The 57671-nt window shown below is 46.9% G+C and carries 37 protein-coding genes (1 of these 37 running past the window's edge); 1 reads left to right on the forward strand and 36 read right to left on the reverse strand.

All coding sequences use genetic code 11. The features are described from left to right. The 21 genes from GO493_RS16760 to GO493_RS16855 form a co-directional block, all read right to left on the reverse strand. Positions 1 to 622 (reverse strand): IS256 family transposase (locus GO493_RS16760; protein WP_198315737.1); only part of this gene is annotated, 622 nt, incomplete at its 3' end. A 99-nt stretch (positions 623 to 721) separates the two neighbouring features. After that, complete coding sequence (locus GO493_RS16765) at positions 722 to 907, reverse strand: hypothetical protein (protein ID WP_157307374.1); 186 nt, start codon at positions 905 to 907, stop codon at positions 722 to 724. A gap of 69 nt (positions 908 to 976) precedes the next feature. Beyond that, the gene (locus GO493_RS16770; RefSeq protein WP_157307375.1) at positions 977 to 1189 is read right to left on the reverse strand and encodes a hypothetical protein; all 213 of its coding nucleotides are present in this window, start codon (positions 1187 to 1189) and stop codon (positions 977 to 979) included. A gap of 12 nt (positions 1190 to 1201) precedes the next feature. After that, positions 1202 to 1654, reverse strand: coding sequence for a DUF6934 family protein (locus GO493_RS16775; protein ID WP_157307376.1), 453 nt, complete (start codon positions 1652 to 1654; stop codon positions 1202 to 1204). A gap of 210 nt (positions 1655 to 1864) precedes the next feature. Continuing rightward, on the reverse strand, positions 1865 to 2020 hold the full coding sequence (locus GO493_RS30860) for a hypothetical protein (RefSeq protein ID WP_198315738.1): 156 nt from the start codon (positions 2018 to 2020) through the stop codon (positions 1865 to 1867). A 10-nt stretch (positions 2021 to 2030) separates the two neighbouring features. Further along, positions 2031 to 2486 (reverse strand): DUF6934 family protein, encoded by a 456-nt coding sequence (locus GO493_RS16780; protein WP_157307377.1) that lies wholly within the window; start codon positions 2484 to 2486, stop codon positions 2031 to 2033. 104 nt (positions 2487 to 2590) lie between these two features. Further along, entirely contained in the window at positions 2591 to 3799 is a 1209-nt protein-coding gene (locus GO493_RS16785) for an NAD(P)/FAD-dependent oxidoreductase (protein ID WP_317165435.1), read from the reverse strand. Positions 3800 to 3862: 63 nt separating this feature from the next. Next, positions 3863 to 4894, reverse strand: a complete 1032-nt coding sequence (locus GO493_RS16790; RefSeq protein ID WP_157307378.1) for a sugar phosphate isomerase/epimerase family protein — start codon at positions 4892 to 4894, stop codon at positions 3863 to 3865. Between the two features lie 203 nt (positions 4895 to 5097). Continuing rightward, complete coding sequence (locus GO493_RS16795; protein WP_157307379.1) at positions 5098 to 6135, reverse strand: bile acid:sodium symporter family protein; 1038 nt, start codon at positions 6133 to 6135, stop codon at positions 5098 to 5100. Positions 6136 to 6222: 87 nt separating this feature from the next. Further along, positions 6223 to 7143 carry an RraA family protein gene (locus tag GO493_RS16800; RefSeq protein WP_157307380.1) on the reverse strand — a complete coding sequence of 307 codons (921 nt, stop codon included), beginning with the start codon at positions 7141 to 7143 and terminating at the stop codon, positions 6223 to 6225. An 82-nt stretch (positions 7144 to 7225) separates the two neighbouring features. Continuing rightward, positions 7226 to 8467, reverse strand: a complete 1242-nt coding sequence (locus GO493_RS16805; RefSeq protein ID WP_157307381.1) for an amidohydrolase/deacetylase family metallohydrolase — start codon at positions 8465 to 8467, stop codon at positions 7226 to 7228. A 219-nt stretch (positions 8468 to 8686) separates the two neighbouring features. After that, a complete protein-coding gene (locus GO493_RS16810; RefSeq protein ID WP_157307382.1) occupies positions 8687 to 9913 on the reverse strand; it encodes an aminotransferase class V-fold PLP-dependent enzyme in 1227 nt (408 codons plus the stop codon). Positions 9914 to 9947: 34 nt separating this feature from the next. Continuing rightward, positions 9948 to 10409 (reverse strand): RidA family protein, encoded by a 462-nt coding sequence (locus tag GO493_RS16815; RefSeq protein ID WP_157307383.1) that lies wholly within the window; start codon positions 10407 to 10409, stop codon positions 9948 to 9950. A 72-nt stretch (positions 10410 to 10481) separates the two neighbouring features. Then, positions 10482 to 12014 (reverse strand): SusD/RagB family nutrient-binding outer membrane lipoprotein, encoded by a 1533-nt coding sequence (locus GO493_RS16820; protein ID WP_157307384.1) that lies wholly within the window; start codon positions 12012 to 12014, stop codon positions 10482 to 10484. Between the two features lie 104 nt (positions 12015 to 12118). After that, positions 12119 to 15562 (reverse strand): SusC/RagA family TonB-linked outer membrane protein, encoded by a 3444-nt coding sequence (locus tag GO493_RS16825; protein WP_157307385.1) that lies wholly within the window; start codon positions 15560 to 15562, stop codon positions 12119 to 12121. A 45-nt stretch (positions 15563 to 15607) separates the two neighbouring features. Beyond that, positions 15608 to 16666, reverse strand: coding sequence for a FecR family protein (locus tag GO493_RS16830; protein ID WP_157307386.1), 1059 nt, complete (start codon positions 16664 to 16666; stop codon positions 15608 to 15610). Between the two features lie 45 nt (positions 16667 to 16711). Next, positions 16712 to 17332: an RNA polymerase sigma factor gene (locus GO493_RS16835; protein ID WP_157307387.1), complete on the reverse strand. Its 621-nt coding sequence runs from the start codon at positions 17330 to 17332 to the stop codon at positions 16712 to 16714. Between the two features lie 160 nt (positions 17333 to 17492). Next, positions 17493 to 17942, reverse strand: coding sequence for an SMI1/KNR4 family protein (locus tag GO493_RS16840; RefSeq protein WP_157307388.1), 450 nt, complete (start codon positions 17940 to 17942; stop codon positions 17493 to 17495). Positions 17943 to 18149: 207 nt separating this feature from the next. Beyond that, entirely contained in the window at positions 18150 to 19634 is a 1485-nt protein-coding gene (locus GO493_RS16845) for a RagB/SusD family nutrient uptake outer membrane protein (protein ID WP_157307389.1), read from the reverse strand. A gap of 21 nt (positions 19635 to 19655) precedes the next feature. Beyond that, positions 19656 to 22919, reverse strand: a complete 3264-nt coding sequence (locus tag GO493_RS16850) for a SusC/RagA family TonB-linked outer membrane protein (protein ID WP_157307390.1) — start codon at positions 22917 to 22919, stop codon at positions 19656 to 19658. A gap of 239 nt (positions 22920 to 23158) precedes the next feature. Next, positions 23159 to 24559, reverse strand: coding sequence for an alpha-L-fucosidase (locus GO493_RS16855; protein ID WP_157307391.1), 1401 nt, complete (start codon positions 24557 to 24559; stop codon positions 23159 to 23161). A 374-nt stretch (positions 24560 to 24933) separates the two neighbouring features. Here GO493_RS16855 and GO493_RS16860 point away from each other — a divergent pair, with 374 nt between their 5' ends. Further along, complete coding sequence (locus GO493_RS16860; protein ID WP_157307392.1) at positions 24934 to 25791, forward strand: OmpA/MotB family protein; 858 nt, start codon at positions 24934 to 24936, stop codon at positions 25789 to 25791. Positions 25792 to 25862: 71 nt separating this feature from the next. Here the strand turns inward: GO493_RS16860 and GO493_RS16865 are convergent, their stop codons facing one another. The 15 genes from GO493_RS16865 to GO493_RS16935 all read right to left on the reverse strand — a co-directional run. After that, the gene (locus GO493_RS16865; protein WP_157307393.1) at positions 25863 to 28481 is read right to left on the reverse strand and encodes an outer membrane beta-barrel protein; all 2619 of its coding nucleotides are present in this window, start codon (positions 28479 to 28481) and stop codon (positions 25863 to 25865) included. A gap of 256 nt (positions 28482 to 28737) precedes the next feature. Further along, entirely contained in the window at positions 28738 to 29325 is a 588-nt protein-coding gene (locus GO493_RS16870; protein ID WP_157307394.1) for an RNA polymerase sigma factor, read from the reverse strand. 84 nt (positions 29326 to 29409) lie between these two features. Next, the gene (locus GO493_RS30865) at positions 29410 to 29970 is read right to left on the reverse strand and encodes a collagen-like triple helix repeat-containing protein (RefSeq protein WP_198315739.1); all 561 of its coding nucleotides are present in this window, start codon (positions 29968 to 29970) and stop codon (positions 29410 to 29412) included. A 128-nt stretch (positions 29971 to 30098) separates the two neighbouring features. Beyond that, on the reverse strand, positions 30099 to 31130 hold the full coding sequence (locus tag GO493_RS16880) for a PorP/SprF family type IX secretion system membrane protein (RefSeq protein WP_157307395.1): 1032 nt from the start codon (positions 31128 to 31130) through the stop codon (positions 30099 to 30101). A 31-nt stretch (positions 31131 to 31161) separates the two neighbouring features. Further along, the gene (locus GO493_RS16885; protein ID WP_157307396.1) at positions 31162 to 32943 is read right to left on the reverse strand and encodes an OmpA family protein; all 1782 of its coding nucleotides are present in this window, start codon (positions 32941 to 32943) and stop codon (positions 31162 to 31164) included. Between the two features lie 36 nt (positions 32944 to 32979). Beyond that, the gene (locus GO493_RS16890; protein WP_157307397.1) at positions 32980 to 33984 is read right to left on the reverse strand and encodes a PorP/SprF family type IX secretion system membrane protein; all 1005 of its coding nucleotides are present in this window, start codon (positions 33982 to 33984) and stop codon (positions 32980 to 32982) included. Between the two features lie 21 nt (positions 33985 to 34005). Then, positions 34006 to 38172: a PKD domain-containing protein gene (locus tag GO493_RS16895; protein ID WP_157307398.1), complete on the reverse strand. Its 4167-nt coding sequence runs from the start codon at positions 38170 to 38172 to the stop codon at positions 34006 to 34008. A gap of 16 nt (positions 38173 to 38188) precedes the next feature. Continuing rightward, positions 38189 to 47119 (reverse strand): Ig-like domain-containing protein, encoded by an 8931-nt coding sequence (locus tag GO493_RS16900; RefSeq protein ID WP_198315740.1) that lies wholly within the window; start codon positions 47117 to 47119, stop codon positions 38189 to 38191. 55 nt (positions 47120 to 47174) lie between these two features. Continuing rightward, positions 47175 to 48449 (reverse strand): DUF4302 domain-containing protein, encoded by a 1275-nt coding sequence (locus GO493_RS16905; RefSeq protein ID WP_157307400.1) that lies wholly within the window; start codon positions 48447 to 48449, stop codon positions 47175 to 47177. Between the two features lie 32 nt (positions 48450 to 48481). After that, the gene (locus tag GO493_RS16910; RefSeq protein ID WP_157307401.1) at positions 48482 to 49393 is read right to left on the reverse strand and encodes a zinc-binding metallopeptidase; all 912 of its coding nucleotides are present in this window, start codon (positions 49391 to 49393) and stop codon (positions 48482 to 48484) included. A 29-nt stretch (positions 49394 to 49422) separates the two neighbouring features. Beyond that, entirely contained in the window at positions 49423 to 50874 is a 1452-nt protein-coding gene (locus GO493_RS16915) for a RagB/SusD family nutrient uptake outer membrane protein (RefSeq protein WP_157307402.1), read from the reverse strand. Positions 50875 to 50889: 15 nt separating this feature from the next. After that, a complete protein-coding gene (locus GO493_RS16920) occupies positions 50890 to 54546 on the reverse strand; it encodes a SusC/RagA family TonB-linked outer membrane protein (protein ID WP_157307403.1) in 3657 nt (1218 codons plus the stop codon). A 301-nt stretch (positions 54547 to 54847) separates the two neighbouring features. Continuing rightward, complete coding sequence (locus GO493_RS31110) at positions 54848 to 55855, reverse strand: FecR family protein (protein WP_157307404.1); 1008 nt, start codon at positions 55853 to 55855, stop codon at positions 54848 to 54850. Between the two features lie 364 nt (positions 55856 to 56219). Continuing rightward, positions 56220 to 56810 carry an RNA polymerase sigma factor gene (locus GO493_RS16930; protein ID WP_157307405.1) on the reverse strand — a complete coding sequence of 197 codons (591 nt, stop codon included), beginning with the start codon at positions 56808 to 56810 and terminating at the stop codon, positions 56220 to 56222. Positions 56811 to 57075: 265 nt separating this feature from the next. Continuing rightward, positions 57076 to 57671, reverse strand: the 3' portion of a protein-coding gene (locus tag GO493_RS16935) for a T9SS type A sorting domain-containing protein (RefSeq protein WP_157307406.1). Its footprint extends 1486 nt past the window's final position; the window shows 596 of its 2082 coding nt (coding positions 1487-2082); its start codon lies off the right edge, out of view; it ends in the stop codon at positions 57076 to 57078.

The following is a 57671-nucleotide window of genomic DNA, read 5'->3' on the forward strand; positions in this document are numbered from 1 at the left end:
CGGAAACATACATGCCTAGCAGATCTTTGCGTCCTTCAGTATTTATCCCTAAAATATTGTAAACGCAGCGGCTTCTCACGTGCCCATCCTCTTTTACCTTGTAGAACATAGCATCCAGCCAAACAATACAGTAGATAGCCTCTAAGGGCCTGTTCTGCCATTCTTTTACAAGGGGAATAACCTTGTCTGTAATAGCAGAAAGAGTACCGGCTGATATGTCAGTATCATACATGTCTTTGATATGGGCGGAAATATCGCGGAAGCTCATTCCATGCCCATACATGCCAATAATTTTATGTTCAAGACTTTCTGCAAGGATTGTTTCCCGCTTTTTGACAATTTGCGGATCGAATGTAGAAGACCGATCACGTGGTGTTTCTATATTAATGGTACCGTCTGCTGTCTTAAGCCGTTTGGGTGTGTACCCATTTTTACGGTTACCATCTTCGCGCTGGGTATCGTCTAAATGCTCATCCAGCTCGCCTTCCATGGCCGCTTCCAGGAACTCCTTTAGCAGGGGAGCAAAGGCTCCATCCTTACCAAATAGAGACTTACCTGAGCGAAACTGTTCTAAGGCCTTTTTCTTGAGGCCGTCGTAATCAAATTGATCATTCTTGCTCATAAAAAGAAACTTGTGTTAAAGGTCAGGAAATTATTTTAACCTTTGACACAGTTCATTTTACAGTCTCAAAGCGCCCTTTTTGAACAAGGGCGCTTTTGTTTATACTTTTATTATACCATCTTTTATAAGCCTTTGCCGCATTCTTTCAGCTTTGGGAGAAAGTCCAGGTCCATGAAAAGAATCAGGTAAGGTAGGATCCATTGTAAAATACCTTGGATCATAAAGGTTCTTTTTTATGAATTTTCTGCAATGCCCTGGATACTTTAATGCTGTTGCCTTTGTCATATTGAATTGTTTATTTTCTTTTAGTTGACACTATCCCAAATACAGCGGCTCCTTTTAATTCTTTCTTAATCATTTTCTATTTTTAAGGATTGTAATAAAATCTTTAGGAATCCCATATTTCTTTAAAGATTCCCGCACCCTCTCCAAATGCTGAATCTGAGCTTCAGTCTTGGGCGGAGGAATAAAATTGGGGTCTACAGTGAAATACCGTGGATCACGCCCGTCATTATCTTCTATTTCCTTTGATGCCTTTTTATTCCTGATTAAATTTCTGTTTGCCATATAAACTCATATTTACTTTCTTATGATTGAAAAAGCTTCATAGTTTTTATCAGTATTGAATGTTTCCCATTCATCTGCAATTCTTCCCTGTATAAAAAACAAACTGCTCACCTCATCATAATGTGCATTAATTGCCATCTGATATAAACGGGTCCTTGATGGCGTACTTCCTTCAATGATAATAACACGATCTTTTTCTTTACGGGTAAAGTCTACAATAGTATAAGCTATCGTTGCCAATACCTTATCCCGGTCTCCATTATTTGAGACTGCCATATCAGAAGCTGTTTGTGTGTCATAATCCCAGTCACTGAAGCTGAGATTAAAACGTGGTATTCCTTCAACATCCCCTTCCACTAACTCATAATCTATCAGCTTTCTGATCTTTCCTTTGGGCCCCGTACTATAGAAAACATACGACTCTCCCGGTCGGTTAACAACACAATGGTATCTGTTGGGTTTCATAATCTATCTGCAAAATACTTCTCATTTAGAGTTCAAATATCAAGCAGAATGGAATGAACAAAATGAACATTAATTAAGAAGAAGGCGAAGTTTGTTTATAAGGTGAAGAGGATAAAATAGTTGAGGAATTTTAGGAATGAGATCATATTATAAACAAAAGCGCCCTTGTTAAACAAGGGCGCTTTTGTTTATAATATACAGAACCGGCTATTATGCAGGTTTCCATTTCAGGTTAGAAAGCATTTCATTAGCTAGCTTTAACTTTTCAGGGAACAATACCTGCCCTGAAAATTTGTCAAGAGATTTATCCCTTTTCAGTTTTATGCCAAACGCAGCGGCTCCTTTTAATTTTTTCTTAGCTTTCATAATCATAAAATTAATTAAATTTTCGTTTAATAAGAAATCCTGAATACTCCTTCCCTTTCATAAAAGGTTCTGTGAGAGCTCCTTTGGTAGCATCTATTCCATATACTTCAAAATCTTTCTTCAATTCTTCCAGATTAATTGTCAAAGCCATTCTATATAACCTTGTTCTTTCAGGAGTGCTACCGGTAAAAAAGACTAATTTACCAGGACATCTCGCAGTAAACTCATAAATGATAGCGGCAACAGTTGCCAGGATTTTATTTCTGTCTTTGTTGTTATTCTTTATATGATCATCGACACTTCCATCAGGTAATAAATTACCAAACGCCAGATTATAAACGAGAGGGTCGTTGGTTTCCATAAACTGGACAATTTTGGGAATATTACCTTTTGGGCCTTCACTGACAAACTCGAATTCAAGTGAACCGCCAGAGATTGACAGCGATCCATATTTTTCATATTGCATTCTTTAATGGTGGTTAACTGCACAATGGTGTTTGGTATTCGTGTGCAAAATAATGAGGTTTTGGGATTAGAAGATGGGGGAAAATGGAATGAACAAAATGAACACTAATTAAGTTTCCGGTTGAATGAGAATAGTTTTGTGAAGGGGTTATTCTTTCCTTTAATGATGTCTGTTATCATCATGCCAGCTATCTGGCTGAAGGTAATTCCGTTACCTCCAAAGCCCAGTGCAAACAATGTGCGGGGCATTGCTTTATACTCTCCTATAAAAGGCAATCCGTCTTTGGTTGTGATGAATACGCCTGTCCACCGGAGTTCGGGGATGAAAGTAAGATGCGGAAATTTTTTGTGGAAGTCTTCTGTCAGGCTTTTAGCTTTACTGTTAATGAGCCTGTCGCGGCGGGCAGGATTATAGAATTTCTCATCCCTGCCGCCTATGAGGATACGGTGATCTTTGGTGGGGCGCATGTAGAGATAGGGATCTTTTGTTTCCCACATCAGGCAGTTTTTATACCAATATTCTTCTCCCGGTATATATTCACTTGCTACGGCATAGGTAGAACGTAATTCTATCAGAGGTTCTTTGATGTACCGTGCTGCCTCGTATCCTGTAGCTACGACCAGGTATTTAGCTTTTATATTGTATCCGGCTGTTGTTTTTAAGGTAACTCCATTTTTCTGATGAATGATATCTGTTACTGTTGTCCTGTCATAAATACTTACTCCTTTGCGGGTATTATACTGGTGCAGGCAATGCGTTAGCATGTATGCATCTGTTTGTGCAGCCATATTTGAGAAGATGCCACCGGGTGCGGCAAATCCCATTTTATCTGCTATTTCTTCTGCATCCCAGTATTTCACGTCAAAGCCCAGTGTTTTGCGCGCTTTATATTCCTGTTTTATCAGTTCAAGATCTTTTTTATAGGAGGCCAGGTAAAGACTACCACGGCGGTCAAAATACGGGGCCTTTATTTTCTTACAGATCTGTTGTAATGCTGCAACAGATTCGTAAGAAAGGGTGTATGCTGTTGCAGCGTTCCGTTCTCCTATCTTTTCTGAAAGTCTGCTAAGCGGTACATCGATCTCATACTGCAGCAGGGATGTGCTGGCGCCTGTACTTCCCAATCCAATAGTCCTTGCATCCACCACGACAGTCTCTATACCTGCCTGGGCAAGGTGATAGGCAGATAATGCGCCGGAGATACCACCTCCCATAATGATCACATCCGTCCGTATATCTTTATCCAGCCGTGGGTAATTGTACGGCAAACCATATCTGACCAATGAATAAGGGTACCCGGAATGCAGATCCACTGATTGAGGTTTTGACAGTAAGCTAATGAAAAAGGGGACTATCGCCCCCTTTTAGTAATATAATCAGCTCAGTTCCGCTCCTACTCTTTTCAGGAGCTCCAGTGTTTTCCGGATCCCTTCTTCTTCAGACAGTTTGGAACCTTCGTATTCGATACCTATGTGACCGGTATAATTGGCGTCTTTTACAATTTTGAGTATCCGGGCATAGTCAGTTTCGACACAGTTACCGTTGGCGTCAAAATCGTGGGTTTTAGCGCTTACACCTTTGGCATAAGGCATTAATTCTGTAACACCCTGATAGCGGTCATATTCTTCCAGGCATTTGGTTTTAGCCCATGCTTCGGGGGTATTAGCTTCCGGTTTGGTGCGGTTCAGGCAGAAGTTGCCGAAGTCCGGTAAGGTGCCGCAGTTCGGTTTATTTACGTTTTTCATGACAGCAGCAAGCCATTTTCCGTTGGAAGAGGAGCCGCCGTGATTTTCCACGATGACGTTGATATTATGTGTGCTGGCAAAATCAGACAGTTTGGCCAGGGATTCTTCCACAGCTTTTGCCACATCTTCAGGTTTTCCTTCTCCGGCGGCGTTTACACGGATGGCATGGCAACCCAGGAATTCGGCAGCTTCTACCCATTTATAATGGTTCTCTACTGCCTGCAGTCTTTTCTTTGCGTCCTGGTCTCCCATCTCTCCTTCCCCGTCACACATGATCAGTACACTGCGAACTCCGTTGTCGCTGCAACGCTTTTTGAGATCTGCCAGGTAGGCTTTGTCTTTCGCCTTATCCTTAAAGAACTGGTTTACATATTCTACCGCTTCAATGCCGAAATCGGTTTTGGCTTTCACGGGGAAATCCAGGTGATTCAGCTTACCGGAAAACAGGGCCTGGTGAAAGGACCATTCTGCCAGAGAGATCTTAAAGAACAGTTCTTTGGCACCGCTGGCTGCCGGCGTCTGCCCTGTTGAGGTACTATCTTTACTTTCTTTTGTAGAAGAACCGGTGTTGCATGCGCTCAATACAGAGGGCAATAAGCCCGCTCCCATTGTATATAGCGCCATTTGCCTGAGAAATTCCCTGCGATGTTTAGGATTGTTCATATACGTGGTTTTATATAACAAAATACAATTTATGAGGCAAAGCTTCCCTATCGCTCAAAAAAAATTGCAAAAAATTACCCCAAAAGAATAGTTTTTTCACATTTTGTTTCTATCTTGATACCCATCAAGTTCCCCGTTTGTCTTTATTTATTATTCCACCTCTTAATGTGCAGAGCAGTTACTGCAACATTATACGTGATAAACTAAAGCCGTGTCGTTTCAAGCGATACGGCTTTCTCTTTTGGCGGATGCCGGTGCCACCATGAAGCCAGCAGGGAGCCGGTAACGTTCATGAGGGGCCCAAATACGGCAGGCGCCAGGCCTATAGTAGCTATTTTCCCCATGCTTTTGGCGATAGCGGTTGCCAGTCCGCCGTTCTGCATACCTACTTCAATGGCTATGGTCCGGCAGTCCTGTTCCTTCATCCTCATTAAACGGCATAGCCAATATCCCAGTCCGTAACCGGACAGGTTATGGATCAGGGTAGATAATATCAGCAATCCTCCTACTTCCAGCAGGCTATCCCTTCCATGGGCAGTAATGATCACGATGATAAAAGCAATGCCGGCCATGGAGATCTTCGGCATGATATTATCCAGCCATTTCAGTTTACCGCTCAGGAAATGATTGAAAACCAATCCTGCCGCTACGGGAATGATCACGATCTCAACGATATGCCACATCATAGTGGTAATACTGATCTCCACATAGCTACCGGCCAGCCAGCGCATCAGGAAAGGAGTTACGAAGGGCGCCATCATGGTGGATACGGCTGTCAGCGTAACAGATAATGCCAGGTTAGCTTTTGCCAGGTAAGAGATCACATTGGAAGCCATTCCACAGGGAACAGTACCGATCAGTATCACTCCGGCGGCTATTTCAGCAGGGAAGTTGAAAAAATGCGCCAGTCCCCAGCCTACCAGTGGCATGATCGTGAAATGACATATTATCCCTGTAAATACGCCCATGGGCATTTTGATCACACCATAAAAGTCACGTATACTCATGGCGGTACCCATGCCAAACATGATGATCTGTATCAGGGGAGTAATGAGATTTGAAAGGTCAAAGCCTCCTATGCGCAGGAAGTACTGCGGATAATACATGGCGGTAGTGACTGCTGCAAAGATCATTAACGTGTAAACGAAACCGCGGGTTTGCGGGCTTCTTGAAAAGAGGATAGCGAGGATGATCCAGAAAGCTATTATAAAGGGCCCGGCGGCGGGGAGGAATGTGCTCATAAAGGGAATTTAAAAATTGAATGTTTTTACCGGTTTATTTTCTGCGGTGCGCAGAGAGGCCGGCTGAATTTGAAAAGGCAGAGGTATTTACCATGTTCTTTTTTCCAGCATTTTATCCAGCTCCTGGCGTGTCATTGGCCTTTTACCGGGCTGTTTATGCTGCCATTCCAGGAATGCTTCCCGGATAGCGTCAGTCCAGTTATTATCGATCTCGCCGGGTGTATACCTGCCGGCTTTCAGCATTTCAAATCCGAACTGGTCTTTTACCTGGATAAATGCTGCAATGCCGATCACTTTCTCTGCCAGGTGGGCGGGGACAAAGATCACTCCTTCGCTGGAAGTCAGTACGAGGTCGCCGGGCAGTACTACTGCACGGCCAATCCGTACAGGCACATTCAGGCCGGATAACATCACGTTCTTCAGGAAGGAGGGGTCCCAGTCTCTTACCAGGGCATTAAAGCCTTCTATTTCCTTCAGTCCTTCCAGGTCACGGGCAGCGGCGTTGAAGACCACTCCATTACCGGAGCGGGCATAGATCGCATTTCCCAGTGTGGAACCTATCAGGGTACCGTCGGCAATCTTTCCGAAGCCATCAGCGACATATACATCTCCTTTGGATAGTTGCTGAATAGGCCAGGAATTGCTGTTCCCTTTAAATCCTTTTTGTATACCTCTTTCCTTCATGGCCTGTTCCACATCAGGGCGGGAAGGGATGAACATGGCTGTAACGGCACGGCCGGCAATGGGTTTGTCGGCATGGATCATTTTCCATCCACCTTCAAACTGGCAATGATACCCCTCTCCTTCCAGGATGGTCCATACATCGTCCAGGCTTACGGTGCGGGCCTGATCAATCACTGCGTCCGGTATTCTGGGTCTCCCGTCAGGAAAGCGTTCTCCTTTCCATGCTGATGTGAGAAAGGTCAGCTCCTCTTTGGGAATGGTTTGCGCGTTGGCGTATGTTGTCCATAAGAGGGTGGTTAGTGGGAGGAGATAAAGCAGTTTCATATTGTTGTCGTTATGTTTGAAATGGATTCCGGAAGGGTTTAGCTGTCGTAGGCGGCTAAACTGAGACATTGAAGTGGATGTGTCAGTGAATATCCTCGTTGGCAAGTCCGTTCAGATCGTACACTACTTTGCCGGCGCGGATGGTCAGTTCACATGTTAACCGCCGGGTACCTTCCTGTCTGCTCTTTCCATCCGTAAAACCAAATTTACCTTTATCTACCCGTAGAATGGCGATATCTGCCACGTTGTTCACTGACAGGCTTCCCAGTTCCGGATGATGAATAGCATCTGCCGCGGCGGAGGTAGTGGCCTTTATCAGCTCTGGTAAAGGCATGCCCAGGTTGAGGAATTTTGACATTACGTTGAGCATGTCTTTCATGGCCCCGTTCATGCTGCCGGTGTGGATATCGGTGCTGATGGTATTGGGGAAGAAGCCAGCTTTGATGGCGGGCAATGCCTGCGTGTAACTGAAGCTGGTACCGCCGTGCCCTACATCGAAGAGTATTCCTTTTTTACGGGCTTCCCACATAAATGGCTGCAGGTTGCCGTTGTCGTCCACGATGGATTGACGGCCTTTCACTTTGGCGTATACATGGGTGAAGATATCGCCGGGGCGCAGGTGTTTCATGAACAGTTCTTCGATGGATAGAGGAGGGTTACTACCTCCGAAATCTATCATGACAGGGGTACCGGTAGCTTTGCCCGCTTCCACTGCCCGATCTACCGGCGCCCATTCCGCGCCTTCATAGTGGGCTACTTTAACGCCTACTATCCATTGCCTGAACTTACGGATGGTTAATGCGGTCATCTTTGCATCCATGTCTGTCAGGTCCTGTTCAAATGGTCCGCCGCGCATACCGCCGCCTACTATATTAACGAATGCAAGCACTCTTGTTTTTGAATGCCGGATGGTCTGATCTAAAAATATCTCGAAATTCTTCCAGCCGGAGCTGCCGGCATCCACGACGGTGGTAACACCGCAACGGAAGGTAAATCCATCCGGCGCTACGGCGTCATAGCTGTTGTTCAGATAGCGGTTGGGCGTGGTGCCTGCGAAGTTGTGTGTATGAAGATCAATAAGACCTGGTGTTACGTACAGGTCTTTGGCATCGATAACTGTTTTTGCTGTAGCAGGGTCAATATGCGCTGCTACTTTTACAATGCTGTCACCAGTCACAGCAATATCCATTACGGCATCTATCCTGTTGCGGGGGTCAATCACATGACCTCCCTTGATCAGTATGCTGTATTGTTGTGCATGTGCATAGGTGAAAATAAGATGTGCGGATACAAAGAGTATCCAATGTGTAATAGCTCCCCTCATTTCCTTTACTTTTAAATTGAGACCTGTAATATGCAGGCACACCCTCCCGCCAGGAGGCGGGAAAGGCGAGATAACATGATATCATGCGCTACCATGTCTCCCATTTGCTGGTGGGAGGGGTATGCCTTGCTTCTGTAATTAAATAAGACAGGGCGGGCTGGTAGTTTCATCCATAACACCAGCCCTTTGATCCCTGCGGGTGACTAAACACGCCATTTATCAACCATGCGTTTCTGAAAATACTTTTTTCAACTGTGCGGCTACTATCTTTTCCTGTCCGGGTACCAGCATCCATGTAGTTACGTTGAAGGTATGCTGGTTGGCGCCGTCTGCCACTTCTATTGAGGGATTGCCTTTGCGAAGCGTTTCCCGTATCTGTGCTGCTGTTGCCGGTACCTTTGCGGGGTCCCAGGTAATGTGCAGCGTAGGAATATGATTGGCTACGGGAGGCACATGTACAGAAGTTGTTATGCCGGGTACAGAGGTCACTGCATCACTGATCAGTTTAATCTGTGTCTCCCACATTTTCCATTCTTTTGCATGATCTGTGGCCAGGTAGGTTTCCAGTGCCACGAGCATGCCAAGCACTTCTTCTTTGTTTACTTTAAGGCCTCTGCCAATGGTATTGCCGCGGGGGGGCGCGCTCAATCGTGCTGCCTGTATATATTTTTTCCGGCCCAGCAGCAATCCTGCGCTCTGCGGACCGCGGATGCCTTTACCTCCTGAAAAACAAACCAGGTCATATCCCATGCCGGTGTATTTCCAGAGGTTTTCTACCGGGGGAACGTCCGCAGCACAATCTATCATTGTGGGGATATTATGTTTCTGCGCTATCTGCAGAAATTCTTCCACCTGTATCTTACCGTCAAAGTTATTGGCGTTGAGGAAGTACATCAATGCGGTTTTGTCTGAGATAGCTTTTTCCAGTTCTTCGCGGGTCTCTATGTATATGATCTTCAGTCCGACATTCTGCATGGCATGTGCATAAGCGATTTCATGCGCTTTCTGCATGATCACTTCTGACTTCATACCTGTTCCTTCCAGGAAGGGCAATGCCGCTACTTTCTTTTCGTCCATACCGGTAATTACGCCTGCGGCGCCGAGCGTCATTGCGGCTGCCGCCCCGGAGGTAACGGTAGCATATTCACATTTCAGCAGCTGTGCAATACGCTCTCCTACTTTATCCTGGAGTTCATCCAGTAATACATACTCTTTGGAAGCGTAGTTGATGGCGGTCATCACTTCAGGCCTCATCAGGGAGCCTGTCATGAATGTATATGTACCGGCGGCATTGATAAAAGTGCGGATGCCAAGGTCTTTAAAATAGTCTTTTGCGCCTGCTGTTCCTTCAGCTTCTTCTGTAATGGGCAATAGCTTAGCAGTGCCTGCAAATGCCCCGAGTACGGGCAATGCAGACATATTTTTCAACAAGTCTCTACGGTTCATATGTAAAAAGAAAAAAGGTAAAAGAAATGATTCACTACAGGGTAGCAATGCAATCCATCTCTACGAGAGAATCGCCGGGCACTCCTCCATACACAGCTACTGTGGTACGTACCGGCGGATTACTGCCGAAACGGCCTTTATACACCTCATTCATTGCTTTGTAGTCATTCAGATCGTGCAGGAACACGCTTACTTTCAGCACTTTCTTCATGGAAGAACCGGCTTTGATCAGCTGTTTTTCCATTTCTTTCAGTACATGGTCTGTATGCGCCTTGATATCTCCTTCAAAGTGAGCGCCGATACCGGCAATGAACACCATGTTGCCATGCACCCGGAAACTGGAAAATAAAGGTACTTCCTGCTCGTATACCACCTCTCCCTGGGGAGTTGACTCAGGGAGTGAGGAACCTGCAGCTTTAGCTACGGCATTTATACCAGTGATGCCGGCAATAGCGGCTACCATTTTCTTTAATACGGATCTCCTTTGGTTTTGCATGATTTCAGAAAGTTTGTTATGATGAGAACAGGTAAAAGGGACCGGTTGTTCACCGGTCCCGGTAAAATCTTCTTATTGTTTATCCCACCAGATGTGGGTTGTCATCAGGTTGGCTCCCTGGCGGGTGATAGCTTCTGCCAGGCTTGCGCTGTTCACGCTTTCTTCAGATGGCGGATACAGCAACCGGCGGGGAATAGTACCTCCGGTAATGTTGCCGGGAATATTTACTGGAGTCAGTTGCGGGTAGCCTGTACGGCGCCAGTCGGCATATATTTCCTGCTCATCGATGAAAAGGGACACCCATTTTTCTGCGCCTATCATGGCCAGTTTTTCGTCTGTCGTTCCTGTTAGCTGATGTGCCGCCTGGTATTGTGCGATCCTTGTGCTGGCAATCACGCCAGCGTCCCCGAACAATGCCCAGTTACGCATGGAAGCGCCGATGGCGGCAGAGAAAGCGTCAGCAGCATTTCCTTCGTACCATCCTCTTACAGATGCTTCTGCCAGCAGCAGGTTGGTTTCGGCGGCGCTCATCAGGATATAAGGTGCGTCGTACTGTAATATGGTGGCCGGGTTAGGCTCTGAGTAAGTAACAAAATCTGCCGGTTTTGTGAGCAGGCCGTTGGGCATACCTTTCTGCAAGGCGGTGGAAGTATCTGGTTTGCCTCCATTCCATACAACGGCTATTACATTCAGGCGGGGATCGTTGTTATTCTTCAGGGAAGTGATGAATGTCTGTGCCAGCTTACCGCCTTCTGTGTTGCTGTTGCCGTTTGCTACTGCGTAGTCGCTGGACAGCAAAGCTGCTGCTGCGGGGTTACGGTTAATGGTCTGCGAGCCGTCTGAATACTTCATGGTAGCAATGTCTGCATCGGCTGTGATCACGCCGCCTGCAATTGCTTTCTTTACCCAAACTTCTGCGGTGGCAGCATCTCTTTTGGAAAGGCGCATGCCTAAGCGCAGCATCAGGGAATAGGCGAATTTCTTCCATTTCGTCACATCACCGCTGTAGATAAAGTCGCCCGCCCCGAAAGTAACTCGACCTGCGTTGAGCTTTGCAGCAAACACTTCCAGGTCATTCAGCATATCTGCGTAAATGGAAGCCTGTGAGTCATATTTAGGTGTGAAGTTGTTGGTGGTATATCCTTTCACGGCATCTGTGTAAGGGATATCTCCATACAGGTCTGTGATGCGGTGCATGATGTACACACGGAAGATCTTAGCGATGGCCAGTTTATTGGCATCTGCCGCATCGGTAGAATCCAGTGCGTTGATAGTTGTGGCGATCTCATTTACGGCGGTTACGTACCCCGTCGTGAAATAATCGTATGGGTAAGTACCTTGCTGGAAGTAGTATTTATCACCAATACCGGGTACATCTTTGTAGGTAGCAAAGTGTTGCATGGAGCCGCCGCAGGCCAGTGCATTGGTAGCAAAATAGCTGTTTCCCATGGCATCCAGCAAGGCTTTGCTGAATACATATTCAGGTTCGGCAACGGGAGAAGCGTCCGGGTTGGTGTTCAGTTCTTCGAAGCCTTTATCGCATGACTGCAAAGCCATTATGGCTGCAACTGCTGTATATATCAGGTAGTTAAATCGCATTTTCATCCTTAGTGGTTTTAATTTCAGGTAATGTCTCAGTTTCTTTTTATTAAGAGCCTGGTCCTGCGGGCCAGACTGAGACAGTATCAATTTTTCAGCAAAAACGATGATTAGAATTTAACCATCAGGTTGGCGCCAAAACTTCTTGTACGGGGAATACCAAATGCTTCAAAGCCTTGTGCATTGCTGTTGGTATAGCTTGATTCCGGATCGAAGTTGTCTGTTTTCTTGTACAGAATTAACAGGTTACGTGCAACGAAAGAAAGCGATGCACTCTGTACCACTTTCAGTTTCTGTACAGGTATCTGATAGCTGAACACTACCTGACGCAGTTTTACAAAGCTGCCGTCATACATGAAATGATCAGTGTAGTTCTTTGTGTTATCGTAGTAGAGACGGAGGTTAGATACCGGAATGGTGTTAGTATAGTCATTACCATTCTGATCAACACCTGTCAGTGTGAGGCCATTTTCCCTGCCTGCCATTGTTTTCTTGTGCAGGCCGAAGCGGGTAGCATATACGTCCATTACAGAGAATACCTTGTTACCGAATTTCCCGTCTACCAGCACATCGAGAGAGAGGCGTTTGTAAGTGAAGGTGTTGGAGAGGCCCATAGTTAAAGGGGGCACGCCATTACCGAGTGCTTTCAGATCGCTTTTCTGTTCATAACCTGTAGCGCTGTTATATACGGTCTGTCCTTTATCGTTCTTCACAGTGGTATAACCTTTGATGATACCATAGGGCTGGCCTACTGTGTTGTGAACAAATGCCCAGCTACCAACGCTGGTGGCCATCTGCAGGGTGTTCAGGCCAGCTGCCAGCTGTTCTACTTTGCTGGTGTTATGCGCCATGTTATAGCTTACATTCCAGGTGAAGTTTTTACCTTTTATGGGAGTACCTGTTAACAGTATTTCTATCCCCTTGTTAGACAGTTTACCAACATTGAGCAATGCGTTGTTATAACCGGATGCGGTAGATACGGCAGTGCTTACAATATCGTCTGTCGTTTGTTTCTTATAGTAAGTCACATCAAAGCCCAGCCGGTTATTGAAGAACTGTGCTTCTGCGCCTACTTCATATGTAGTAGAGGTTAATGGTTTCAGGTTAGAGTTGGTTACCAGGTTGACTGCGTTTGACTGTGTGATCTGTTGTACCGGGCGACCCAGGTGTCCACCCTGTACCATGCTGTATGTCTGGTTCAGGATATATGGATCCGGAGTGGCGCCGCCTACCTGTGCCCATGAAGCGCGTACTTTGGCAAAGCTGACCACGTTTGGCAGAGATACTGCATCAGACAGTATGAAGCTGGTACCTACTGCAGGATAGAAGATACGGTTGTTCTTTGGGCTCAATGTAGAGAACCAGTCCTGGCGGCCGGTGAAGGTCAGGAATACCAGTGATTTATAATCAAGGTCTACTGAACCGAACACAGAGTTGGTAGCTACATTGTTCCTTGTAGGAGTAGTAGTGGTAGTGGTCAGGTTAGTATAGCTGTAGAAGAAAGGAATGATGAACTGTGTACCGGCAATAGCAGTCTGGTTGGACTGATAACGGCGTGCGTTCACACCACCAAATACATTCAGGCCAACAGTGCCGGCAAATTTGGTGTTGTAGGTAGCAGTCAGCATAGAGTTGGTTTCTGCTACGGAGTTCCTCAGTTCGCTGTATTCGCCCGCGGCACCGGTGGTATATACGGTACCTGTGGGGATCACGCCTACGTAGTTATAGTTGAAGAAGTCACGGCTGACGGTACCTTTTACGTAGAGGTTTTTCAGGAGATCGTATCTTACGCTTGCCTGACCAATAAAGCGGTTCTTGGTATCCCTGTTACGGAACCTGTTCACCACGAAGTAGGGGTTAGATGCGTAGGCTGTTTCGTTCCACTGTGTTTCACGGCCTGTTGAGTCATAGCCGGGAGCGAGTGAGCGGATATCTACTGTGTTGGCAATCATGTATACGCCCCAGTTGGGGTTGCCGGTGGCATCCCCGGAACTGGAGCGGTTTCTTGCATTCTCAACATTATATTGCGCTATAGCTTCAATGCTCAGTTTCTTACCCAGGAAAGCATTCAGGTTCAGGTTAGCGATTTTCTTGTCGAAATTTGAACTTGGAACGATGCTTTTGCTGTTGGTATTGGAGAGCGAGAAGCGGAAATTAATTGCATCACTGCCACCGTTGAAAGCCACTGTATTTGTAAAAGTGGAGCCTGTACGGTAGAAGTTGTCTATATTATTTTTCTGGGGAGAGTATTTGTGCATTTTGCCATCAAATGCGATATAGTCGGTACCATCCATTTTGGCGCCCCATGAGCGGCGGCCCCAGGTAATTGCCTGGTCCTGTGAGGTTGGTTTCATGCCACCGTCGCCCTGACCGTATACATACTGCCAATCGGGTTTTACTGCTGGTGTTTCCAGTGTCATGGTAGTATTATAGTCCACGCCGATACCTTTGCGGGCGCGGCCTTTCTTGGTAGTGATGAGGATAACGCCGTTGGCAGCGCGGGAGCCGTACAATGCAGCAGCGGTACCGCCTTTCAGTACGCTGATAGTTTCAATATCGTCAGGGTTGATGCCGCCAATACCGTCGCCTCTGTCTACGTTCTGGCCACCGCCGCCAGTGGTGGGGCTACCGCCTGGAGTGGTGTTATCTATGGGCATGCCGTTCACTACATATAAAGGCTGGTTATCGCTGCCCAGTGAGCTGTTACCACGGATGATGACACGGCTGGAGCCGCCGGGGCCACTTGCCAGGCTGGTAGCGTTCACACCTGCAATTTTGCCGCTCAGTGCATTGGCAATGTTCACCTCACGCGCCTGTGTGAAATCACTTCCTTTTACTTCTGTTACGGCATATACCAGCGCTTTCTTCTCTTTCTTTACACCCAGCGCGGTCACTACTACTTCTGACAGGGATTCATTGGATTCTGCCAGCTTTACACTTACTGCAGCTCCCAGATCGGTTACTGATATTTCCTGTTTGGCGAAGCCCATAGAGCTAACCACTAATACTAAGGGAGCAGTTGCGCCTTTCAGGTTCAGCTCAAACTGACCTTCCCCGTCAGCAACGGTAGCTATGGAGGGGTTACCTTTCAGCATAATGGTAGCGCCCGGAACGGGAGCTCCGTCAGGCCCTGTGATTTTACCTTTGAGCTTATCTGCCATCAATGCGCTCTGCTGGAATGTAGTAGCAGCACCAGGCATGTAAATAGAATATTGTGTTCTGTTGATTCGCATATAGGTGAGTGAGAAATCGGCCAGCAGGAGTTTCAGTGCGGCTTCTGCCTCCATGTTCTCAACTTTTTCGAGAAGATCTGCAGAGATGTTCTTTCCATCCAGCAATCCTTCTTTGTAGGCAATACGGATATTCTGAAACCTTTTCAGTTTCAATAAAGCATCTTTAAGGGACACTGTAGCTGATGCATGTTTGGAAGGGACCTTTTCAGACTGTCTCATGGCATACACCGGCGACGTCTGTGCGCTGACGGGCAAGGCAATACCTGGCAACAGGGCACAGGAGAGCAGCCCCAAAACGAGATTTTGGTTCAAAATGTTCATAGTTTTTTTTTACGTGTCCTAGTTTTCCGCGCGTTTTTCCGCTGTTTATTTTCCTGAAGTGATAACCAGTTGTTTTTCTGCAGGCTGGTCAATTTTCACGTTAAGCGTCGTGGTAATTACAGTCAATAGTTCTTCTACGTTCGTTACGTTAATATCTCCTTCTATCTTTAGCTTTTTAATGGATTGTTCACTCACCTTTACAGCGTAACCGTAGTTGTCCTGCAAGGTTTCTATGATCTCTCCTAAAGTGGCGTCTGTAAACGTTAACGGTACCTGCGTCCAACGTTTGAGTTTTTCAGGTTTATCCAGTTTCCTGGTCAGTAATAATCTGTTACTTTCATATTCTATATAATCCCCCGGCAGCATAATAACTGCATGCTTATTATCTGCTGCACCTGCGTTATAATCTACTTTGATCTTACCTGTAACAAGGCCGACATTAGTTTTTCCGTGACGACTTCTGACATTGAATGAGGTTCCTAATACTTCTATATCCAATCCGTTACTATGTACTATAAATTTTTGCCCGGGGGTAATGTGAGTGGTATCCCTGTTCAGGTGCTGTACATCAAAGAAGGCTTCTCCTTCCACCCATACTTCCCTTGGAGTTTCAGCATTCCATGTGGTATTGTAGGTAATGGAAGATGCGGCATTCAGTGTTACGACAGACTGATCAGGTAATGTAATGGTCCTTTTTTCACCATAACCTGTTGCTATTACCTGCTGTGCGGGGCTCATGAGCCTGCTTACAACGAAATAACCGCCTACGGTGATCAGCAGTAATATTGCCGCTGCTTTCATCCAGGCGTTCATTCTGAATAAGCGGGCCGGTTTACGGTTTTCCTGCTCCTGTATAGTGGCAGTGATCCTTTCCAGCAGATGAGCTTTGCTATCTTTATTATCCCAGAACTCCTGCGCCCGGTAAGAGCGCACTACGCTTACTGCATAATTATAATTATCTGCAACAGTAGGATATAATAACGGAAACTCACTCCAGAACTGCGCGGCAGCAGTATCCTGTTCTTTACCTGACATCCACCTGATAAAGCCGTCATCATTCAGGAAATCCTGCAGCGTATATTGTAAGTATTGGTCGTTGATCATCACTATATCCCCTGTTTACACCTATTAGACATTACATGGTCTAAATTATCCCTCAGGAACCGGAATTTTTTTTGAAAAATTTCTGAAGAGAAAGAAAAGGATGATAATTACCATCCAGAAGCGTTTGTCAGATACTTTCTGAAGATTATCCAGCGCTTTATATAATAATTTATATGTAGAGCTCATATTAATGTCCATGATAGCAGAGATCTCTTCGTAGGACATTCCTTCGTAAAAGCGTAAGAATATGATTTCCTGCTGGCGTGCAGGCAGTGTGTTAACCAGTGCTATGACCTGTTTTCTCAGTTCCAGTTCTTCGTGGCGGAGGGAAGGATCGGGAGTAAAGTTGACGCTAAAGTCTCCCTCGCCGGATTCATTATCCAGCTCTACAAATTTTGACAGTGATTGTATTTTCCGGAATAGTGTGGAGCGTAATGCTTTATACAGGTAGTTCTTCACAGAAACGGGGTTTCCCAGCCTGGCACGTGTAGTCCATAACCTGACAAACAGATCGTGTACCACATCCTGGATCAGATCTGCATCCTGCGTGAACTTGCGGCCGTAATTGTTCAACAGTTCGTAAAACTCGCCGTAAAGGGCAGTAAATGCATCCCAATCTCCCTGTTTAAACGCATTCCACCATAACACGTGACTCTCGGATTGCATTGGTAATTAGTTTTGGAAGACGATTGCCTAATAATACAAAAAAAATAGCGGCCAATTATAACATTTTAGTTTTGGCAGGCTACTATTTTTTGAGAGAGGGCGGGTGGTTTGCTAAAGCTGGAGTTACTTTACACAGTTCATTTTCAATATTTTGCGCATTTTAGCGCTTCTTGTCGAATTTCAGCACAGCGTCAAGTTCGTCTTTTATCAGTAAAGAGAATGAATCTTTATAGTGTTCCATTTTACCGGAATCATTGAATACATATACGGGAGGATCGTCGTTCCCTTCAGCGCAATCAAAAAAGTAAAATGCCAGTTCCTGCCATACACCGAAGAACAGCTGGCTGTCGGTGATAGCAAATCCCTTTTCCTTTGCATTATTAAAGGCTTTCAGGGCGTCTGCTTTGTTACGGGCAAGATAGCTGGCTTCACTGCCGTAATTGCGGAGAATGCGTCCTCTTTTCTTACCGAAAACAGATAGGAATTCCTTGTAGGCTAAGGGAAGCTTTACATTAAACGCCTGTTCTACAGCAGTGATCTCGTCTTCGTTTAACCCTTGCGGGTCTCCCAGGTGTTTTTTATTGGCTTTTAAAAAGGATAGATATTTCATTCTTGACCAAATATATAATATTAATATTATGGATCAAAGAAGTTGGCTCTCAAAAAAGGGTTTCGCCTTCGGCAAAACCCTTTTTTGAGAGCCTGGAGATGTTGGCCTGCGGCCGGCTGAAATTTTAAAAAAGAGAGGAGAAATTGACTATCTCCGGCTACGGTTAAAATTTAAGCGAGAGAGGAATGTGACCATCTCTGGCAGCCTTTAATAATAGCCGTTATTTTGTTCGTATAGTCCCGCTTTGGCGGCTATCTCGGAGCTGGGTACGGGGTAGATCATATAATCTGGTGTTACTGTATTGATAGTAGTGATACCATCTGCAGCAATCCAGTTGTTCATAATTGTAACAGCTTTTCCTGACCTTACCAGGTCATTCCAGCGCAGTCCTTCTCCTAAAAATTCCTTGCGGCGCTCTTCCAGCAATACATCTGTAGTAACACCTGTTACAGGTGTCAGTCCGGCCCTTGCCCTGACCTTGTTGACAACCTCGTCTACTTCGGCCTGTGTACCGGCCGCTCCATGCAGTATACATTCTGCCTTCATGAGCAGCACATCTGTATAGCGAAGTACGATGAAGTTAATGGGCCAGTCTGTACCACTGGTACCACGGCGGGAGTAATCAATATACTTTTTGACAAACGGGTTGGAATAACTCAGCTGAATATTAAACGCCTTCCGGACATCTACAGCACTGCTGCCTGTGGCATCGTACGATTTTTTCAGGTTGTCAGCAATATTGAAGTTACTGGCTCCGTAACCGTTACCATAGCTATTGGAAATACCCTGGCTGGTCCAGTAAGCTACCGGTACCAGGTGACTGGGAAAACTGGCGCCATTGGAACTGCTCATGAACTGTATGTCGAAGATCACTTCTGCATTGTTTTCGTTGGTGTATGAGAAAATAGATGCGTAATCCGGCAGGAATGAATAAGTATTGCTGCTGATGATCTCATTGAACAATGCCAGGGCTTTATCGTATTCGTTGCTGTTCAGTCCCGGGCCATTAATATCATATGTTGGACCGGAGCGGGTCAGGTAAACGAGGCCCAGTATGCCTTTTGCGGCTCCGGAAGTGGCGCGGCCAATGTCTGACCCGGTATAGGAGGCTGGTAAGTGGGCAGCTGCATATTCCAGATCGCTGATAATAAGTGTGTATACATCTGCTACCGGGCTTCTGGGCACATTGGCCACTTCTGCAGCGGTGAGTGGTTTGTCTAATAAGGGGACTTGTCCATAGAGGCGTAGTAGCTGGAAGTAGTAGAAGGCCCGTAAAAAATGGCATTCCCCTGTTAACCGGGCGCGCAGGGTTGTGTCTGTGACGATGTCTCCTTTTGTTTCCAGTGCATTTAATGCAGAGTTGACGTTATAGATGCCGTTGAAGTTGTTGCTCCAGGCCTGGGAGATAAAGGTAACTGTGGTAATATTTGGAGAGAAGTCATTGACGCCCTGCCAGTCACGGTTACCGTCAGATACAGCCCTGATGTTATCGCTTCTCATCTCCCCCAGCCACAGCGCCTGGCTGGGATAGGCGGTGAGTTTAGTATAGGCGCCGTTTACCGCCTGTATGAAATCGTTGGTTGTATTATAAAAGTTATCGGTCGTGGTATTGGAAGGCGGCAGCTGATCCAGTTGTTTGGAGCAGGAAGCAAGCCCTGTGAGTATTGCTAAAAATAATATATGCAGTTTCATTCGATAGCGCTTTAGAGAGAATTAAAAGGTGAGGTTTAAGCCAACGGTAGCGGTTTTGCTTAAAGGCACGGCGCCATAATCGCCCGGCAGGGCATAGCTGGAATTACCGCTGGTATTGGTATTCTGTGCTTCCGGGTTCACACCGCCTTTGTATTTATCGTGGCTAAACCAGTTCTGCAGGGAAGCTGTGATCCTTGCTCCGCTGATGGCTTTTGTTTTCAAGATGCCTTTCAGGTTATATCCCAGCGTGATATTCTGTATTCTCCAGAAATCAGATGAATATACCCAGTCAGACGTAACATAGGGAACAGTATAAGAGGAACCGAATTTGCCGCGGGGTGCGTTGTAGTTCTGATTTTCCGGTGTCCATCTGTCACGCCAGATACCCAGCACATTGGCGGTGGTGCTGCCTGAAAAGTCAATAGCGCGACCAAAGTAGGAAAGAATAGAACCGCCATGCTGTCCGTAGATCTGGATGCCGAGGTCAAAGTCTTTGTAGCGGAAGTTGTTGTTCAGTCCCCAGGTATATTTGGGCGTAGGCTGTCCGTATATGACACGGTCATTTGCGTTGATGATGCCATTATTGTCTTTGTCGTAGTACTTAGCATCACCTACGGTCTGTTTGGCCAGCTTAGCAACCTTTTCATCTGCTATATCTGCTTCTGTGAGTATACCTTCTGTCCTGGTAACATAATAGCTGAACATAGGTTTCCCGATCTGCAGCAGGAAGGGAGCGTTGCTGCCGCTGTAGGCGGAAGATATTTCAATAGGAGCGCCGTCTGGTCCGAGGGACAATACCTTGTTATTGTTAAAGGCGATGTTGGCGGTGGTGGTCCACTGGAAATCTTTCTTAGAAAGGGTCACGGTATTCAGTCCCAGTTCCAGGCCCTGGTTCTGTACTGACCCTATGTTCTGCAGGCTGGTGCTGAAGCCACTGGCCGCCAGTACCGGCAGGTTTAACAGGAGATCTGTGTTCTTTTTCCGGTAAACATCTATGGTGATGTTGATGCGATTTTTGAGGAAGCTACCATCCAGACCGGCATTCCAGGTATTGGACGTTTCCCATTTCAGGTAGGGGTTGGCCAGACCTGCTACTACCTGTCCGTTGGCCGCTACCGGCGTATTGCCGCCAAAGCTGTAGCCGGAGCTGGTAAGTGTGGGAATGGAGCTGTAGTTACCTATGTTATTGTTACCTGATTTACCCCAGCTTAATCTTACTTTCAGGTCGTCAATGAAGATCACGTCCTTGAGGAAAGGTTCTTCCGAAACACGCCATCCTATTGAGGCAGAGGGGAAGGTACCCCAGCGGTTGGCTGATCCGAACCTGGAAGAAGCGTCTCTTCTCAATGTGGCGGACAGCAGGTATTTACCCCTGTAGTCATATTGTAAACGGCCAAAGTAAGAGAACAGTGTGTTATTGCTTTCTGTGGTGTTGCCTGTCACTGTTACGCCTGCTGAGTTGGGAATGGCATTGTTCAGTGTTTCAATAGTGCCATTGGCATAGCCGCCCGCAGTGTTGATAGTGTAGGTTTCATTATGCACCCAGTTGTAGGATACACCTCCAATAGCGGAGATGGTATGATCTTTTGCAATCACCCTGTCATAGCTGATGGTATTCTCGTTGACAAAGTTCTGTTTTTTAAATCCGCCATAAGAACCGGAGGCATTCTTCCCGGGGTTGGTTAAGCGTTCTGTGGCAGCGCCCACTACTACTCCATCGGGGATGTATCTTTTGGTAGACTGGTCTACATTGTCAAAGTTGATGGTAGATTTTATGCGCAGGCCTGGTATCACTTCATATTCTGCGAACATGGAATTGAGCAGGCGGGTAGTTTTTACAAGGCTGGTTACTGAGTTGAGATAAGCTACAGGGCTGATCAGCCTGGGGCTGCTCCAGGTGTAAGTGGCATAATTGCCGGAGCCGGTAAGGTTGCCGGCATTGGCTTCTACCACGGGACTCATCTGAGCAGCTTTCATGATCTGGTTATCTTTACCTTCTGCATCCGGAGCATTATTCTCTGAATAGGTAGGGGCAATGTTAATGCCTACACGTACACGTTTGCCAACATTAGCTTCAATATTTGCGCGGGCTCCGTAGTTCTTGTATTCAGAGCCTATTACAGTTCCTGTCTGGCTCAGATGGTTGCCGGAAAAGAAGTAGTGTACATTATCTGTACCACCGCTGGCTGAGACTTCGTAGTTACCAAAAGGAGCTGTTCTGTAGATCTCATCCTGCCAGTCGAGGTAGGTAAGTCCCGGGTGACCGGGTTGCGACCAGCGTTCGTCAGGCATATAGGATGTATTGTAAACGCCATTTGCCAGTCCGAGGATAGCTCTGCGCTCTGCATTTGACTGGCTTGCAGTTCTTCCTGTTCCGGAGTTGACCCAGTTGGTATTGGCGACTTCTGTAGCCATAGCTACCCATTCGCCGGCGCTGAGCACATCCAGTTTTTTGGATATCTTACTGAATCCTGTGTAGGCGTTGAAGTTGATCTTCGCTTTACCGGACCGGCCTCTTTTTGTGGTGATGATCACAACGCCGTTGGCTGCACGCGAGCCGTAAATAGCGCCGGCTGCTGCATCTTTCAATACCTGTACACTTTCAATATCGTTGGGATTGATGTTATTCAGCGGGCTGCCGCTAAAACCGCCGCTTCCGTTGTTGCTCACTACATCCAGCGGGAAACCGTCAATGACATACAAAGGTTCGGACCCTGCTGTGATAGAGCCTGAACCGCGCACCAATATGCTAAGTCCCTGGCCTGGCATGCCGGTTTGCTGTCTTACCTGTACGCCTGGCATCTGGCCTATCAGCGCCTGTTCTACTCTGCCTAATGGTTTCTCGATCAGGTTAGTAGCATCGAGTGTGGCAACTGCACCCAGGATATTTCCTTTCTTCTGTGTGCCATATCCTACCACCACTACTTCATTCAATGCGCTCTCTCCTGCTTCCAGCCTTATTTGCAGCTGGCTGGTAGCACGGGCTTCCGTTCTCTTATAACCAACATACGAGAAAACGAGTACGGCGTTTTTCTCAGGGACTGTAATGCTGAAAGTACCATCTGGCGCGGTAGACGTGCCTTTTGTCGTACCTTTTACCTGTACGCTTACGCCAGGTAATGGTTGTCCTTTTTCATCGGCTACTTTTCCTGTAGCCACCTCTCCTGCCTGGCCAAATACGTTCGCTGCCATCAACAGGTTGATAAGAAATAGAAAGAAAAGTTTTGCGGGAGGGACAATACTTTCTCCATAGGATACATGACGATCCTTTACTTGTGTCTGCATTTCCGATGCTTATTTAATTGAATGCTATAAAAAAACACCCCGGACAATACGGGTTTGTATCGTCCTTATACTAAAGTTGGTGGCAGAAGTATTGGCTGATTGTACGCTTATTGGTTTTCCGAATTAGTGACGCAAATATACAAAGTCTACTTAATTAGTGGACAATTATTTTAGGAATAAATAAAGCAGGCCTGAAAACAAGCCTGCTTTATTGTCAACAATACAATATTGATTATATACTATCTTCTTTCATCATACACGCCAAATTCTGCGATGGCGGGAGGTGCGCTGCTTTCGTCTATGAGGATACGTACACGGCCGCCCCATACCCTGTTGAAGCGGTGTATTTTTACGCGGCCGCCACCTTCTCCGCTGGCTAATGGTTTCCAGGTACCATTCTCATTATACTCAAGGCGGTATTTTTTAATATTCGTACCGTCTTCCACGATGCTGATGGTGTTAAAACTTTTATCCTTATCGAAGTCTATTTCATACCAGGGTTGTTTAACTGTGGTATTTGACTGCCAGCTGCTCCTGAAGTTATCATCATTTGCAAAGTCCATGATATTCATATCATCGCTCCAGCTGGAATTGCCTGGCTGATGTTTGGCAATATTGGAAGAGATAATGGGCGCTATACTTTCGGGCAATGCAGGCATGGGGCCTTCCGGCTTCCACATCTTCCCTACCTGTTGTAAAGCAGCTACTGCATTATCGTCAATAAGGCCGTCACGGTTAGGTGCTACGTTCAGGATGAAATTGCACCATGCTTTGTTGAGTGGTACCAGGATATCGTTTACCAGTTTGGCAGGATCTTTTACAGGCGTAGCGGGGAAATTGGTTTTCCAGAACCAGGCGCTGTTGATAGGTAAGCAGGATAATGCCGGCAGCCTGTTGCTCTCTTTTGAGATGTGCTGTCCTGCGCCCTGCTCGTAAGATTTGATATCAGTATAGAATAATGCTTCTGCGGGATATTTTGCCGCGTTCAGGTCCATTACCAGGCAGTTGGGCTGCAGAGATTTTATAAGGCGGTATATTTCCTCAAAGGGTACATCATCATAAGATATCCTGGACCAGGGAGCATCCCATCCGTCTATGATCATTGCCGTGATCTCTCCGTATTTGGTGAGCAGCTCTGTCAGCTGGGCCTTGATCATGTCAATATGTTTATGTGTGATCAGGTTAGGACGTAGCCTGTGATGTGTGTCCAGGATGGAATAATATAACATTACTTTCAGTCCCCTGGCGCGGAAAGCGTCTGTATACTGTTTTACCACATCCTTGCCATAAGGGCTGTTCATCACATTGTAATCTGTTGTCTTGGTATCCCAGATACAGAAGCCGCTGTGATGTTTTGTGGTAAGGCAGCCGTAGCTCATATTTGCTGCTTTTGCAGTAGCTGCCCATTGGTTGCAATCCAGTTTTGCAGGATTGAACAGGGAAGCTGGTGCGTCAGGGTCCGGCCAGTCCTGATTGGCGAAGGTGGGGATGTTGAAATGGATGAACATTCCGAAGCGCAGGTCAACGAATTGTTGTTGTAATGCTGCGAGTGATGTAGTTGCGGATTTTAGCTGTGCCAGCAAGGTGAAAGGTATCAGTAACTGAATACCTAACAGCCAGCATAAACGTGTTTTCTTCATAGTTTTTCCGTGATAAACGATTATAGATTCTGAGACCTGAGTACAGTATTATACTAAAATATGACAATCAATTTATCAATGCCAGTAAAGCGAATACAATATAACTAAATGTGAATATCTTATTAGTAAGCGATTTTTGCGGGGTGTTTTGGCCTGCGGCCGGCTGAGGATAGAATAATGCGTTTTAAGAATTGAAGGTGTCTGACAGGTGGAGAAGGGAATGATGCGATTTAGAATTAAGATGTTTTGACTGGGCGATTTTAACAATTTAACAGGATAAATGCAGAGCCTGTAGGGTGAAAGTGGCCTGGTTTTGGATTTACGGTTAGTACCTGAGGGACAAAAGCAGATAAATACATTAAAACACAATATATATGCAACGAAAAACCATATTTTTAGTCCTATCCCTTCCTGTTTTTTTATTTTCCTGCGTAAGCACCAAAAAGTTCAAGGCTTCGGAAGCAAGATATGCTGATCTGAGTGGAAAGTATAACACATTACAAGGTCAGCTGGATGAATGTCAGCGGAATTTAAGAGATACCACTGCTGCTTTTGCAAGGAGCAGGAATCAGAGTGAAGAACGGGTTGAAGGGTTGAAGCAAAACAATAATGTTTTATTAAACCAGTTGAAAGATCTTTCTGTGATCAGTAATTCACAGGCAGAGAGCATTAAGAAATCGCTGGATAATATAGGCGCCAAAGACGCTTATATACAGGACCTGCAATCTGCTATAGCGAGAAAGGATTCGTTGAATATGGCATTGGTGATGAACCTGAAAGGAGCTATTGGTAACCTGGATGATAAGGACATTAATATTAAGGTTGAGAAAGGAGTGGTTTATATAGATATCTCCGATAAGTTGCTGTTTGAAAGTGGTAGTTATGATATTACTGCAAGAGCTAAGGAAGTGTTAGGAAAAGTAGCTAAGGTGCTGGCTGCTCAGCCGGAAATAGAATTTATGGTGGAAGGGCATACGGATACCAATCCTTACAAGAGAGGTGTATTGCTTGACAACTGGGACCTGAGTGTGAAGAGAGCTACTGCTGTAACCCGTGTGCTGCAGAATGATTATGGTATTCCTCCTGCGCGTATTACTGCTGCCGGCCGTGGTGAATATGTTCCTGTTGCCGGTAATGATACGGCTGAAGGGCGTGCGTTGAACCGCAGGACGCGGATCATTATTTTGCCACAGCTGGATCAGTTCTTTAAGTTACTGGAGAGGAAACAATAAGTTTTTTTAAGAGAGGTCTATCATCCATATTCATATAGTAAATAAGGCCGCTTCTCCCGTTTGAGGCGGCTTTATTTCCCTTTACCTTTAAACATTCTCAGGTCACATTGCAATGTGAACATAAAATATCTTCCTAATAACCTGTTCCTGTTCTCCACTACTGAGTTGCCTGAAATAGACTGTGACATGCGCGATGTTTCATCCAGCAGGTTGAATACCTGCAGCCGGGTAGTCAGCTTACGCTTAAAGAACATATTCTCCAGCGTTCCGTTTATCAGCAGCGGATTGGCATTTAAAGCACCGGAATACCCGCTGTTCAGCTGTTTGGTAAGATCCATTCCCAGTGAAAGTGTTTTCAGGAAATATACCTTTCCATTCATGCTCAGGTTCCACGTACTGATATTCGTAATATTATTCTCTGCCAGCACATATACGTTCCTGTTGAAAGTATATGCAGCGCCGGCAGTCAGTTCTATCCATTCTCTCAACATATTGGCCCGGAAGGACTGGGTGAGTACAAGGTTCTGTCCTGTCTTGCGCACATTATCCATATACAGGATATTATTATTGTAGGAACTGTTACCATCCAGGAACAGATTGTACTTACCATCATTTATCCTGTAAGACCATCCATAGATAAACCTGAAGTTATAATCGCCATCTGTATTCAGGAAGCGTGTTTCCTGCTTTACAGTATTGAAACTGTCTTTTACCAGGGAAACGTTGGTCACTACTTTATCCTGGGTATAGTTGGCAGATAAATGGATAAACAATGTATTCAATCCTGCATTCCGGTAGTTGAAGAACACGGAATGTGCGAAAGAGGGTTTCAGATCGGGATTACCGATAACAGGGAATTGTGCATTGGTGAGATCAGGCACCGGCTGCATTTGCTGGTAAGTAGGGAAAATGACGTTCCCTGCATACGATAATGTCAGTGTGGCTGATTTAGGCAGTTTATACTGTATACGGAATACAGGCACCAGCCGGTTGCTGCGTACTGTGGCCCTTACCCCGCTTTCCAGCGCAAGGCTTGTCAGGCTGGCAGGTTGCAGGCGGGCGCCCAGGGTATAATCCCATTTTTTTGTACTGCGGCGGAAGTTTAGTTCCATCTGGTGTTGCATCATCGTATATGTATAACTGTTACTGAGGGAGTCAATAACATTTATTTTTCCGTCAGGAGTGATCCAGCGTGTTTCCTGGCTATTATCTGTTTTATTGTAGTTAAGGGAGTATCTCAATTCAAGGCTGTTCAGGGAATCCAGTGGTTCTACATAAGAGATCTGTGTGTTGGCTGTCAGGTTCCTGTTCTTCTTGTCCAGTACCTGATGCAGCAGGGAATCTTTGGCAATAGTACCGTCTGTATTGTAATATCTCAGGCTGTCTGTGCCATCCTGCAGGTTATCGTTATTCGTGTTGTTCACATAGAGTCCGAGTGACATTACTCTTCCCAGACTGCTGAAACGGTGAGAGCCGAACATCCCTGCCAGGAAAACCGGTGTGCTTCCTGTATTGCTGTTATATGATGACTGATCTTTGAGCTGGAGGCCTGTCTGTTTTGCACGGAGTATGCTGTTATTGCTGTTGGTATTACGGCTTACATTAAGATTGAAGTTCAGCATATCCCCTTCTTTCGGCTTGTATTCTGTACCGAGGTTAATATTGTAGTTGTCTGCCCGGCTGTTGTTGAGGCTTGTGTTATCACTGTTGAGTGTTCCTTCTGTAGTAACCGTTTTAACGGTGCTTAAAGATTCTGTTTCAGAGGTGGTGCGGCCGCCCATTGCACCTATGTTCATGGAAAATTTCTTGCTGTAATTTCCGCGGTAGTTGATATTTCCTGTAGTTGATATAACATTCCCTACCTGTGCGGAAATATTGTTCTTATTGCCATTGATGGACAGTTGTTGTTTCTCGCTGAAATAGTTTCCCAGCACTGCAGCATTGTACCTGCCGTCATTGCCTGTTCCTGCCAGCATCTGTGCCTGGTAGACCTTTTCAAGATCTGCCTTTGTCTGGATATTGATGATCCTTTCTGGTTCTCCTACCTTTCTTCCGGTGGCTCTTGCCAGGTCTCCATAATCATCTATGAGCTGGATCTTATCTATCAGATCTACCGGCAGCAGTCGTGTCAGGGTTTTGATATCGTCCACCATAAAATCCTTTCCGTTGATCCTGATCTTAGTGATCTTCTTTCCCATTGAGGTGACATTCCCTTCCATATCTACCTGCATGCCCGGCAGGCGTTTGAGAAGATCTTCCGTTACTGCGTTCTGGCGCAGCCTGTACTGGTCTGCCCGGTATTCTATAGTATCTTCTTTCATGATAATGGGCGAAGGCCGGGCTTTTATTACTACTTCCTTCAGGGTGCTTGTTCTCATGGTCAGTGTTACCAGGGGAAGGTCTATTGGTGTGCCACCTTCTTTATAGCTGAATTCGCGATACCATGTTTCATATCCCATCACGCTTACCCTGATAGTGAAAACGGGGCGGGGTACTTTGGTGAAACTGAATCTGCCAGATTCGTTGCTGGTGGTATGCAGGGTATCTTTACCTGTCAGCAGCAGTATATTAGCCCCTATCATGGTTTGTCCTGTAGTATCCTTTATTGTTCCTGAAACGGTATAGGTAGTCTGAGCCAGCACATACTGCAGACTGCATACAAAGGAGATAAGCAGAAGGATCCTCTTCATATCAAAATACTAGCTTCAATTCAGACCTGTATTTATTATGTTTGAGGGATACGGGGGCTATATTACGGGCTAAAAAACTGGGCTATACAAATCTATTTTTCCGGGTTCCTGTAAAGTGGCTCAAGTATCCTTGTAACTCTAATGATTAACCCGATGAAATTAGGCTTTTTTAGGCAATTCCCGTAAAAAATGATGTTACTGCACCTGTTCTGCAGCAGCTGTTAAGAAAAGTGTAAAAAGCTCCACAGGGAGCTTTTTACACGGCTTGTAATGCTTCTTCGCATTCTATCATTTTCCTCATATTCATTACTGCATAACGTACCCTTCCCAATGCTGTATTAATACCAATGTTTACGGTCTGTGCTATCTCTTTAAAGCTGAGGTCTGCATAATAGCGCAGGATCAGCGCTTCCCTTTGTGCTTCCGGCAAACGGTCAAGCAGCGCTCTTACTGCAACATGGGTTTCGTGGGTCATGATATGCTGTTCATGACTTTCCACCCCTTCATGAACACTTCCCGCAAGTTCATCTTTGTAGACGACTGAAAATGCGGGCCAGGCGTTCTTTTTGCGAAAGTGGCTAATGCAGCAGTTGTGTGCAATTCTGACCGCCCAAGCAATAAAGCGGCTGTTGTCCAGGTAATGGCCTTCATTAAGTGCATTGATTATTTTGATGAACACGTCCTGGAAAATGTCTTCAGCCAGGCATCTGTCTTTTACAAGCAGCATGATAGTAGTAAAGATCCGGTTCTTATGCCGGTGAACAAGTACAGAGAATGCGTGATCATTGCCGGATCTGTACATTTTTATAAGTTCTTCGTCTGTCAGGTCACAATATCTTTTCATAGCATTAAGTTTTTAGAATATCCGGCCGCCCTGGACAAAGCAGCCATTTTAGATGTGGTTTTGATGGAGATGGTCATTAGTAAACTAGTTTTTCAGGCCTAAATGAGCCTGTACCTCAGCGTAATTGCTCCAGTTAATACTTTTGGCAGTACGTGCAGCAACGCCGCCTGGTACTATCACGTATCTTACCTGGTATCTTTTTACGCCTGCAGATACTTCAACAGTGCTTACGTTATAATTACTTAACAATAATATTCCTCCTTCCACTACTACATCCCTGATGTAGACGGTACCATCTGTATAGGGGATGGAGCCGATATTTGGCTGATCAGGCGTGTAGAGGTTGATATAGACTTTTACAAAGCCTGTGTTGAGCAGTTCCTGATCTATCTGAGCTACTTCCACTCCCCATACATAGTCACCTGAGGCGGTATCTAAAGCAAATTCAGTATCGAGCCAGCCGGAATAAACAACATTTGCCGAACCTGGCTCGCCGGCATCCCCCTTGTCCCCTTTATCGCCTTTAGGGCCTGTTTCACCAGCGGGGCCGGCAGGACCTGTGTCTCCGTCTTTACCACAGGAAGAGATACCGATCATAACTGAGAAGAGACATGCGAAAAAAAAGAAACCGGAAAGTTTTTTCATAAATAAAAGTTTGTATTAGTTTAAAAATATCCCTCCGTGCTCTCACTGCTGTTTTGCAGCAATGAGAACGGCAGAGGGGGTTAAAGCAGTAAGAAGGTCGTTGACATAGTGTTTACTCCATCAGGCTGTTACCACAGATTCCTGGGACAGAGATCGCCAAAGCGGTTGCCCAGTAAGAAGCCTATTAGTATTTCATGTGTGCCACGACTTACCGTATTTAAAGAAGAGGTTGTGTAATCATAGGAATATCCTATGTTGATACTGGCATTGATGTTAACGCCCAGCATTGCGGCAAAGCCATCGTTGATGCGGTAGGAACCTCCTATCCACATTCTGTCCCGGTAGAGAAATTTGGAGTTGACATCAAAGCTGAGTGGTGCTGCGGTGACCATCCTTACCATGGCGGAAGGCAGTACGCTTACGTCATCGTTGAGCCACAGCCTGTACCCGCCTGACAGGAACAGGTGCGGTACCAGTTTTCCCCTGTAAAGGGAATCGCCCACTACCTTACCATTGTCATAGGCTATTTCCTGGGGGATAATATTCTGGACTGCCGCACCTATATAATAGTCAGCACCATATAAAAGCAGGCCGGCATTCACTTCCGGGCGCCATTTATTCAGTTGTTGTCCTGAAGCCACTACCGGGTCTCCCGGCTGCTGAAATTCCAGCAGTGTTGCATCGACCGATACGGTCTGCGCTCCTACCGAGATACCTGCGCTCACGCTGGTGCGTGGCGAGATAGGGATATGGTGCGCATAGGTACCGCTGATAGAGAAGCGGTTGAGCGGCCCTGTTTTATCATTCAGGATAGTGAGCCCGACACCGGCATGAGAAGGCGGTGTGGTATATTCCTGCCAGTATGCCCTGCCTCTTGGGTTTTCTCCGGGAGGCGTCAGTCCTGTTACGCTGGCTACGGGGTAATCGCTTTTGCGTAAGGGCCCGTGAACGGTCAGGTAGGTGGTGACCGGCGCTCCCTTCAGTCCTGTCCACTGTATCCGGTGGCTGGCCTTTACATCCCAGTAGTTCTCAATACCTGCCATGGCGGGGTTGATGATAAAGGGATTCAGGATATACTGTGTATAATGTGGCTGTTGCTGCGCACGTATGCTCTGCGATATGATGACCAGCAGCAACAGGAGCCATGGAAATCTTTTCATAAGCTTGTGTTTTTAGTGGTGTGCTTTTACCTTACCTGCCGCTCAGCACTTTGAACTCCGTTCTGCGGTTGCGGGCACGGCCTTCAGGACTGTCAGATCCATCCGGATGGGTATTGGGCGCAATAGGGCGGGTAGCCGCATACCCTTTGGATTGCAGTCTTGCAGCGTCAATGCCTTTGCTTAACAGGTAGTCAACACAACTCCTGGCGCGGGCTTCAGAAAGTTTCTGGTTCAGCTCATCAGCGCCTTTACTGTCTGTATGGGCGCTCAGTTCTATTACAATGGCAGGATGTTGCTGCAGCATTGCTACCAGCTTGTCCAGCGCATCGTAGGAGGCTGGTAATAGTGTGGCCATGTTGAAATCGTAGTAAACATTATCCAGTACCATAGGCACATCTGCAGGAGGAGGAACGGTGGCCACTACAGGCACTTCCGGTTTAGGAGCAGGCGGTGGTGGAGGTGGTACTGTTTTTCTGAGGGAAAAGAGTTCCAGGCAGCAGGTTGCTTCACGGTCAGACGAGAGCCATACTGTTTCCAGGATGTTCTCTTTACTTCCCCTGCTGCTGAAATAGATATCATCTTTTACAGAGTTGACAGGATAACCGAAGTTCTCAGGTGTGGTCCAGGCGCCGGCGCTGTCTTTACTGTAGAAGAAATCATATCCGCCCATACCTACGCGGCCGTCTGTAGAGAATACCAGTACTCCGGAAGCCGCGTGATAGTAAGGCGCCTGTTCGTTCCAGGCTGTATTCAGTACGGGGCCCAGGTTCTTTGTGAAGAAAGGTGTTCCTTCTGCATTCAGTTCGGCCACCCAGAGGTCAAATCCCCCTTGGCCGCCGGGGCGGTCGCTGGCATATAAAAGTTGTTTTCCATCGGGCGTTACAAAGGGCTGTTGTGCGCTGTAACCCGCTACGTTCACAATGGTATCCAGTAATACAGGCTCACTCCAGCTCTCTCCTGTTTTGCGGCTGCTGTAGATCACAGAGCGTTTTTTTCCATCTGTGATGCTCCAGCGGGTGAGGAAAAGTGTATTACCATCCGGTGATAATGCGATCACCCCCTGCTCTGTTTCTTTCGGCTGCGGCAGTAAAAAACGGCGGATAGAGTCGGGAGTGCCGTTGTTGAATGCAGCGCCATATATCCTGTTGGTGTATATGTGATTTTTGGGAGCGCTGTTATCGGGACGGGTGGAGGTAAACAGCAATACGCTGTCTCCCTGCCATACCGGCGCGTAGTTGGCCCCTTCGGTATTCAGTGTTGCCGGTGCTTTCTCTACGGTGTAAAGAGAAAGATCGGGACGGTGCAGCTGGCTGAGGATGAAACGGAGGTTCTGTAATTCACGGTGAGCAGTTTCCCTGTAAGTGTCCTGCGTTGTATAGAATTCCAGGAAGTAGTTGAATGCTTTTTCTGCCAGTTCATGTCTGCTTAAAGCGCGTAATGCCACTGCGTAATGATAAGCTGCCAGCGGATAAGCAGATTTATCAAACTCCATTGCTTCTGCATACCAGGGCACGGCCTTGCTATAGTCGTTCAGCAGCCGGTAACTTTCTGCCAGCCGGTAAATAGCCTGCTGTTCGGTGCTTACAGCTGCCTGTGATTTCTTTGATGCCTGTACAGCGGTGTAAGGTTTATATACCGCGTGGCTGACAATGGTCCTGGAACCTGCCAGGTATTTTTCGTAGTACTGTGTTGCAGAGCTGTAATCTGCTTTTTTGTAGTAGAAGTCAGCAGCCTTGAGATAGTCATATGCAAACTGTGCTTTGCTGATGACTGTTACAGAAACCAATGCTGCTGTCAGAATAATATGTTTCATGATTTTGTGTTGATACGTGATGGATGATAGATCATGTTACAGTCTGGGGCAAACAAACTCCACTTCCTTAGCTTTGAATATTTTCCTGCCTATGTAGACAAGAGATATTTCAAAGCTGTTGGAACCTCTTGCCATTTTACTCAGCTCAGAGGTATTGATATCATAGCTGACGCCCATGGTGAAATTCTTATAGGTAAAGCCGGCATGTGTGGAGACAGCATCTTTCAACCTGTAGTTTACGCCCAGCAGGAAATCTGTAACGGGGGTCACATACATTTGTCCGTAAGCGCCCAGCATTTTTTCTTCTGCATTTCCCTGGCGCAGGTAGAGGATGTTGGGGGTGATGCTCAATACGTCTGTCACTGCCAGTTTCACGCCTGCATGGCCGGTAAAGCGCATGGGGAAGCGCGCGTCTCCGCTGGCGCTGAACTGGTCTGTTGGACGTGTGAGGTGGGACACGGAGAAGCCGCCGAAGATGTTATACTTTTTACCTGGTTCTGCATCATAATACAATACCCCGGCACCTGCATCGAATGAAGTGGAAGAAGTTCTGGCAAAGCCATCGCCGCTGGGAGTGCCCGGATTGTAGCCTGTAATAGGGTTCCACTGGTCGCCGAAGGTTAACTTGGAAGCGTCGAATTTGCGCTGGATCAGGCCAAACTGTAAACCAAATACGATACGATGGTTTTCCAGCTCACCGAAACGCACGCCTGTATAGGAGGCGCTGCCATATGCCGTTGTGTAGTTATAACCACCATCTCCTGCCTTCTGGTTCAGGGCGCTTACACCGAAGTTGAACTGTTTGCCGGTAGTAAAATCGGCAGCTACACCATAGGTGGTGAAGGGATCGCTGATGTTACCCCATTGGTTACGGTAGATGGCAGATACGCGGTAGTTGCCGTCAAATGCGCCTGTCAGGGCAGGATTGAGCCAGGAAGGGTACACATAGTACTGTGAAAAGTGCGGGTCTGTCTGCGCTTTCAGGGCATTACCTGAAAGTACCAGCAGTGATGCCAGGATGATAGTAAGTTTATTTCTCATTGCTGTAAGTATTTGCATGATTTATTGTAAAATGACCACGTAGCCGGTTAAGGGGGCAAATCCGTTCTTCAGTTTTATGATGTAGTAGTAGGTAGCCACCGGCAGTAAACGGCCTTTATAAGTGCCATCCCAGGGCGTTTCATAGCCATTGGAATAATATACCTGCTGCCCGTACCTGTTAAAGACCTCTATTGTGCAGCCGGGATAATCTGCCAGGTTGGTGATGACCCAGCGGTCATTGATCTGATCTCCATTGGGAGAAAAGGCATTGGGCACTTTGACGGGTTTGAGCACTTTCACTGTCACCTGGTCTGATGCGGTGCAGCTACCCTGCCCTATGGCCGTCAGTGTATATACCTGGTCTTCCATTGCCACCAGTGAAGGATGAAGCGCTGTGGGATCAGAGAGGCCGGTTTCAGGCGTCCATCTGAAAGACAGCACTGTAGAATCGTTGGCGGTTGAATTAAAAGTGATCATTGCAGACTGAGGAACGACAAAGGAAGGGCCGGCATCAATAACAGGCTGCAGGTATACTACTACCTTGCTGTTGTATGGTGTAGATATACAACCTGCGCCGTTCACTACTGTCAGTTGCACGTTATATTCACCCGGATCCGGATAGCGCTTTACGGGGTTGCGGGAGGTAGCTGTACTACCGTCGCCGAAGCTCCATGCCCATGAAACGATATTGTTATTAGCATCCTGGCTCTGATCTGTGAACGAATTATCTGCGCCCTGGCAGAGCGTATCCGGCCATACTGCGAAGCTGGCTACGGGTTGATTGAAGAAGGCGTCCAGTAGTTTTTCTTTGCTGGCGCTGCAACCGAATGGCGATGTAGCTGTCAGGGTTACGGTATAAGGACCTGCCTGACGGTAGTAATGTACCGGTGATGCTGTGCTTTCGGTAAGTCCGTCACCGAACGTCCATTGCCAGTTCAAAGTGCTGTTATCTCCTATTGCAGAAAGATTGGTGAATGCCGCTTTTCCTTCCGGCATACATACGCTTTGCGGCAATGTAAAATCTGTTACAGGCAACGGATGCACAGCAACTGTATGCATGGCAGAGTCACTGATGCACCCGTTGTCACTTACTGCTACCAGTTTCACAGTATAGGTTTTCCAAACAGCGAAAGATTTATTGAAGGCAGCGTTAGTTGTATGAGTTTCATTGGTGCCATCCCCGAAATACCATTTCCAGGAGGTGATGTTGCCGGTGGTGATGGAAGACTGGTCAGTGATAGTCACCATTTCCCCGAGACAAACATTCTCTGTTGCCGCAAAACCGGCCAATGGTTTGGGGTGTACTGTTATAGAGGACTGTATGGAATCAATACAGCCATTCTGTGTGGTAAAAACATACCAGATGGCATGTGTGCCCGGGCCTGCGCTTAACGGGTTAAAAACACCTGCTTCAGAAGTACCCGGACCTTTATATTTTCCAGTGCCTGTTACACCGTTTGTTACGCTGGCCTTTGCTACGGAAATGATGCGTTTATCATTCACGCATACGGCCGGCAAAACAGCGTAATCGAGACGTGGTTTCAGGTTGAAGGTGGCGTTTATAGTTGTGTCTTTTGTGCAGCCCTGGCTGGTTGTTACGCTGTAATGGATGGTATAGTTACCGAAAGTGCTGTAGGTATGTTGCGGGTCAGGCAATGCAGATGTATTGGGGTTAGCCGGTGTAGCGTTGGCATCTCCGAAATCCCATGCGTAGGTAGCCAGGGTTTGTGCGTCGGGGACAGTAGTATTGCTCATGAACTGTACAATACCGTCCACGGCTATGCAACCTGTCGGATATGACAGTCCCAGTACAGGTTTGGCGTTTACCTTTATTTCCTGTTTTACAGTATCGCTGATACATACGTCGCTGATCTTTACCACGTGTGCGATAGTGTAAGTACCGTATTTGTTATAATGGGCTGTCTGCCCGTCGTTTTTCTCAATTGAAAGCGAGGTATCGTTTCCAAAGTTCCAGTACCATGTTTTCAATGGTGCAGCACCACCAAAGGTTGCCTGATCTGTAATGGCCACGGCGCCTCCTTCACACAATGCATCTGGCACGGCTGTGAAGTTGGCCACCGGCGGCGCATACACGTTCAGAACAAATGCAGTATCTGCAATACATCCTTCTCTGGTGATCACATTGAGGGTGACATTATGCTGTCCAACAGGCAGCTGCCTGTTGACCAACTGTCCATTTTCCTGCTGAGCGCCCGGGAAGGTCCATTTCCAGCGGTCTACTTTATAACCGTTGCCGCTGGTATCTCCTTTTAAATGGATGGGATCCAGTGTGCAACCGGTAAAGTCGACAGACAGGTTGGGATTAGGTTTCTTACGCACGTTTACAGAGATCTTCACCTCTTCTGTGTGATCGCATTTTTCAATGCCGGGATGTGTATTAATGATAGGGATAGTATAATCTCCTGTATTGGCAAAGAGGTATGTACCCGGCAGGGTATACTTGTAATAGGGCACGCCATTTACCATTTCCTGACCGGAGGGTACCGGTGCGGTCATTGTCACATTTGCATTGGGTGTGATCTGGGTACCCAGCTGGCTGATGTTCCAGACCATTTGTGTTGGCTGGTAGGCAAGATAAACAGACAGCTCTACCGGTGTGCGGGTACAGGTAAATTCGTTCCTGGAAGAGGAAGTATCCTGTTCATTGTGGATAGCTCCTATTACGTTCAGGTTGTTGATGAGCGTGCCGGCGTTATAGCCGTAGCTTTCAGCGCCTCCCAGCCCGTAGGTGATAGCTGTAAAGGCAGAATCGCTTTGCACGAGACATTGTGTTCTTGCGGCCGTCCATCGTTTCACGACAACGGAATAACCTGCCAGGTTGGGATGGGCATAGGCAGATGTCCATGCGTTGTTCTGACCGTCTATTTTCAGTGAGCTCAGTCCGTTTGTTGGTATGATCAGTGTCAGGTAGTTTGTAAGGATGGATTCTACCGTGTTCCTGAAGAAGCCTATTCTTTTGATGGATTGTTCTACCGGGCTGAGATACATCATTTCAGGGTCACCGTCGCCGTTGGTGTTGGGGCATGCGCCGGCTGATGACATGAACTGGCCTACGAGTATAGGTTTGTCTGATTCTATATAGTCTGCCGTATTGCTTTCAAATTCATAATAAGCGTTGTCTATCAGATTGAGCAGCTGCCTGCCGTTACGTTTTACAATAGTAGCGGGATCTTTTACTACTATCCTGTAGGGATTGGTCATCAGGCTGGTGGCCTGCGCCGCGTTGGAAGTAGGCGCTGTCAGGTAACGTTTGCCCCATGCCTGGGAGGGGAATACCTGTTGCATGTTATTATCTCCGCTGCTACCAAAGTTTCCCGCGCAGCTGGTAGTAGTACGGCTGCTGCCTGAGAATACCGCTATGGGGTAACAGGTGCCGGCGCTGTTGGCAACAGACCTGACGGTAGTGCCGGTCAGCACTCTGCCCTGGCCGCCACCTAAAGATTCGCCTATCAGCTGATAGATCTCTCCTTTGTTCAGTGTAGCCGTGAAGGGTACTTTAGCAGGGCGGCCGTTACGGCTTACAACGGACGGGGTGATCTCTATTACTGTATTATTCTCTTTCGCTACAACGTACATCCAGGAGAAGCAATCATCGTCATAGCTCTGCTGGCTGTTCAGCGATACGTAATAATATCCCCATGTTTCTTCCGGCATCAGCATGGTAGCGCCGGAGGATGTTTGTCCGTAGATATGCGCATATGCGACGATGGGCACATTACTGTGAATGTGTATACCTTTTCTCTGGAAGAGCCCTTCACCTCCTGTACCGCCAAACCCGGGAGGTACGGAATACAGCCTGGCGTCAAAAGCGCCTGATTTGGGAATAAGGTCTGATGCTATTACTGTATTGGCGGCGATGTTGTAGGTCCTTGTCCATGCAGTACCGTCTATAGTTACTGTAACGGTAGCCGGTTCTTCTGCGCTCAGGTACAGGATCATTTCCTGGTTGTTCTGTCTTCCGGGTTCCATGAACTGGTGATGCCCGTATCCTACCCAGAAGTCTGTACCCTTGTTTGATAAGTTCTGAGCGTATGTGTACAAGCCTGGCAGCAGGAGCAGGAAGAGCAGCTGCAGGCTGCGCAGCACCCGCCTGCCAGTGCCCCCGCCATGCGGCGGAGAGCAGTAGCAAGCAAATATTTGATTGATAGATGATATCCGTTTCTCCATAAAAACCAGTTTTTGTTTACCTCAGCAGGTTAATGGTCCCCTTACGTTCAACCGAAGTACCATCAGCCAGTTTCAGTTTACAGATGTAGATGTATACGCCGGAAGGCTGAGCTTTACCCTGGTAGCTGCCATCCCATCCGCGGCTCTGGCTGTTTGATTCGAATATTTTCTGGCCCCACTGGCTGAATACCATCAGGTGTACTTCCCTCACGACGGCTCCGTATACCTGGAACATGTCATTGAGGCCGTCGCCATTCGGGGTAAATCCTGAAGGGATGTAAACGCCGTCCGGTAAAGTTTTGCCGGTAGCAGCTTCAGATACTTTATCCTCGCAACCGGTAGCTTTTACCAGCAGGGTAACTGTTTGCTGTGGTTTCAGTCCTGTAAGCAGATGTTCAAGTCCCTGTTCACCTGAGGATGGTAATGTCCAGGTAGTGCCATTGTCTGTCGATACCAGGTAACCTGTAGCTCCGGAGATAGCTTTCCAGCTGAAGCGGAGCAGGTCAACACCGATCGAGTCTACCGTTACTACCGGAGCTGCCAGTTGCGGCAGTACCAGTAATGTGGCCGGTGCGCGTCTGAGACCTGCACAATCTCCTTTCACTGTTTCCACGTAGTATACGGCAGGGCTTGCGGCGTCTTTTATTTCAAGGGTTGCGCCGGTATGCAGCAATGCGCCTCCTGTTTCAGCATTGTACCAGTTGTAGACAGTGTTGGCGTCTGCATCTTTTACTGTAAATGTGACGTCTGTATGTATGCATACGGTCAGGGTATCTGTGGTGAGGCTGGCAACACCAGGTTCATTTACCACTACTGTTTTGGAGGTGTCTCCGGTGCAACCATCTTTTGTGATGACCTGCAGTTTTTCTTCGTAGGTACCAGCGGCAGCGTATTGTTTTGTAATATTCCTTGTGCTGGCTGTAGTACCGTCTCCAAAACTCCATTTCCAGTTAGTGATGGCGGCATTGTTCTCTGTGGTAGCGGTGCCGTTGAAGATGGCCACGTCACTGATACAGCCGCTGTAGTTGACAGCGAAATCGACAAAGGGCGCAGCTATCACTTTTACCGGCAGGTAGGTCTCTATGCTGTTATCGCAGCTGCCTATTTCAGGATGTGTTACTTTAACCGGTATGATGTAGCTGCCGGGTTGAGTGAATGTATAATCTGTTTTCAGTTCAAAGCTGTACCAGGTGTTGCCGTCTACCTGTACAGTATCTGCCGGAGCAGGGTTTGTTTCAGTAACATCTGCATTAGGCGACAGGTTGTTTACCTGGCTAAGTTCCCATGTGAGAGATGTTGGTATGAGCGGCAGCAGGGCAGTAAGGCGGAACGGTGTTCCTGCGCAGGTGTATGTATTCTTATTACCGCTGGTGTTATTGGTATTGGTAAAGGCAGGTTGTATGCTCAGGTTCCTGATCTGCATACCTGCGTTATAACCGTAGCTCACATCACTGCCCAGACCGTAAGCAATGGCTGTGAAGGCAGAATCGCTCTGTATGGTGCTGAGCCCTTCTGTGTTGGCCAGCAGTTTTGTTACGATGGTATAACCAGCTTTGTACGGATGATTATAGGTATAGCTGAAAATATTGCTGTTGTCTATCAGCAAGGAGGACAGACCCTGTGTAGGAATGGTCAGCGTTACATAATTAGCTGTTATGGACGATTTATTATTCCTTACGAAAATGGTCTTTTTAGTACGTTGTTCCAGGGCGCTGAGGTAGATCATTTCTCCGTCGCCATTGGTAGGATCTCCACAGGAACCGCTGTAAGAGAAGTATTGTGCCACGGCAACAGGTTTATCTGCTTCAATAAAGCCTGCCGCTTTGCTTTCAAAGTCATAGTAACTGTTGTTCTTCAGGCCCTGCAGTGGTATGCCGTTCAGTAATACTACTGTAGCCGGGTCTTTTACTATTACGCGGTACCTGTTCATCATCAGCCTTACGGGATCGCTTACGGAAGAAGCAGTTGCGGTAAAGTATTGTTTACCCCATGTCTGTACCGGCAGGTTCTGTTGTACGAGGTTATCTCCCTGGCTGCCGGACACTGTTCCGTTGCTGTTGCTGCAGCCTACTACTGTGGCGCTGCTACCGGAGAAGACACCTACAGGATAGCATTTACCGGAGGTATTCTGTATGGAGCGTATCACACTACCTGACAGGTCATATCCTTCATTGGCGGTCTTCATGGCGCCCATTACCTGGTAGGTTTCTCCTTTGTTGAGCTTTACGGTAAACGGTACTCCAGCAGCACGGCCACCTACGGTAGGTTGTACTGGTGTTATCTCTACAACTGTGTTGTCATTATCTGCCACTACATAGAACCAGGAGTAGCTGATGCCATCGGCATACTGGCGGTCTGTCATTGCACGGTATTCATAACCATAAGTGCCTACAGGCATCAGGAGTGCTGCGCCTGATGTAAGGCTTCTGTACTGGTGGGCGTAGGCAGCTATAGGAGCGTCACTCACAATGCTGATGCCATGTGTACTAAGTCCTTCCTGCATCATACGGGCATCGCTCAGGCCTGTTTTTGGTATGATGTCTGACGTAACAACGGTGTTGGCAGCTACTGCATATTCCCTCATCCAGGAGGTGCCGTTGATCTTCACTATTACATTAGCGGCCTGTGTTCCTGCTGCCAGGTAAAGCACCATTGTCTGGGAGTTATCTGTATTAAACGCCCTGTGATGGCTGTAGCCTGTCCAGAAGCGGGTACCCATACTGGAAGTATCTGCTGCTGTGGGCAGAGTGGGCGCATCAGGCAGGGTGCCCTGTAATCCTGTGAACTTATCGATGTACTGTAATGCACTGTCTGCGATGATATTGGCTCTTACATCTACCGTACTGTTATCGTTCACCAGCCATGTATCAGCAGCATTTGTCCTGCCCAGGCGTATCTTTTCTTCTTTGCTGATAAAGCCCTGCCATGAATCCACATAATGCTGCTGCAGGTCAAATTTGTAGTTACCGTTACCTGTTACATCAATATCAGTATAGAAGTACATGTAGTTTGTTCCTGCCTGTAAATTAGGAGGCACTACACCTGAATAGCGTTTCAGTGTTATTCCTGTTGGCACGTCTGCACCAGGCGCCCATGTAATGGCAGCAACTGTGTCAGAGCCATACATGAATTTCTGTGTGGTACCTGCTGCCGGTGTTGCCGGTATTGGCAGCAATACGGTAGGTGTTACTGTTGGCAGGAATTCAAAGGCTCCCATGTCAGGTACACCTTCTGTTAAGGTAACGGGGCGGGATTGCCCGTTAATGTCATGATCGTTTCCTTCTACCTGTACGCCGCGACCGTGAATAGCCCATACATCGGGGTTGGCCAGGTCAGGCTCCAGCGTTGAGGCGCTGGCAAATGCAGGTTTGAAGATGATGGAGCTTATATCCAGATCGGCTGCTGTGGCCCAATCCACCAGGTTATTATACTGTGCCGCCGGTGTTCTGATCAGGGTAGCGCCTGAGGTATAGTAAGTATTGTAATCGCTGTTGATGTAGGCAATGTTCTGTACGCTCAGTGCCAATCCGCCACCTTCATGAGAGAAGATGTTGTTGCGCAATCTGATATTGCCGGCTGCCGCTGTAGTATGGTTCAGGTAACCGGCTATGTTTGTATTTGCGGAAGATGAAGCGTTCAGGAAAGAGTTGTTGTAATAATTAACATTACCACCCTGACTGCTGAACAGGCTATAGGAAATATTGCCTGTTGTCAGCACGCTTACAACGTTATTGCGTGTAGTGTTATTTCCGGAAGTGTTATTGGCAAGGCCGTATACGGTACCGGTATTGCCGGTTATGGCAATGATCCTGTTGGCTTCTACCAATCCGGGCAGGGCTATTGTGCCGTTGCATGCGTCCAGTTCAATACCGTAAGCTGTTGCAGCGGTATTGCTGATGGTGACTTTGTTGTTCATCACCCTGTAAGCCGTATCTCCGTTCCTGAGATAGATGCCATGAGCAGAGGCATTGTTCAGTGTGCCTGAAAGGCTGATAGTATTCCGGCTGATCTGCGGGCGGTTGATATACCGTGCGTAGATGCCATTGGTATATACGCTGCTTACCTGGTTGCTGTCTATTACCAGTCCCAGGACCATATCTGTTGCAGAAGTGCCGGAGAAGTGTATGGCGCTGGCACCGTTGGTGAAGGTATTTCCTTTGATGGCAATATGCTTTCCTTTAAAGCCTGTGGAGAATACGCCTACAAGGTTTGTATTGTCAGTCGTAGCAACCGGTACATTGATCTTATTGTTCAGCAGGCTGTCATAAGCCGTGTTGCCGGCATATTCCACTGCCCTGCCATTTGGTGTATTTGTAGCGGTGATAGTGATATTCTTCCAGGTTACGTAGCTGGCGCTGTCCAGTTTCAGGACATAATTGGCAGCAGCTGTACCTGCGTAGGTCAGTGTCACGCCAGCCGGATCTCCGTTCTGGCTGCGGAAGGTGATGCGGCTGGTATCTGAAGCGCCGGCTACTTCGTGCATACGTACCTGTTCAGTATATGTGCCTGGTACGGCGTCGAAGATCACCTCTCCTGCTATGCCGCATTCCATAGCTGTTACAGCGGCCGTGAAGGAAGTGAAGTTCCGTGGGCCGGAGCCGGCGGGGTCTATTGTATACAGGCCTTTCATGAGCGGTGCATTCATATTCACAAATGCAGGCAGTGAATAGGCGGTATCTGTACCGCTGCATACCAGGCGGCAACGGAAGTAGTTGTTAGCTCCCAGTATGGTAGCGAAACGTGGTACGTAAGAGGTATCGCTGATAGTGATCCATGGGCCGGTAGTGCTATAGGAAGCCTGCCACTGGTAGGTCAGCTTGCCTGCAGGCGTATTATCTGTCAGGTTCAGCCTGATGGAGTCTCCCATGCAGATACCGGAGGCGGGGGTTACTACTGCTGTGCCTGCATCGATAGGTAATGCGCATAGAGGTATGTTGATCTCATAAGCGCCGATGTCTGGTTTATTCGGATCTCTGAAGATATGCAGGATGTCTGTAGTGACGCCTACGGCAGCGCCGGTATTATCCATCTGGTAGAACACCGGAGTAAGATCGCCACCGGGTACGTCAGCATACAGCGGATCTATGTTGTACGATGCTGCATCCTGGCTGGTAGCAGTCTGCCAGTCGGCCAATGTGGCCCTGGCATTAGTGCTGAAGCCGTAGTTAGCATTCGTTACACCCGGCCTGATATAAATGTTGTTATTATTGCCTGTATACTGGCCGCTGCCAACGTAAATGCCGTATTTGCTGCTGGCTCCTGTACTGGTAAGTGCAATAATATTGTTATAGAACCTGATATTATCGCCGTTATCCATGTAGAAGCCCCTGGTGGTATATGCGTTGTTGCCACCGGCGTTATCCATAGACATGCTGTTATGATAAACATTTACATAGCTGCAGGATGTCAGGTAGATACCGTATAAGCTGCCGGAACCGGTAGTATTGTAGATAATGTTGTTCTCAATCCTGTTCTCTTCGCCCAGTATACTACTTGCTGAGGTCAGGTAAATGCCGTAGAAAGTGTTTGTATTTCCTGTCATGTTTCCGAAGGGATTGGCGATCCTGTTGCCGGAAACTGTAGTACGGCGGTGTGTGTTCTGCAGATAGACAGCCCTTGCAGTGGTGGAGTTAATACGCAGAGGGCGGATAAAGCTGTTGCCTTCTACCAGCAGGTTATTAGCGTAGTTGGAATATACGCCGGCTGCGTAGTAGTCTTCGAATACGTTGCCGGTAATGCGTGTATTCTCATAGGAGCCCTGTATATCGCCCATCAGCAGGATGCTATAATAACCGCCAGTAACCCTGTTGCCGGCAAATGTATTGCCGGAATTCCAGGTACTGTTGCTTGTATTAAGACCTGCATCCACGCCGTTCAGTACTATGGCAGTACTATTATTGGAGGTAGATTCTATACTGGTGATGATATGACATTTTACGAATGTGTTACTGTCTGCGTGGTTGACCAGCTGTACACCGTAACTGTAGGTACCAGTGCCTGTAGCGTCTATCTTCAGGCTGTCGAACGTAACATGATCTATCTTCCTGAGCTTGATCACAGCTCTTTCATTATTGTCTGAGCCGTTGAAATGGATCTTGTTGCCATTGCCTTTGAAAGTAATAGTATTGATGGCTGACACCCCGGGGATTGAATCCAGGACCAGCTGTTCTTCATAGTCAGTACGGCCGGCCACGACGTTAAAGATCACTGGGCCTGCAATACCGCACATCATGGCGGCTTTGGCATCATTGAAAGATGCGTAGTTGCCGTTGCCTGTAGTCAGTGTCTTGTCTATTGTATAGGTACCTCCGGGTAATGCGCTGTTAACAGTCAGCAGAACCGGTGTGGAATATGTTGTATTAGCACCGCAGGTTACGGCTACACGGTAATACCCGGTAGCGCTGGCTATGACTGCCGTATCAGGGTAGTTCAGCGGGTTGCCGTGGTTGGTGAAGACACCTGTGACTGTAGCGCCTACCTGGTATTGGTAAGTTTGTGTAAGCCCTGTGGAATTGCCTGTCAGGCCAAAGAAGACCTGGGTGCCCGGACATACCACTGCTTTGTCTACTGTGCTTACTCCCGGTGTTGGCGGGGTTACGCAGGAAGGAGGTGTAAACTCATACGCGCCCGGATCAGGCGTGTTGATGTTACGGTTTACAGAGAGGATGTCCTGAGCCACGTTCACTACTGCGCCTCTGTTATTGATAGCAGCATTGGTTGGTAAATAGTTACCGGTGCTTATATCGGTATAAAAGGGGTTGTAGGAGATGGCGTTAACGTCCAGGCCTGTGGTGGCAGTCCATAACTGCAGAGTTGCCAGGTTCCTGGTATAATAACCGATAAAAGAAGTGGCATTGGGTTGTATAATAAAGTAGTTGTTCTTATCGAAGAACTGGCCGGCCAGGGAGGAAACTGATTCGTAATAAACGCAGTAACGTGTATCCTGTCCGCCGGTTACGGTAATGATATTATTGGAGAAATACACACCGTCAGAGCCGCTGGTCACCGCCAGACCGGCTGTGCGCTGGCTGTTACCGGCGGTAGTACCATCCATGGAAATGGTATTGTGGTATACCATGGCGTTGTCTGAGCTGTTCAGGTTGATACCATAGGCGGTGCCGCTGCCGTTAATGCCATAAATGAGGTTATTGGTAATGCGGTTTTCCAGCATAGCGAAAGCGTCTGTAAAATTCAGCCGGATGCCATAGAAATTAGCGGTGCTGGCAGTATTACCCCCAAATGGATTGGTGATCCTGTTTGCGTCAATATTCACTTTTGTATTCAGGTCATACACGTATACGCCGTTAAACTCTGATACACCGGTACGTAAAGGCCGACTGAAAATATTTTTCTGAACAATTGTACCGGAGGTGCCGGTCAGATAGATACCATATAAATAAAAATCGCTGATCTTATTATTGATGACAGCGTTATTCTGGTTGGCAACTGTGTTACTTCCTACTACGGTAATACCGTAATATCCGCCGGTAATAGTGTTATTACTGAAGGTATTGTTATCGCACTGGGAGGAACCGGTGCCGATAGGATTTTCTACAGAAGCGCTTACCACAATGCCTGCATAGGAAGTTGAGTTAGTGCTGGCATCTACGGTGATGGTACAGTTGTTCACCGTATTATAGTCTGCGTTGTTGAGCAGCTGTACGCCAAAGCCGTATACATTGGAGGCAGTACCCTGGGGCACTATCTTCAGGTTATTGAAGGTGAAGTAATCTGCACCGTCCAGTTTGATAACGGCCCTTTCGTTGGAGACATTGGAAAGGAAAGTAATAGTGTTGGCGTTGCCGTTAAAAGTGATGGTATTTGCAGCAGAGGCTCCTGGTACGGGTACGATGTGCAGCTGTTCATTATAAGGGCCTGAGCCGGCTACAACATTAAATATCACCGGGCCGTTAATACCGCATTTTATATAATCATATGCCGCGTTAAAGGAAGTGAAGTTACCACTGCCTGCCGGTGCGTTCTTATTAATAGTGAAAGTACCTGACACAGCGGGGTTGGATAATACCTGTGTGCTGGTTGAACCTGCAGAAAGACCGCTGGCGGTACAGGTTACCAGGCAACGGTAATACGTGCTCTGCGTCTGGGTGGTGGTCAGGGTAAGGGTATTGGCTCCTGTAATATTATTCCAGTTCACATTATCTGTTGAGGATTGCCACTGGTAGGTAAGCCCGGTAGCAACGCTGGTGCCGGTAACATTCAATGTCACGGAAGAGCCCATGCACACATTTGTTACAGAGCTTTGTGTGGTACCAGCAACGGGGGTGCCGTTACAGGCAGCTGCCGGTGCGTAATTCAATATAATGACAGGTCTGGAGGCTGAGCCACCGGAGGCAAAAGCGTTGGGGGTGTTGCAAAGGTTGCCCAGGTTATCTGCATTATAGGAATGGGAACCGTTGAAAGCCAGTCCTGTTGTCCAGGATATGGAAGGGTTATTGGTATAATCAGAAGTAGGGCTGCCGTTGCAGATCTCTACCAGCAGGTTGTCTACACCGTTCCATAAAAAAGGTGTTGACAACGTAAAGGTATTTACGCCGGCAACGGGCTGGTAATCTACGGGGCCATATACGGTTGCAGCGCCGTTTATCCAGGAGGCCTGGTCCAGCGTTGTTACGGTAGTAGCAGCCAGTTTAATGGTGTATTGGTCTACCACATCTGCGCCATTCAGATTGGTTACGTTGAACCTGATGGCATAGATCAGGCCTGCCGTCATACCTGCTGCAGTTAATTCTGAAGCGCGGTACAGGTACTGGGCCCTGGAGCCTTCGTAATAATCCTGTATGGGGCATGGATATGTGGTACCGCCATTTGTACCGTTTACAGTACCTATTGTAACGTTTGTCTGTGCAAAAGACCGGTTTACGGTTGCCAGCAACAACAACAGGTATAAAGTAGCCTTATATACTACAGTAACAGGCTGAGATCTCATAGCTATCTGTTTTATATATTTCCTGGGTTTAGATAGTAAAGCAGCATCAGTTGGATCAGTTAAACCATGTGATCCAGCTGCGTGCATCTTTTACGTTTACCATATCATAGGATCTTTCACTGGTCTGTACCAGATAGTATCCGGTACTTTCCTGGTATTTTGTTATCAGGGCGTTCATTACAGTAGCCGCTTCTGCCGGGACCTGACCAAAGGTTCCGTCTACGCGGAACTTCACAATACCGTTCACACCAAAAGTGGGTTTGATAGCGGGACCGTAATCATCACCTGCAACAGTGGCGCTGTAATCATATCCCTGCGCGTAATTGGGGAAGTAGGACATGAACCGGAAGCCGGGGATGCTGTTCAGTTTCAGGGCGTCATCCACACCGTCAATATGGAAGCCGGTCAGTGTTACCCAGTATACGCGTGAAGCTGCTGCAGAGCTCCACCATCTTTGTGCTGCGGTAGAGTCTACCACCAGTGGTTTTATGTAAGCTGTGATCTTTCCATCCTGTGTTCCGGCCTTGAAGGTTATCTGTTGTGCGCCTGCATCCCATCTGATGTTATCCAGGGAGGAGATGGTTTGTTTACCATCATTGAACGGAGTTACAAATGATATTCCCACAGGAGTGTACAGGTATAAGGTGGTGAAGCTTTTTACCCCACCGGCATCAGGCCATACAAACTTTATCTGACGGGTTAGTTTATTGGTATATACATCGTAAGTGCCCTGCCCTACTGTCAGTTGTTTAAAGTAAGTAAGGAACCGGGAAAAATTATCAAACTCCCAGTTCCGTTTTTTATCGTAATAATCCTGTGCCTCTTTTGAGGTAGCTTTAACGAAGACGGCTTTGCTGCCGTTCAGTCGTCCTGTAAGTTTTATGGTATCGCCATAGATACCGTCTATCGCAAATTCAAAGTCAGAGTAAAGTCCTTTTCCATAATCTCCGCCATTGACACTTCCATCCGGATCGCAGAGAGTATGTATGTAGGAATAGGTATCGAACAGCAGGCAGGGCTGCTGCAGAGCTTTCAGGCGGTAGCTGCTCTGCCTGAAGTTTATTGCAGAAGCAGTATCAAAATCTGAAAGCATATTTACGCGGTTAGCGGTATCGAATTTAAAGTAGAAGCCGATGGCCGTACCTGGCAACCCGGAGGGGTACACCCATCCTTTCCAGCCATAAGGTGCATCTGTCAGGGTTTGCTGGTATTGGGCCAGCACCTCATTTATTCTTTCGTCCGGCGATTCATTAAATACGTCATCATATTTTCTGCAGGAAGCAAAGAAGCTGATGACCACTAAAAAGTATAGTGATAGATTTTTTCTCATAAAAGCGATTTTGCAGATCTGGTTGATAAAGCTTAATACAGCAATTCCTCTATTGCTTTTCTTGTTTTACTTTGCAGGCTGTAGAAATCAATACCGTATGAGGTCTTAAAGTAACTGACCACCATGGCTTCCTTCTGTCTTAACCTGTCTACGGCCTGTGCTTTGGTTGAGCCGTTATCACTTATTCCGTCCGGGATGGCGGCTACTATCCTGTCAAAGCCGGCCCTTCCTTCTATCAGCATGATGGAGACCATCTCCACGAAATCGTCGTTCTCGTTAGACATGGCATATGCGGTTACAAAGCCATCCCTGTTGGCTTCCCAGTCGGAAATGTTATTCCAGTTGCCGGTATAATATCCTGCGCAGATCTTCTTAAACTCTACCGGGTACATGATGGTCTGATGCAGGATATGTCCAAACTCATGTTCTATTACATGAAAGATCTGTTTCACGGTAGCGGAGTCGCCTTTGGAATAACCGGGCATATCTTTGGTACGGAAATCGTTGAGCAGGTACATCACTACTTTGCGGCCACCTTCTGCGGTACCCAGAGTAATGGTACCGTTATCATTCCAGCTGGCGCTGCCTGACAAGACAAAGAATTTGGGGCTGTATTTCTTAAAGAAAAGGGAGCCTGCTTCAGAGATGTAGGTGTCTATCCATACTTTCTTAATAGCGCGGATAGCGGGCATTACTACTTCTTCCCTGGGGGGCACCAGTGTTTTGGTTACATCGAATTCAAACTGGTCCCATTTATATTTTACCTCGATGTTGTAGGGCACGGTCATGGTATCGTGTAACCATTTGTCTAAAGACCCCGGGACCCAGGTATCGCCACCCAGGCCCGGGATGTCCTGCACACCACTGAGATCGTCTTCACCGCTGGAGCAGGCGCTTATCAGCACAACAGCTAACATGATGAAGCATGCGTTTATACGTTTCATACAGAGTCGGTATTTATGATCTGGTTATTTTATCTGGGATTTAATGCAATGCCTGAAGTGGTAGCTGAAGAGGGGATCTGTAATGTCCGGCGTTTATCGTCTGGCTCCAGCCTGAACTCCTCTCCTTTATCGCTATAATGCACTACGGGTACTTTATAGCGTTGCAGGTCAAACCAGCGGTGTCCTTCCTGCACAAACTCAGCACGTTTGAAATCAAGTATTGTTCTGATCAGGCCATCCCGTACGTTTGAGATACCGTAATAGGTGCGGATGCCGGCAGTAGTGATCTTATTGTCTGTTTCGTTATAGTTCACCATTCTCTTGCTGGCAAAAAGATTCAGGTCATCCAGTACAGCGGCATTGTTGCCCAGGTAAGCATTTGCTTCCGCCCTGTTAAACAGTACTTCTTCTGTAGTGAACAATGGCACCATTACATAGGGATCTCCGATGGTGGCATTTACGGAAGCCTTGACGAAATATTCAGTCAGCTTGGGAATGAAGTAATCGCGTGTGCCGCGGTAGTATAAGGGGTAAACAAACCTTGCCTTACTAACGTTGCGGCCCAGTATCTGCTGTTCAATATCGTAGGTAAGACCGTAACGGTAACTTGCCACATACCTTCCGTAGACGGACTGTGTTTCCACCAGCAGCAGGTTAGCTTTTTCTGCTGCATTGGCATAGATGTCAACAATGGCTGCAGGGCTTAAACTGCTATAGGTTGTATTCCATGGGCGCATATTGTTTGCCAGGTCATTGTTAGGGAATACACGGCCGGCATAATCCACTACCTTCTGATAGTCTTTTTTGAAGAGGTAAAAACGAGTAGCAAATGCATAGGCGGCAGACCTGTTAAAATGATAGCGGGGTACATCATACAGCTGGTCATTTATAAGCGGCAATCCTGCCAGCAGGTCTTTTTCTATCATCTCATACACATAGGCCACAGTTTTGCGCTCGTATTGTTTCATCACTACTTTCTCCGGCTCTGTTACGTATGGAATGCCGGGATCGGTAGCGGCAGTAGTTTCGTCATAGAATTTTGAGAAGAAGGTAACAAGCATAAAGTGGGCATAGGCTCTTGCTACCAGCGCTTCTCCTTTCTGAGCGCTGTATGCAGCGCTGTCTTCAGCAGCCTCACAAGCTTTAAGGGCATTGTTGGCGGCAGCTATTGCTGTATAACATGCCTGCCAGTAATATTCGGGAGAGTCCTGGTCTGTAGACGCCACGTCTTTAAACTGGTAAGAGTCCATATTGGGCCGTACCAATACACCTGCCCCTTTATCGTCTACATTATCTGTCATGGCCTCACAGAAAACAATATAGTTTGCCTGCGGGTAAGCAGTGCCCAGCAGCTGCGATACTTTTTGCGGCGTATTCAGTTCTGTCCAGGTGCTGTCAGGCGACTGGTCCAGGTACTTATTGCAACCGGCCAGGATGATCATACCTAAACTAATGACTGATATTCCTGTTAAAAATTTCATGATAACCATCTTCATTTAGATACCTACTTTTAATGATAGTGTGAATTGCTTCTGGATAGGTTGCGCCACACCGCCAGTGTTAAAGAACTCAGGGTCCTGTCCTCTCAGTTTCTTATCAGAATAGATCAGCCAGGGATTGATAGCCGCACCTGTCAGCGTAATATTTTTGAATGCTGTTCTTCTCAGCAGGGTTGCGGGCAGGTTATAGGTAAGAGACACTGTTTTCAGGCGTACCATATCTCCTTTTGCCACCCTGGCGGTAGAATAGTTATAGTTGTTGTATGGGTAAGCTCCTCCTATCATGACCTGCTCCAGCTGGTCCAGGATAGAAGGGGTTTGTGTTTCTGTTTCATCGCCCGGCATTATCCAGCGATCGTAGAACTCTTTGGGCATTGCATCAAGGTCAGAGTAGGATGTTTTAAATGCGGGGTACAGGCGGATCTTATTGCCAAACTGGTAGGTAACGAAGACATTCAGTGAAAGGTCTTTGTAACGGATAGTGTTGGAGAGGCCGCCGGTAATGGGAGGGTCAACAGGCCCCTGGTATACCAGGTGAGATGTATTCAGGTCCTGCAGGAATACATCTTTGCTGATATTGCCGTTCTGGTTAACGAATTGTGGCGCTCCTGATTTAGGGTCCAGTCCTTTATAATCGATAGAGAATAATCCTTTCACAGGGTAACCTTCTTTGTTACCGCCTTCTGCCACTACCAGGTCGAAGATCATCGGTGTGTTCTTTGCATTGGTGATCCTGTTGGTGTTGTAACCGAAGGTGGCGCTGGTTCTCCAGCTCCAGTCCTTCCTTCTGACTATTTCTCCGCCTACCAGTACTTCCACGCCTTTGGAGGTCATATCAGCGTAGTTGGCAGCTTTGAATGTTTCGCCGCCAATACCGGAGGTCTTGATCACGCTTATAAGATCAAAGCTTTTCCTGGTGTAGGCGTCTATAGTGAAGTTGAGGCGCCTGTTAAACAGGGTACCATCCAGTCCTATATTGGTAGTGTACAGTTTTTCCCAGGTCAGGTCATCATTCTGCAGGTGTGCTATCCTTATCACTGATTCTACTTCGCTCAGGTGTGTTCTTTTTGAGTTGACTGTCTGGAAAACAATGTTGGAGTTGGTAGCGGGCCCCATACTTGCGGTCAGACCGTAACTGGCTCTCAGCGAGAGATAGTCTATCCAGCTTTTGCGCTGGATAAAAGGCTCCCTGTCTATGTTCCATGAACCGGAGATGCTCCATGTAGGCAGCCAGCGGGCGGTGCTGGACCTTCCTAACCTGTTGGAGCCGTCATAACGGGCCGTACCTGTCAGGTTATATTTACTGTTATATGCGTAAGTAGTGGTAGCATAGAAGGCTGCAAAGCGGTCAAAGTCTTTTCCCATTCCGTAGTAAGGGAAGTTGCTTTCTATGGTCTGTTTCAGTATGCGGTAGTCTGTAAAGGGAACACCTCCATTATCATACTGATAACCATAACCGGTATTGGATGCGTTCTGGCGGTCGGCATATTTCACCTGCTGGCCTATCATAGCGGTGATGCTATGCAGGGAACCGATAGAGGCGTTATAATTTAAGCTGTTGCGGAAATCGAAGTTGAGCAGCTGGTCTTCTGTGCGGTTATAGAAACCGCCATAGGGCAGTACTACTACGGGCAGCGCATCGGGATTATCGGGATCGCGGTAGAGGAACTTGTTATTTTCCGCAATTGTAGCGTTGTCTGCTGCGCGGTAGGCATTAGCCATGTTACTCTTTTCGGTGATCTGGTGTTCCCGTGATGACTTCACGTATCTCAGTGCGCCTACAAACTCGTAGCGGAAGTTCTTTGACAGCTTCCAGGAAAAGTCACCCTGCAGGCGCAGGTCCATCATATTCAGGTCAAGGTAGTTGCTGGCTACTTCGTTAATGATGTTAAAGGGTGCGTAGTTTCTTCTGAAGTATTCCAGTTTTCCGTCTTTATCGTAGGCAGTCAGTGTGCGGCTGGTGTTCAGGGCGTAGCTGAACGGGTTGATGTCAAAGTCGCGGTCATACTGGCCTTCTACGGGGTTGCTGGTGCGGGTAAGAGCGCCAGGGGCTCTCTGCTGGCGGACAGAACCAAGTACAGAGAACCCGGCGCCCACGTTGTCGGAAAGTTTGTAGTTATTTCTGAAGTTAAGCGTATAACGGCTTACCTTATCGGCTATTGTCCAGCCGTTGTCATGATAATAACTTGTAGAAAAATAAGATTGTCCTTTATCGGTGCCTGATGAAATGCTGAGGGAATGTTCCTGTATAAAGCTGGTTTTAAAAAGTACGTCAAACCAGTTTGTGTTGGCGGAAGCATATCTCAGCAGGAAGTTACGTTTAGCCTCGGGAGTGTTCTCCAGCGGAAAGTTACCGTTATCGTCCGCATTCAGCATTTCGTACATTTTTCCGTAAACGCCGATATCGCCACGGGAGAGAATGTCTGAGGTAAGCATGCCTTTCCTTTCCAGTTCTGCCAGTACAGACATCTGCTGAGCGGAGTTCATGATATTATAGTTACTGTAATCAGGTTTAAGCTGGGTGCTGTAGTTACCACTGTATGTAACAGCGGGTTTGCCTGCCTTACCTTTCTTTGTGGTGATGACCACTACCCCATTCATAGCGCGGGCCCCGTAGAGGGCAGTAGCGGCAGCATCCTTGAGGATGTCGAAGCTCTCGATATCGTTCGGGTTCAGGCCGGCCACTGCAGATCCAAGCAGGGTTGTGGGATCTCCGCTGGTCAGCTGATCGTTGGAGATGTTCACCACGTCTTCCAGCACTACGTTGTCTACTACCCAGAGAGGTTTGTTATCTCCGTTGATGGAGGCTGCACCACGTACGCGTATTTTGGGAGCGGTACCGAATGTGCTGGACACGTTCTGGATAGCTACCCCCGCTACACGTCCTTCCAGCATACGGCTGACATCGGGCATACCATCTATTCTGGCGTCTTCCATTTTAATACGGGCAGAGGCGCCGGTGAACTTGCTCTTATCGATATCCTGGAATCCTGTTACCACAACTTCCTGCAGTTTGGTAGTTTTCTCTTTCAGTTGTATGGTCAGTGTGCCGCTCTTAACGCCGGCCACGATTATTTCTTCCTGCTGATAGCCGGTCAGGTTAAATACCAGTACAGCATCAGCAGGTATATTTTTCAGCTCAAATGCACCTTTATCATTTGTGGTAGTACCCCTGGTAGTGCCTTTTATCATAATAGCTACGCCGGGCAATGGTTCTCTATTTGCGGACAGTACTATGCCTTTTAAGTCCTGTGACCGTTGCTGTGCTACTACCCTTCCGTCTTCCGGGGCGATAAGGTTGTCCATTTTTTTTTGAACCTGCCGGATCACTATGCGGTCATACAGTACCGTATAGCCGAGTGAGTGAGGTTTTAATAATTTATTCAGCAGATCTCCTACTTTCTCATTATGTGCGGTGATCGTTACTTTGTTTACCGCTACTACTTTAGTACCTGCGTAGATAAATGAAACATCTGCCAGGTTACCGATCCTGTCCAGTGCATCTTTCAGCAAAACATCTTTTAATTCTATTGAGATCTTTCTATCAAGTGCATCCTGTATTCCTGAAGCTGCAGCGGGCATTGTAATGGTGTGCAACAAAACAAGCAGGGCCAGCATCATCAGTTTGAGGGATAGGGTTGCCTTTTTAAACATTGGGTACAGATTGATTTTTTGGTTCTTTACAGGAAATAGTCATCCATTCCCGGTCCTTGGCGGACCAGGGCAACAAAGCACCTCCTGCGGTGCAGTGCATGATTTTCTCTATTGAGTTAACGTTACAGGGAACGGTTAACCGGATGGCATTCTTTCATAGTTCGGCATAAAGCGATTCAGTTTGGTTGTGTGCAATAATTGTCTACAGCATAGCAAGTGGTTAACCTACCGGCCATGGCCGGTACATCATCATAAGCATTCAGACTGGTTAACTCTGTTGTAATATGTGTCTTCGTCTTTTTTACTGGCAGTCTCCACCGGCAATTATGTAGCCGGTTCCACTACTTTCTTTCCTGATTCTGGCATTTAAAGAAACAGCAATAAGGTTAAGCGCCTTCTCCAAATCATCTTCAATGTTAACATCTCCATAAAAAGCACAATGCTGCATTCTTTGGTCAACTCTGATATTTATGTTATAGAACCTTTGCAGGTCGTTTACTACTTTTCCTATTTCAATACCGTCGTATACAAAACGGCCCTGTTGTTTCTGCTGATAGAAGCGGGCATCGTCAGCAGCGTCTGCTGTTTCCAGCTGATGTGTTTCTTTATTATATACAGCGCTTTTGTTGGCTGTTACAATCACTTCTTTTTCCCCCTGGTCTTCCCTTCCCTTTGCAGCTACCTGCACCATACCTGTCAAAACCACTACTTTTGCTTCTTTCATATCCCATGCTTCCATATTAAAGGAAGTACCTAATACTGTTGTGCTGATAAGCGGAGATGCTACAATAAAGGGGTGGGCATCATCCCGCCGCACGTCGAAAAGCGCTTCGCCATTCAGTGCTACTGTGCGCTCTTTCTTCCCGAACTCTCCTGTGTATTTCAATGTAGTACCGGGTTCCAGATAAGCCATTGATCCATCGGGCAGCTTGAGGGTTTTCCGTTGTTTCTCTGCTACAAATACAAGTTGTTTTACGGGTTTTCTTATAGTGTTCAGATAACCAATCCCTGTTGCCAGAACAATCATTGCTGCTGCCGCTACTTTCCAGTGACGCAGCCAGGAGAGCTTTCTTACCGGTACCTGCTTCATACCCAGTCGTTTGTGTATACTATCCAGTATACGCCGGGAGTCTTCTACCTTTAGTATTGGCTCTTCAGTGAGCAGATCTGCATTGTATGCGTCTGCTGCCAGTTCCTGTAGGTCTGTAAGATCGTTTTCATTCAAATACTGCAGCAACCATTCCCTGTCTTCTTTCTTCCATGTCTTTTCATGCAACAGATGTTTGAGGTATTCCTTCCTGTTCTGCACTATTTTGATTGATTATTTAACCTAAATACGCGGAGGGGGGGAAGGTGGGTGGGTGGTTTTTAAAAAAATTTCACATATTCTTAATGTTAATATATTGAGGGGATTGAGATAAGCTGGTATCAATGATTTAGGGGGATATTTCTCTTTCACCTTCGGTGAAAGAGAGAAAGGTTTATAACCGGCCTTCGGCCGGTTATAAATAGTCTTTGCGGAGGGCGATAACCAGCTTTCGGCCAGTTATGAATAGTTTGGACGGAGGGTTTTAACAGGTCTCCGGCCGGTTAATAGTTCTCAAAAATGGTGATAACAGGCCTTCGCTGTTTAAAATCATTTTTGCGGGGGGAGATATCAGGTGTCCCTCCCGTTAGTCTGTGTAGTTGAGGAAGAACAGGAACAGCACTATATATTTATGTTCTTTGTTTTTTTGAATATACTCATTCAGCCTGGCCATGGCCACGGATAAATGTTCTTTTACAGTGTTGCGTGAAATATTGAGCTCTGCCGCTACTTCGTCATAAGTTTTGCCTTCCAGCTTACACATGGTTACGATCTGCCTTTTTTTATCTGACAGCTGGGCAATAGCTTCCTGCAGCAGCTGATATTGCTGCTCGTACATGTCTTTATTATCCGTCCAGTCATCGCTGTCTGTATTCAGGTTGAACAATTCCTTGTGGATAGTTTGCTCGCGCAAACGTTTTCGTACATGGTCTACCGATAGGTTAAAACTGATCACGAACAACCATCCGGCTACCGATTGGCCGGGATTAATATCCTTCCGTTTTTCCCAGAGTCTGGCGTAAACTTCCTGCAGAATGTCTTCTGTAGCAATGGGTTCCTTTACAAACTTGAAAATGTTCCGGTACACTGCCTGATGATATCTCCAATAGAGCGTATCAAAAGCGGCTACATCATCTTGTTGTAACTTTACAACTAAGTCAGCATCTTGTGTATTCATAGCACTACATTTATATAATCTGTATTTATCTAATACAAATTATATGGCAGTTTTAATGGCTTGGGTTTTCATTACAATGTCTCCATCTTTCGACATATAAAATAGTAACATTTCTTTTGATTGTGCATTATTTTATAACAAAAAATTAAATTAAAAGTATTTGGCATGTATTTTTTATTGTAGAAAAGCGGGAAAGGAATAAAAAAGAAAGGGCCGCCCTGAACAGGGCAGCCCTTCTCCTATCTGATCATTATATAAGTACCTTCTAGTACTTCACGATCTTTCTTGTTTCAGTATCCTTACCATTAAATATCTTAATCAGGTAAACGCCTGCACCAAGACCGGACAGGTTCACTCTCTCACCACTTACTATACGTTTGAGCGGCAATACAGTTTTACCATCCAATGAGAATACGCTCACATAGAGGTAACCGTCTTTGGTCACAGCAGCAGATCTTACTACTACTTCATTTACAAATGGATTTGGCGTTACTGCCAGGGAAGTTGTCAGTTTACTTTCAACCGGTTCTGCGACAGCTACCTGTTCCAATACGGCGCCTGCAGATGATGTACGGGCACCTGCTGCTGCAGCGGTAGAAGGACGAATCAATACAGAAGAAGTCCAGTCATTCAGATTCAGCGGAGCGCCGTTGAGAGACAGGTTTACCAGGCAGGAGAAATCTCCGCGGAAGAGGTAAGCTGCGCCGGAGAAATCATGGTTTTCATACAATATTATTTCATATCCGCTGGCTACTTTCAGGGAAGAAATATAATCGTTTGGAATACCGAGCGCTATCAGCTGAGATAGTGTATAGCTGCCTACGGGCAGGGTAACGGCATTTCCGGCATAGTTACAATCCT

The sequence above is a fragment of the Chitinophaga tropicalis genome (assembly GCF_009758205.1).
GTDB classification, from domain to species: Bacteria; Bacteroidota; Bacteroidia; order Chitinophagales; family Chitinophagaceae; genus Chitinophaga; species Chitinophaga tropicalis.

Bases quoted from the DNA above. Each gene is read 5' to 3' on its own strand.
- GO493_RS16840 (WP_157307388.1), bottom strand. From the start codon at position 17,942: ATGAAATATCTATCCTTTTTAAAAGCCAATAAAAAACACCTGGGAGAC.
- GO493_RS16820 (WP_157307384.1), bottom strand. From the start codon at position 12,014: ATGAAAATGCGATTTAACTACCTGATATATACAGCAGTTGCAGCCATA.
- GO493_RS16865 (WP_157307393.1), bottom strand. From the start codon at position 28,481: ATGAAGAGGATCCTTCTGCTTATCTCCTTTGTATGCAGTCTGCAGTAT.
- GO493_RS16825 (WP_157307385.1), bottom strand. From the start codon at position 15,562: ATGAACATTTTGAACCAAAATCTCGTTTTGGGGCTGCTCTCCTGTGCC.
- GO493_RS16775 (WP_157307376.1), bottom strand. From the start codon at position 1,654: ATGAAACCCAACAGATACCATTGTGTTGTTAACCGACCGGGAGAGTCG.
- GO493_RS16890 (WP_157307397.1), bottom strand. From the start codon at position 33,984: ATGAGAAATAAACTTACTATCATCCTGGCATCACTGCTGGTACTTTCA.
- GO493_RS16765 (WP_157307374.1), bottom strand. From the start codon at position 907: ATGACAAAGGCAACAGCATTAAAGTATCCAGGGCATTGCAGAAAATTC.
- GO493_RS16810 (WP_157307382.1), bottom strand. From the start codon at position 9,913: ATGAACCGTAGAGACTTGTTGAAAAATATGTCTGCATTGCCCGTACTC.
- GO493_RS16860 (WP_157307392.1), top strand. From the start codon at position 24,934: ATGCAACGAAAAACCATATTTTTAGTCCTATCCCTTCCTGTTTTTTTA.
- GO493_RS16850 (WP_157307390.1), bottom strand. From the start codon at position 22,919: ATGCAGACACAAGTAAAGGATCGTCATGTATCCTATGGAGAAAGTATT.
- GO493_RS16900 (WP_198315740.1), bottom strand. From the start codon at position 47,119: ATGAGATCTCAGCCTGTTACTGTAGTATATAAGGCTACTTTATACCTG.
- GO493_RS16855 (WP_157307391.1), bottom strand. From the start codon at position 24,559: ATGAAGAAAACACGTTTATGCTGGCTGTTAGGTATTCAGTTACTGATA.
- GO493_RS16880 (WP_157307395.1), bottom strand. From the start codon at position 31,130: ATGAAAAGATTTCCATGGCTCCTGTTGCTGCTGGTCATCATATCGCAG.
- GO493_RS16815 (WP_157307383.1), bottom strand. From the start codon at position 10,409: ATGCAAAACCAAAGGAGATCCGTATTAAAGAAAATGGTAGCCGCTATT.
- GO493_RS16885 (WP_157307396.1), bottom strand. From the start codon at position 32,943: ATGAAACATATTATTCTGACAGCAGCATTGGTTTCTGTAACAGTCATC.
- GO493_RS16805 (WP_157307381.1), bottom strand. From the start codon at position 8,467: ATGAGGGGAGCTATTACACATTGGATACTCTTTGTATCCGCACATCTT.
- GO493_RS16895 (WP_157307398.1), bottom strand. From the start codon at position 38,172: ATGGAGAAACGGATATCATCTATCAATCAAATATTTGCTTGCTACTGC.
- GO493_RS16845 (WP_157307389.1), bottom strand. From the start codon at position 19,634: ATGAAACTGCATATATTATTTTTAGCAATACTCACAGGGCTTGCTTCC.
- GO493_RS16930 (WP_157307405.1), bottom strand. From the start codon at position 56,810: ATGAATACACAAGATGCTGACTTAGTTGTAAAGTTACAACAAGATGAT.
- GO493_RS16800 (WP_157307380.1), bottom strand. From the start codon at position 7,143: ATGAAACTGCTTTATCTCCTCCCACTAACCACCCTCTTATGGACAACA.
- GO493_RS16905 (WP_157307400.1), bottom strand. From the start codon at position 48,449: ATGAGAAAAAATCTATCACTATACTTTTTAGTGGTCATCAGCTTCTTT.
- GO493_RS16835 (WP_157307387.1), bottom strand. From the start codon at position 17,332: ATGCAATCCGAGAGTCACGTGTTATGGTGGAATGCGTTTAAACAGGGA.
- GO493_RS16830 (WP_157307386.1), bottom strand. From the start codon at position 16,666: ATGATCAACGACCAATACTTACAATATACGCTGCAGGATTTCCTGAAT.
- GO493_RS16910 (WP_157307401.1), bottom strand. From the start codon at position 49,393: ATGAAACGTATAAACGCATGCTTCATCATGTTAGCTGTTGTGCTGATA.
- GO493_RS16770 (WP_157307375.1), bottom strand. From the start codon at position 1,189: ATGGCAAACAGAAATTTAATCAGGAATAAAAAGGCATCAAAGGAAATA.
- GO493_RS16790 (WP_157307378.1), bottom strand. From the start codon at position 4,894: ATGAACAATCCTAAACATCGCAGGGAATTTCTCAGGCAAATGGCGCTA.
- GO493_RS16780 (WP_157307377.1), bottom strand. From the start codon at position 2,486: ATGCAATATGAAAAATATGGATCGCTGTCAATCTCTGGCGGTTCACTT.
- GO493_RS16795 (WP_157307379.1), bottom strand. From the start codon at position 6,135: ATGAGCACATTCCTCCCCGCCGCCGGGCCCTTTATAATAGCTTTCTGG.
- GO493_RS16920 (WP_157307403.1), bottom strand. From the start codon at position 54,546: ATGTTTAAAAAGGCAACCCTATCCCTCAAACTGATGATGCTGGCCCTG.
- GO493_RS16915 (WP_157307402.1), bottom strand. From the start codon at position 50,874: ATGAAATTTTTAACAGGAATATCAGTCATTAGTTTAGGTATGATCATC.
- GO493_RS30860 (WP_198315738.1), bottom strand. From the start codon at position 2,020: ATGAAAGCTAAGAAAAAATTAAAAGGAGCCGCTGCGTTTGGCATAAAA.
- GO493_RS16870 (WP_157307394.1), bottom strand. From the start codon at position 29,325: ATGAAAAGATATTGTGACCTGACAGACGAAGAACTTATAAAAATGTAC.
- GO493_RS30865 (WP_198315739.1), bottom strand. From the start codon at position 29,970: ATGAAAAAACTTTCCGGTTTCTTTTTTTTCGCATGTCTCTTCTCAGTT.